General features: G+C 40.2%; 51 protein-coding genes and 2 tRNA genes (1 of these 53 running past the window's edge). 11 read left to right on the plus strand and 42 right to left on the minus strand.

The features are described from left to right. A partial coding sequence (locus tag ACG59Z_RS15750; protein WP_400200216.1) for a DUF4431 domain-containing protein occupies window positions 1-684 on the plus strand: 684 nt, incomplete at its 5' end. Window positions 685-843: 159 nt separating this feature from the next. Here ACG59Z_RS15750 and hemG read toward each other — a convergent pair. Next, on the minus strand, window positions 844-1,377 hold the full coding sequence (gene hemG / locus ACG59Z_RS15755) for a menaquinone-dependent protoporphyrinogen IX dehydrogenase (RefSeq protein ID WP_400200217.1): 534 nt from the start codon (window positions 1,375-1,377) through the stop codon (window positions 844-846). A 331-nt stretch (window positions 1,378-1,708) separates the two neighbouring features. Continuing rightward, complete coding sequence (gene guaA, locus ACG59Z_RS15760; RefSeq protein ID WP_400200218.1) at window positions 1,709-3,277, minus strand: glutamine-hydrolyzing GMP synthase; 1,569 nt, start codon at window positions 3,275-3,277, stop codon at window positions 1,709-1,711. A 385-nt stretch (window positions 3,278-3,662) separates the two neighbouring features. Between guaA and ACG59Z_RS15765 the strand changes: the two genes are divergently transcribed. Then, complete coding sequence (locus ACG59Z_RS15765; protein WP_171057494.1) at window positions 3,663-4,880, plus strand: DUF445 domain-containing protein; 1,218 nt, start codon at window positions 3,663-3,665, stop codon at window positions 4,878-4,880. Between the two features lie 59 nt (window positions 4,881-4,939). Here the strand turns inward: ACG59Z_RS15765 and ACG59Z_RS15770 are convergent, their stop codons facing one another. After that, entirely contained in the window at window positions 4,940-5,377 is a 438-nt protein-coding gene (locus ACG59Z_RS15770; protein ID WP_263612690.1) for a DoxX family protein, read from the minus strand. A gap of 194 nt (window positions 5,378-5,571) precedes the next feature. Between ACG59Z_RS15770 and ACG59Z_RS15775 the strand changes: the two genes are divergently transcribed. After that, window positions 5,572-6,213, plus strand: a complete 642-nt coding sequence (locus ACG59Z_RS15775) for a DedA family protein (RefSeq protein WP_016803506.1) — start codon at window positions 5,572-5,574, stop codon at window positions 6,211-6,213. Between the two features lie 8 nt (window positions 6,214-6,221). On the opposite strand, the gene ACG59Z_RS15780 is transcribed toward ACG59Z_RS15775, so the two are convergent. The 5 genes from ACG59Z_RS15780 to ACG59Z_RS15800 all read right to left on the minus strand — a co-directional run bounded on the left by ACG59Z_RS15780 (window position 6,222) and on the right by ACG59Z_RS15800 (window position 9,054). Continuing rightward, window positions 6,222-6,812 (minus strand): LysE family translocator, encoded by a 591-nt coding sequence (locus ACG59Z_RS15780; protein WP_004883927.1) that lies wholly within the window; start codon window positions 6,810-6,812, stop codon window positions 6,222-6,224. A gap of 214 nt (window positions 6,813-7,026) precedes the next feature. Continuing rightward, window positions 7,027-7,413 (minus strand): hypothetical protein, encoded by a 387-nt coding sequence (locus ACG59Z_RS15785; protein WP_193329928.1) that lies wholly within the window; start codon window positions 7,411-7,413, stop codon window positions 7,027-7,029. A gap of 10 nt (window positions 7,414-7,423) precedes the next feature. Next, the gene (locus ACG59Z_RS15790; RefSeq protein ID WP_308965596.1) at window positions 7,424-8,266 is read right to left on the minus strand and encodes a ParA family protein; all 843 of its coding nucleotides are present in this window, start codon (window positions 8,264-8,266) and stop codon (window positions 7,424-7,426) included. Window positions 8,267-8,342: 76 nt separating this feature from the next. Further along, complete coding sequence (locus ACG59Z_RS15795) at window positions 8,343-8,735, minus strand: SirB2 family protein (RefSeq protein WP_400200223.1); 393 nt, start codon at window positions 8,733-8,735, stop codon at window positions 8,343-8,345. A gap of 10 nt (window positions 8,736-8,745) precedes the next feature. Then, window positions 8,746-9,054 (minus strand): BolA family transcriptional regulator, encoded by a 309-nt coding sequence (locus ACG59Z_RS15800; RefSeq protein WP_000051228.1) that lies wholly within the window; start codon window positions 9,052-9,054, stop codon window positions 8,746-8,748. 230 nt (window positions 9,055-9,284) lie between these two features. Between ACG59Z_RS15800 and ACG59Z_RS15805 the strand changes: the two genes are divergently transcribed. After that, window positions 9,285-9,360: transfer RNA gene (locus tag ACG59Z_RS15805), tRNA-Gly, on the plus strand. A gap of 45 nt (window positions 9,361-9,405) precedes the next feature. Further along, window positions 9,406-9,481 (plus strand) — tRNA-Gly (locus tag ACG59Z_RS15810). Between the two features lie 176 nt (window positions 9,482-9,657). Here ACG59Z_RS15810 and ACG59Z_RS15815 read toward each other — a convergent pair. The 9 genes from ACG59Z_RS15815 to abaR all read right to left on the minus strand — a co-directional run bounded on the left by ACG59Z_RS15815 (window position 9,658) and on the right by abaR (window position 26,749). After that, window positions 9,658-10,419 (minus strand): 4'-phosphopantetheinyl transferase family protein, encoded by a 762-nt coding sequence (locus ACG59Z_RS15815; RefSeq protein ID WP_400200225.1) that lies wholly within the window; start codon window positions 10,417-10,419, stop codon window positions 9,658-9,660. Beyond that, on the minus strand, window positions 10,412-12,277 hold the full coding sequence (locus ACG59Z_RS15820; protein WP_400200226.1) for an alpha/beta fold hydrolase: 1,866 nt from the start codon (window positions 12,275-12,277) through the stop codon (window positions 10,412-10,414). Before ACG59Z_RS15820 ends, ACG59Z_RS15815 begins: the two co-directional genes overlap by 8 nt. Window positions 12,278-12,330: 53 nt before the next feature. Then, a complete protein-coding gene (locus ACG59Z_RS15825) occupies window positions 12,331-13,602 on the minus strand; it encodes a porin (RefSeq protein WP_400200229.1) in 1,272 nt (423 codons plus the stop codon). After that, window positions 13,599-17,249 carry an outer membrane lipoprotein-sorting protein gene (locus ACG59Z_RS15830; protein ID WP_400200230.1) on the minus strand — a complete coding sequence of 1,217 codons (3,651 nt, stop codon included), beginning with the start codon at window positions 17,247-17,249 and terminating at the stop codon, window positions 13,599-13,601. Before ACG59Z_RS15830 ends, ACG59Z_RS15825 begins: the two co-directional genes overlap by 4 nt. 24 nt (window positions 17,250-17,273) lie before the next feature. Continuing rightward, on the minus strand, window positions 17,274-21,233 hold the full coding sequence (locus ACG59Z_RS15835; protein ID WP_400200232.1) for an amino acid adenylation domain-containing protein: 3,960 nt from the start codon (window positions 21,231-21,233) through the stop codon (window positions 17,274-17,276). After that, window positions 21,230-21,490 carry an acyl carrier protein gene (locus tag ACG59Z_RS15840; RefSeq protein WP_001030690.1) on the minus strand — a complete coding sequence of 87 codons (261 nt, stop codon included), beginning with the start codon at window positions 21,488-21,490 and terminating at the stop codon, window positions 21,230-21,232. Before ACG59Z_RS15840 ends, ACG59Z_RS15835 begins: the two co-directional genes overlap by 4 nt. Continuing rightward, the gene (locus tag ACG59Z_RS15845) at window positions 21,487-23,262 is read right to left on the minus strand and encodes an acyl-CoA dehydrogenase (protein ID WP_400200304.1); all 1,776 of its coding nucleotides are present in this window, start codon (window positions 23,260-23,262) and stop codon (window positions 21,487-21,489) included. Before ACG59Z_RS15845 ends, ACG59Z_RS15840 begins: the two co-directional genes overlap by 4 nt. A gap of 51 nt (window positions 23,263-23,313) precedes the next feature. Then, a complete protein-coding gene (locus ACG59Z_RS15850) occupies window positions 23,314-25,203 on the minus strand; it encodes a fatty acyl-AMP ligase (RefSeq protein WP_396463852.1) in 1,890 nt (629 codons plus the stop codon). A gap of 829 nt (window positions 25,204-26,032) precedes the next feature. Then, on the minus strand, window positions 26,033-26,749 hold the full coding sequence (abaR, locus tag ACG59Z_RS15855; protein ID WP_396480878.1) for a LuxR family transcriptional regulator AbaR: 717 nt from the start codon (window positions 26,747-26,749) through the stop codon (window positions 26,033-26,035). An 815-nt stretch (window positions 26,750-27,564) separates the two neighbouring features. Between abaR and ACG59Z_RS15860 the strand changes: the two genes are divergently transcribed. Further along, the gene (locus ACG59Z_RS15860) at window positions 27,565-27,981 is read left to right on the plus strand and encodes a DUF4902 domain-containing protein (protein WP_400200234.1); all 417 of its coding nucleotides are present in this window, start codon (window positions 27,565-27,567) and stop codon (window positions 27,979-27,981) included. Window positions 27,982-28,044: 63 nt separating this feature from the next. Next, entirely contained in the window at window positions 28,045-28,611 is a 567-nt protein-coding gene (gene abaI, locus ACG59Z_RS15865) for an acyl-homoserine-lactone synthase AbaI (RefSeq protein WP_396480876.1), read from the plus strand. A gap of 95 nt (window positions 28,612-28,706) precedes the next feature. On the opposite strand, the gene ACG59Z_RS15870 is transcribed toward abaI, so the two are convergent. The 7 genes from ACG59Z_RS15870 to ACG59Z_RS15900 form a co-directional block, all read right to left on the minus strand. Beyond that, a complete protein-coding gene (locus tag ACG59Z_RS15870) occupies window positions 28,707-30,059 on the minus strand; it encodes an MFS transporter (RefSeq protein WP_400200236.1) in 1,353 nt (450 codons plus the stop codon). Between the two features lie 119 nt (window positions 30,060-30,178). Further along, a complete protein-coding gene (locus ACG59Z_RS15875) occupies window positions 30,179-31,204 on the minus strand; it encodes an enoyl-CoA hydratase/isomerase family protein (RefSeq protein WP_400200238.1) in 1,026 nt (341 codons plus the stop codon). A gap of 12 nt (window positions 31,205-31,216) precedes the next feature. Further along, a complete protein-coding gene (locus ACG59Z_RS15880) occupies window positions 31,217-31,990 on the minus strand; it encodes an enoyl-CoA hydratase (RefSeq protein ID WP_400200239.1) in 774 nt (257 codons plus the stop codon). A gap of 21 nt (window positions 31,991-32,011) precedes the next feature. Then, the gene (locus ACG59Z_RS15885) at window positions 32,012-33,139 is read right to left on the minus strand and encodes an acyl-CoA dehydrogenase family protein (protein WP_019457967.1); all 1,128 of its coding nucleotides are present in this window, start codon (window positions 33,137-33,139) and stop codon (window positions 32,012-32,014) included. An 11-nt stretch (window positions 33,140-33,150) separates the two neighbouring features. After that, the gene (locus tag ACG59Z_RS15890; RefSeq protein ID WP_400200242.1) at window positions 33,151-34,800 is read right to left on the minus strand and encodes an AMP-binding protein; all 1,650 of its coding nucleotides are present in this window, start codon (window positions 34,798-34,800) and stop codon (window positions 33,151-33,153) included. 81 nt (window positions 34,801-34,881) lie between these two features. Next, a complete protein-coding gene (mmsB, locus tag ACG59Z_RS15895) occupies window positions 34,882-35,772 on the minus strand; it encodes a 3-hydroxyisobutyrate dehydrogenase (RefSeq protein ID WP_400200244.1) in 891 nt (296 codons plus the stop codon). An 11-nt stretch (window positions 35,773-35,783) separates the two neighbouring features. After that, a complete protein-coding gene (locus tag ACG59Z_RS15900) occupies window positions 35,784-37,301 on the minus strand; it encodes a CoA-acylating methylmalonate-semialdehyde dehydrogenase (protein WP_400200245.1) in 1,518 nt (505 codons plus the stop codon). Window positions 37,302-37,466: 165 nt separating this feature from the next. On the opposite strand from ACG59Z_RS15900, the gene ACG59Z_RS15905 reads away from it, so the two are divergent. Beyond that, complete coding sequence (locus ACG59Z_RS15905) at window positions 37,467-38,348, plus strand: LysR family transcriptional regulator (RefSeq protein ID WP_272303734.1); 882 nt, start codon at window positions 37,467-37,469, stop codon at window positions 38,346-38,348. 62 nt (window positions 38,349-38,410) lie between these two features. Here the strand turns inward: ACG59Z_RS15905 and ACG59Z_RS15910 are convergent, their stop codons facing one another. The 5 genes from ACG59Z_RS15910 to ACG59Z_RS15930 all read right to left on the minus strand — a co-directional run bounded on the left by ACG59Z_RS15910 (window position 38,411) and on the right by ACG59Z_RS15930 (window position 44,572). Continuing rightward, on the minus strand, window positions 38,411-39,841 hold the full coding sequence (locus ACG59Z_RS15910) for an amino acid permease (protein WP_400200248.1): 1,431 nt from the start codon (window positions 39,839-39,841) through the stop codon (window positions 38,411-38,413). Between the two features lie 369 nt (window positions 39,842-40,210). Continuing rightward, the gene (locus ACG59Z_RS15915; RefSeq protein ID WP_000205436.1) at window positions 40,211-41,650 is read right to left on the minus strand and encodes an amino acid permease; all 1,440 of its coding nucleotides are present in this window, start codon (window positions 41,648-41,650) and stop codon (window positions 40,211-40,213) included. 162 nt (window positions 41,651-41,812) lie between these two features. Beyond that, window positions 41,813-42,172, minus strand: a complete 360-nt coding sequence (locus tag ACG59Z_RS15920; protein WP_000071347.1) for a RidA family protein — start codon at window positions 42,170-42,172, stop codon at window positions 41,813-41,815. A gap of 10 nt (window positions 42,173-42,182) precedes the next feature. Next, window positions 42,183-43,286: an alanine racemase gene (gene alr, locus ACG59Z_RS15925; protein WP_001137864.1), complete on the minus strand. Its 1,104-nt coding sequence runs from the start codon at window positions 43,284-43,286 to the stop codon at window positions 42,183-42,185. Window positions 43,287-43,306: 20 nt separating this feature from the next. Next, a complete protein-coding gene (locus tag ACG59Z_RS15930) occupies window positions 43,307-44,572 on the minus strand; it encodes a D-amino acid dehydrogenase (protein WP_001263981.1) in 1,266 nt (421 codons plus the stop codon). A gap of 136 nt (window positions 44,573-44,708) precedes the next feature. Between ACG59Z_RS15930 and ACG59Z_RS15935 the strand changes: the two genes are divergently transcribed. Further along, on the plus strand, window positions 44,709-45,176 hold the full coding sequence (locus ACG59Z_RS15935) for an Lrp/AsnC ligand binding domain-containing protein (protein ID WP_001247568.1): 468 nt from the start codon (window positions 44,709-44,711) through the stop codon (window positions 45,174-45,176). 40 nt (window positions 45,177-45,216) lie between these two features. Here the strand turns inward: ACG59Z_RS15935 and ACG59Z_RS15940 are convergent, their stop codons facing one another. Beyond that, the gene (locus tag ACG59Z_RS15940; RefSeq protein WP_272243165.1) at window positions 45,217-46,362 is read right to left on the minus strand and encodes a heparan-alpha-glucosaminide N-acetyltransferase domain-containing protein; all 1,146 of its coding nucleotides are present in this window, start codon (window positions 46,360-46,362) and stop codon (window positions 45,217-45,219) included. 75 nt (window positions 46,363-46,437) lie between these two features. Between ACG59Z_RS15940 and ACG59Z_RS15945 the strand changes: the two genes are divergently transcribed. After that, the gene (locus ACG59Z_RS15945) at window positions 46,438-48,528 is read left to right on the plus strand and encodes a TonB-dependent siderophore receptor (RefSeq protein ID WP_272243164.1); all 2,091 of its coding nucleotides are present in this window, start codon (window positions 46,438-46,440) and stop codon (window positions 48,526-48,528) included. A 44-nt stretch (window positions 48,529-48,572) separates the two neighbouring features. Here the strand turns inward: ACG59Z_RS15945 and ACG59Z_RS15950 are convergent, their stop codons facing one another. The 8 genes from ACG59Z_RS15950 to ACG59Z_RS15985 form a co-directional block, all read right to left on the minus strand. After that, window positions 48,573-48,953 carry a nuclear transport factor 2 family protein gene (locus ACG59Z_RS15950; RefSeq protein WP_000059268.1) on the minus strand — a complete coding sequence of 127 codons (381 nt, stop codon included), beginning with the start codon at window positions 48,951-48,953 and terminating at the stop codon, window positions 48,573-48,575. Window positions 48,954-48,981: 28 nt separating this feature from the next. Continuing rightward, complete coding sequence (locus ACG59Z_RS15955; RefSeq protein ID WP_001078193.1) at window positions 48,982-49,356, minus strand: ribonuclease E inhibitor RraB; 375 nt, start codon at window positions 49,354-49,356, stop codon at window positions 48,982-48,984. 110 nt (window positions 49,357-49,466) lie between these two features. After that, window positions 49,467-50,132: an RluA family pseudouridine synthase gene (locus tag ACG59Z_RS15960; protein WP_001130511.1), complete on the minus strand. Its 666-nt coding sequence runs from the start codon at window positions 50,130-50,132 to the stop codon at window positions 49,467-49,469. 111 nt (window positions 50,133-50,243) lie between these two features. Then, on the minus strand, window positions 50,244-50,945 hold the full coding sequence (locus tag ACG59Z_RS15965) for a DUF1003 domain-containing protein (RefSeq protein ID WP_400200259.1): 702 nt from the start codon (window positions 50,943-50,945) through the stop codon (window positions 50,244-50,246). A gap of 80 nt (window positions 50,946-51,025) precedes the next feature. Beyond that, on the minus strand, window positions 51,026-51,529 hold the full coding sequence (locus ACG59Z_RS15970) for a DUF2867 domain-containing protein (RefSeq protein WP_400200261.1): 504 nt from the start codon (window positions 51,527-51,529) through the stop codon (window positions 51,026-51,028). A 528-nt stretch (window positions 51,530-52,057) separates the two neighbouring features. After that, window positions 52,058-52,540, minus strand: a complete 483-nt coding sequence (locus ACG59Z_RS15975; protein ID WP_400200262.1) for a hypothetical protein — start codon at window positions 52,538-52,540, stop codon at window positions 52,058-52,060. A 219-nt stretch (window positions 52,541-52,759) separates the two neighbouring features. Beyond that, window positions 52,760-53,959: an MFS transporter gene (locus tag ACG59Z_RS15980; RefSeq protein ID WP_400200264.1), complete on the minus strand. Its 1,200-nt coding sequence runs from the start codon at window positions 53,957-53,959 to the stop codon at window positions 52,760-52,762. A gap of 197 nt (window positions 53,960-54,156) precedes the next feature. After that, window positions 54,157-54,741: a TetR/AcrR family transcriptional regulator gene (locus ACG59Z_RS15985; protein ID WP_400200266.1), complete on the minus strand. Its 585-nt coding sequence runs from the start codon at window positions 54,739-54,741 to the stop codon at window positions 54,157-54,159. Window positions 54,742-55,057: 316 nt separating this feature from the next. Between ACG59Z_RS15985 and ACG59Z_RS15990 the strand changes: the two genes are divergently transcribed. Next, window positions 55,058-55,759 carry an SDR family NAD(P)-dependent oxidoreductase gene (locus ACG59Z_RS15990; RefSeq protein ID WP_400200267.1) on the plus strand — a complete coding sequence of 234 codons (702 nt, stop codon included), beginning with the start codon at window positions 55,058-55,060 and terminating at the stop codon, window positions 55,757-55,759. 71 nt (window positions 55,760-55,830) lie between these two features. On the opposite strand, the gene ACG59Z_RS15995 is transcribed toward ACG59Z_RS15990, so the two are convergent. The 4 genes in view from ACG59Z_RS15995 to ACG59Z_RS16010 are tightly spaced (at most 25 nt apart) and all read right to left on the minus strand, a layout consistent with a single transcriptional unit that may run on beyond the window. Then, entirely contained in the window at window positions 55,831-56,301 is a 471-nt protein-coding gene (locus ACG59Z_RS15995; protein WP_400200268.1) for a hypothetical protein, read from the minus strand. Window positions 56,302-56,326: 25 nt separating this feature from the next. Further along, on the minus strand, window positions 56,327-56,749 hold the full coding sequence (locus tag ACG59Z_RS16000; RefSeq protein WP_400200270.1) for a hypothetical protein: 423 nt from the start codon (window positions 56,747-56,749) through the stop codon (window positions 56,327-56,329). After that, window positions 56,703-57,113 (minus strand): hypothetical protein, encoded by a 411-nt coding sequence (locus ACG59Z_RS16005; RefSeq protein WP_206224415.1) that lies wholly within the window; start codon window positions 57,111-57,113, stop codon window positions 56,703-56,705. Before ACG59Z_RS16005 ends, ACG59Z_RS16000 begins: the two co-directional genes overlap by 47 nt. Further along, window positions 57,110-57,671, minus strand: partial view of a hypothetical protein gene (locus ACG59Z_RS16010; RefSeq protein WP_400200273.1) — the 3' portion only. The gene runs 251 nt beyond the window's last position; the window shows 562 of its 813 coding nt (coding positions 252-813); its start codon lies beyond the right edge, outside the window — the gene reads right to left on this strand; it ends in the stop codon at window positions 57,110-57,112. Before ACG59Z_RS16010 ends, ACG59Z_RS16005 begins: the two co-directional genes overlap by 4 nt.

The following is a 57,671-nucleotide window of genomic DNA, read 5'->3' on the forward strand; positions in this document are numbered from 1 at the left end:
ATTATGAAGAATCTCTCAATTAGTTTAAGAACCATCCAATTATTATTGTTTTTTTCATTATTTAGTATTAGTGCTCTCAACAATAAAGTTAATGCAGCATCATTTAATTGTAATAAAGCATATGATTACGCTGAAAAAATGATATGTTCACATGCTGATCTGTCTGTTAAAGATGAAGCTTTAGCCAAAGTCTATACTCAAGCAAAATCTATTACAGGAAATTCCCAAGAATTTAGGAGTCTTATTAAACAGAATTGGTATCTACGTAAGAATTGCAGAACAAAACAGTGTATTTCTAATTGGTATTCTAATTCTACTGAGCTCTATAATAAAATTATTCATCAATATAAAACATGTGTAAGCGAAGGTCAGAAAATCACTTTATCTGGAACTTTATTAAGAATTACATATCCAGGGCCACCTAATTATGAAAGTGTGGCGGATGGTGATAAACCAGAAACTTATTGGGTTTTACAACCTAATAAGAAAATCAACTGCGCAATAGATGCTCCAAACTTTGACAATCATACAAAAATGCAATTAGTAATGATGGGAAATGAATATCGAGATTATGCAAGCTTAGTTGGAAAAAATGTTACTATAAATGGGGAATTAATGTACTCAATTTCAGGGCATCACCATACATCTTTATTAATTATTGTTAAAAGGATAGCAGCAAAATAATTTAAATTATAGAGGTTAAATATAGTTGCTACTTCTTAATCACTCTAAAAAATGTATAATTTTATTATCAAATCTATATAAATAAAAAGAGCGTCTAAATGCTCTTTTTATTAGCAATAACTATGGAATATTTTAAATTTAGATAATGCCAAATTATATTTAAATTTTTAATTTATTAGATATTTCAAGGCTAAATAACCTCACTTTATGCCAATTAGTAAATTCAAATCTCTTAGAAGTATCTACAGGACCATCAGTTATTAGCATAATCATTTGAATCATAAAACGATCAAACAGCTTATATTTTGGGTAATCAATTGCTCCTGCTATAATTTTAACAAGACAAGGAGTCCAACCTGATCTTTTCTTAATTTTTTGAATGTATATATCTATTAAGGGATCATCTCGACCAATTTTTCTAGCAGTTGCACTCACCGAAAGAAAACCATTAGCTGTTTGTTCTATTGTACATAAATTATCTTCGATGAATTTATAAACAGATTTATGATAATTTCCATATCGAATACTGGCAGCAATAAGAATAAATGAATAGTCTTCTTTAATTTTAGAACCCTCATTAATAGAGACAACATCAACTTGATGCCCATCATTAACCAATATATGTCTAATTTCATTACAAATTTTAAATGTCTGTCCATCTATACTTGAGAAGGCTATTAATATTCTTTTCATAAAGTTATTTCTTCAGCTTAAAGCTACTTATTAATAATAAATGAATTTTTCACTTAAAAAATTGTATGTATAAGAGCATTTTGATAGGCCCGTCTGTACCCCTATTCCTTAGTTTTTAATTATCTCTTAAATTAACAATATAGTGACGCTTATAAGAAAAAATTTGAGTCTTTAATAGAAATTAATTAAACGCTTCAACTTCATTAATCAAGATAGAAAAAGCCGACTTTTCCAAGTCGGCTTTTTCTTAATCTATTCTAAAATGTCACTGCCGCGGGCATAGCCCTTGGCGTAAAATTGGCAAAATGCGTTGCATTTTGAAACCCCAATTTTACTCCCACTCAATCGTTGCTGGTGGTTTAGATGACACGTCATATACAACACGTGATACATCTTTAATTTCATTCATAATACGCGTTGAGATTTTATCAACCAATTCGTATGGTAAATGTGCAAAACGAGCTGTCATAAAGTCAACCGTTTCAACTGCACGAAGTGCGATTACCCATGCATAACGACGGCCATCACCTACTACACCAACTGACTTAACAGGTTGGAATACGGCAAATGCTTGAGCTGTTTTGTCATACCAGCCGCTGTCGCGAAGCTCTTGCATGAAGATGTCATCAGCAAGACGAAGAATATCTGCATATTCTTTTTTCACTTCACCCAAAATACGAACACCTAAACCTGGGCCCGGGAATGGATGACGGTAGATCATGCTGTGCGGCAAACCAAGTGTAGTACCTAATTTACGTACTTCGTCTTTAAACAAGTCACGTAAAGGTTCAACCAATTCAAACTCTAAATCGTCAGGTAAACCACCCACGTTGTGGTGAGATTTAATAACGTGTGCTTTGCCTTGTTTGCTTGCAGCAGATTCAATTACGTCTGGGTAAATCGTACCTTGCGCCAAGAATTTCACGCCATCAAGTTTACGTGCTTCTTCAGCAAATACTTCAATAAACTCACGACCAATAATCTTACGTTTTTTCTCTGGATCAACTTCACCAGCCAATGCAGTTAAGAAACGTTGTTCAGCATCTGCACGAATAACACGGATACCCATGTTTTCAGCAAACATTTGCATCACTTGGTCACCTTCGTTTAAGCGAAGTAAACCGTTATCAACAAATACACATGTTAACTGGTCGCCAATTGCTTTGTGTAAAAGCGCAGCAACAACAGATGAATCAACACCACCTGAAAGGCCTAAAAGAACTTTTTCATTACCGATTTGTTCACGTAATTGTTCTACACGTAAATCGATGATGTGTTCAGGTGTCCAAAGACCACCACATCCACAAATTTTATGAACGAAGTTTGCAAGTAACTCTTCACCTTTTGCCGTGTGTGTTACTTCTGGGTGGAATTGCACGCCATAGAAACGACGCGTTTCATCACTTACAGCAGCAACTGGACAGCTTGGTGTGCTTGCAGTAATCGTAAAACCTTCTGGAATCTTGCTCACTTTGTCGCCGTGGCTCATCCAAACATGGAGTTGGTTTTCGCGGTCTTGTAAGTTGCCAATCAGTTGGTCACGTTTAACGATATCAACTTCGGCATAACCAAACTCATGTACAGTACCCGGCTCAACTTTACCGCCTAACTGTTCAGACATGGTTTGTAAACCATAGCAAATACCCAATACTGGAACGCCTAACTCAAACACCACTTGCGGTGCTCGTGGGCTGCCCTCTTCATGCACACTCTCAGGTCCACCTGATAAAATGATACCGTTTGGCTTAAAAGCACGAATGTCTTCTTCAGACATATCAAAGGCATACATTTCAGAGTAAACACCAGCTTCACGTACACGACGTGCAATGAGCTGACTATATTGAGAGCCGAAATCCAGGATCAGGATACGATCTTCAGTAATTTGAGTATTGGTAGTCATGACAAACCACTAAATGGCAAAAGAATTAAGCGCGCCATTTTAACATTTTTCACGCTTCGGCGCACCGCAAATCATCATATATCTTATTTTTTTCATATCAGAATCATTTCTATATTGGGATTGATCAATATAAATTAAAATTTATTGATATTTATCAATATACTGTATACCCCTTAAAAACTTCATACACATTGATAAATTCATCACATTCTATGCAACATCGTTGTGAATTTGATGTTAAGATGACCCGATAAAACAGGCATTACCATGGAAAGGTAAATACCATTAGCGATATTTGTCTGTCCTTAAACAGTTATCCGTTTTTATGGCTTGTTGCCCCATATCAAAATCAATAGAAATCTAAGGAACAACAATGCTTCAAAGTATGATTGCAGATTTCCAGCAACATTTTTGGTTGTATGTCTCTATTCCTTTCATGAGTGGTTTAATTGGCTATGTCACAAAAGTGATTGCCATTCAAATGATGTTCTCACCACTTGAATTTAAAGGTATTAAACCGTTTTTTGGCTGGCAAGGTATCGTACCTCGTAAAGCTGAAAAAATGGCAACCATTGCTGTTGAACTCATGACAGCCAAGCTGATTAAGCCCGAAGAAATTTTTGCTCGTCTTGACCCAAAGCGTATTGCCAAAGAAATTGAAAAACCATTAATGGCAGCAGCAGAAGATATTACGCGTGAAGTGGCGCAAGAGTATCAACCCGGTTTATGGGAAGGTATGCCTGAGTTTGCCCGTCAAAGACTGATCCGTAGAGTGCAATCAAAAGCACCGGAAATAGTCGAGCACATCATGAGTGAGGTGCAACGTGACGTAAATCGATATTTTGATATTAAGCATTTGGTGATTAGTAATTTGCTTAAAGATAAGCGTTTACTCAACAATATTTTTAAACGTGTAGGCAAACAAGAATTTAAATTTTTTAGTAACGTTGGCTTTGTATTCGGTTTTGGTATTGGTGTAATCCAAATGTTGTGCTGGATTATCACGCAAGGTAAATATCCTTGGATGTTGCCGATGTTTGGCGGATTTGTAGGATTTTTCAGTGACTGGATTGCGCTACAAATGATGTTTAGACCGCTCTATCCTAAAAAGATATTGGGCTATACATGGCAAGGTCTGTTTATTAAACGTCAGAATGAAGTAGCAGCTGACTATGCAGCTTTAATTTCCAAACAGCTTTTAACTTCACGTCATATGATGGAAGAGTTGTTTTCTGGTACTCACTCTGCACGTGTAATTGAGTTGGTTAACCGCCATGTTAAACAGGAAATTGACATGCAAGCAGGTGTGATTCGCCCACTTGTTGTTTATGCAATTGGTGGAGAAAAATACCAGAATATGAAAACGCAGGTTGCTGAACGTATTATGCAACAGCTGCCAGAGACCATGAAATATGTTGAGTCGTATGCAGAAGATGCCATGAATATTCGCAGTACTTTAATTGAACGCATGCAAAAATTAACACCATCCGAATTTGAAGGCATGTTACGTCCTGCGTTCAAAGAAGATGAGTGGGCACTCATTGCAGTAGGTGCAGTACTTGGTTTTGTTGTTGGGGAATTACAAATCCAGTTTATGCTCTAATTTTTAAATATAAAAAAACCGGATGAATTGATCATCCGGTTTTTATTTTGCTTTAGATATTATTTTTCAATTGCATGGTCTAGGCTAATACGTCCAGCACCGTGAAGCATCAAGAAGAATAATCCACCTGCCATTGCAAAGTTTTTCATAAAGTGGATGCCATTGTTATATTGTGCTGCTGCATCAGCCCCACCTTGGTGGAACAAGAACGCAGTTAAAATACTAAAGATTCCAAGACCAAAAGCTGCAAAACGCGCTTGGAAACCAAATAACAATGCTAAACCACCACCGAACTCAACCAAAATGACTAATGGTAGAATTCCACCTGGAACACCCATCGCTTCCATATAACCTACAGTTGCTGCATAACCAGTAATTTTCCCCCAGCCAGCAACAAGGAAGATATACGCAATAAGTACACGAGCAACAAGGCTAATAAAACTGTCCGCGCCTGGTTGCGTTACGATATTTTTGACCACCACATTTGGATTAAACATACAGCCACCTTTATTTAAATGCTTATTTGTTGATGAACTTATTCTAGGTTTGGGACATTGATAATTAAATATACAAAATCCATATATATCGTTGCACAAATAGAATGATCAATTTGTATATTTTTGATGTTTTATACTGACTTTCTATAGGCTCGCTGCTAGGATTTGAGCACGGTTTACCACTTAGTTATCTCATGGAACTGCTTGATTTTATTCTACACGTTGACCAGCATCTGGCCGAATTTATTACAAATTACGGGACCTGGATTTATGGCATTTTATTTTTAATTATTTTTGTCGAAACCGGTCTAGTGGTTATGCCGTTCTTGCCAGGCGATAGTTTATTATTTGCAGCAGGTGCTTTAGCCGCGTCTACAGGTAAGATGGATCCATGGTTGTTGGGTACTCTACTCTTCCTTGCAGCTGTTCTAGGCGACACAGTGAACTATCATATTGGACGTTTTATCGGTCCACGTGTGTTTGAAATGAATTCCCGCCTCATTAACAAACAGCATTTAACGAAAACTCAAGAATTCTTTGCCCGCCATGGTGGCAAAACAATTATTTTTGCTCGATTCATTCCATTTGCCCGTACCTTTGCTCCTTTTGTTGCTGGCGCTGGTAGTATGAATTATAAGTTTTTCCTGACATATAACTTAATTGGAGCATTCTGCTGGGTGGCTTCTTTTGTAACTTTAGGCTATTTATTTGGAAATATGCCAGTTGTAAAAGACAACTTTACCCATCTTATTTTCGGCATCATTATTATTAGTGTTCTACCGGGTATTATCGGGTTTATCCGCGAGAAGTTAAAAAACCGTAAGGCTAACGTTTAAGACTGTATTTAGAAGAAACGAAATACCACGGGAAGCATACATAAAATGAGTAACATGGCCGATCCTTTATATAAATGATCGGCTTTTATTTTTTGCATTGAACCTGTCAATAAAGCACGTCCAAAAATCATCCAAAAGCTCGCCGCAGGAATAAGCGTCAAAGTAAAAGCGGCAAAAACCATAAGAAAATTTTCAGGTGAATTCCATGTTTCGGCTGGAAAAATACCGGCAGCAAAAAGTAAGGACTTAGGATTTTTTAAAGTGGAGAAGAATAGCTGACGTGGGCGAATATTACGGTGGTTCTGGCTAAACTGCTGTAAATGCGTAGTTTTCCATAAACGAAATGCCATCCAGAACACATATAACACACTCGTAATATGCAAAATGAGCAGTAGCGCAGGCCAAACTGGGGCCGCTAAATGAATAAACACAGCCCAAAAGCTAATCCCATAAGCATAACCCAACCATTGCATTGGAATAAGCCAGAATGTTTTAGATAAACCTTGTGAGTGAGCAGCGGTTGCAAGTAGTGCATTTGTCGGACCCGGGATAAGCAACACAGCCAACATTGCTAATACAAAAAACCAGCTTTCAATCATAAAGTTTCCACATTGGTAAAGATGCGGCCACCTTAAACGAAATAGGCAAAATATAGCAAGTTTAGAGAGTATTTTGACTATAAAAAACACAGCTAATTTAGAGTTTTATTTTCAACAAGCTATTGATTTATATTTATTTTATTATGAAACATTTTGCTAAACTTTAATCATCACAATATGCTTTGACTAGCATATTGTGATGCAAAATTGATTATTAATTCGCCTTTTTACGAACAATAATTGGACAATTTTTAAACTGAGCAGCCTGAACAATGGCTTCTTGTTGACCCATTACACGTGAAAGTTCGGTGTTCTTGGTTGAAGAAGATTGCCCCATGTTGACAGAGATGGATGGACCAAAACCCCAACCGCCGCGTCCCCAGCCACCACCAAGTCCAACGCCAACACCCATACCTGTACTTTTTGGAGTCTGTACACCATTGTCGATATATTGTTGAATACGGTTATATTCACTTTGCAGTTGTTGACAACTCAAAGATTGATACTGTGTCGGAGACACATAAGTCGGTTTTACCGTCGTGGCACAAGCGCCCAATAGTAAAGTGGCTGCTGCCAAAGGCACAATATATAAGCCTTTCATCATTTTTCTCTTATCTTTTTGGTTCAATTTCGCTGAACAATGCCTCATAAGACTGAGTCAATTTATGTTCTGGCGCCAAGTGAGCCAAAGGTAAATTTTTCTGATGTGATTCTTTCATTAAAATCGAAGGCGGTAACATGCTATTAAGCACAGGTAAGCCTTCATCTTTTAACTGTTGAACCACTTCCCGCGGTAATTTTGCTTGGGATTGGAACTGATTCACCACAATTCCTTCAATTTCCAAGCGATCATTATGATCATCTTGCGTTTCGAGAACATTTTCAATCAATGTTTGTAACGCACGCTTTGAAAACACATCACAGTCGAAAGGAATCAGGACTTTATCTGCTGCAATTAAGGCAGACAACGTGAAAAAGTTAAAGGCTGGTGGTGTATCGATATAAATACGATCATAGCGCCCAATTAAGCTTTGAATAGAATCACGCAACTTATAAATTTTATGCTTGCTTTCAAGTGCGTGCTCAAGTGCGCCAAGCGTAGGGCTTGCTGGAAGCACATCTAATTTTGCAAAAGATGTAGAGTGCACAAAACTGTCGAGATCTTTGTTACGAGGAGCTTTTAAAATTGAACCTAGTGCATTACCAATTAAGCCTTTTTGTTGATTATTCCCCAGCACATCTTCAAAGAAGTTTTCAATATTTGGTTCTAAAACGGCTTTATCAGCAGCGTATGTTGCTTCTTCGCCTAAAAGATATTGGCTAGAGTTGGCTTGAGGATCCAGATCGATAACCAAGGTCCTGAAGCCATGTTTGGCACTAATCGCAGCCAAATTTACAGTAATACTTGATTTCCCTACACCGCCTTTTTGGTTAAACACCACACGAGTTAGCATGCTTCCCTCTACATATTTTTTTATTGTATGCAGTTTAACCTAGAGCTTAAGCAAAAAGGCAAAGAATGTAGAACAATTAAGCAAAAACTGGTTTCACGATCACCAAAATAATAATGGCAACAAATGCGATTGCACTAATGACTAAACCCGCACGGCGCTGAGCTAGTAAAATAGTGTCATCCTTTTTAAAGGCTTTCATTAAAGATGATAAGAGCACTAAAAATAAGATAATTTTAGCGTAGAACCATGGCTGTACCTGAAAGTTCTTCATTACCAGTAAAATTGCACCCGTAATAAAAACCACAGTAAATGACAAATGCTGCAAAGCAACTAATACTTTACGCCCTGCTGGGTTAGGCTGTTGACCTTGCACACCAATAAACAGTGTAGAAGCGCGTAAAACAAACACCATAAGTGCGGCAGCCACCGCAGTCATATGAATAATTTTAGTGATCAAATGTGCGTCCATAAATCAGCCCTTAGCTTTTAGGTGCATGTGCACATTCTGGGCTCGCTGGCGCTTGTCCTTGCCACTCACTTGGCAAATAGGCATGGATTGCTAAAGCATGGATTTGTCCCGGATTCATTAAATCAGAAGCCAAGGCATACACTTTTTGATGACGTTGAACCAAACGCAACCCGTTAAACTCTTCACTTACCACAATCACTTTAAAATGTGATTCTTTACCTGGGAAATAACCACCGTGGCCGGCAGACTCGTTAATAACTTCCAAATGGCTAGGTGCAAGGGTTTGTAACCGTTCAATCAACTGTTGTTCAAGGCTCATAGCTTTTCCTTTTACGATTATTCGTATATTTGGACTTAGTATACCCTGTCTACGCACAAACAAAAGTTGCTCTTGTATGCTTTGACTTCAAACAAAATGTCTATTTATTCGGCAACTTATCGATAAAAATAGCTTTAAATGCTCATTTCTGTTTTTATTTTATGCAATCAGCATAATTATTTGCATAAAGTTGTTGACCCTTGTTTTGCTTAATGTATTATAAGCGGCACGCGGGAATAGCTCAGTTGGTAGAGCATAACCTTGCCAAGGTTGGGGTCGCGAGTTCGAGTCTCGTTTCCCGCTCCAAATTGGTTTTTTTTGAGAAAGTTTTAGTAAAAACTGCTCATATATGCGGGAATAGCTCAGTTGGTAGAGCATAACCTTGCCAAGGTTGGGGTCGCGAGTTCGAGTCTCGTTTCCCGCTCCAAATTTAAAAGGCCCTAGTCGAAAGACTGGGGCTTTTTTCTTTTTATCTATCCTTATTTTTATACTCTATCGATTTACCACGCAACTTATTGAGAAAAACTCGGTTCAATTCCAACTAAAGGCTTTCTACTCTCTACCAGATTCATATTTTTGAATCGTCAGTTATAACGATTTAATCTAGTTATATTTGCAAAGTACTGGAGTAATTTGGTGCATAGATATACGTGGCAATAATTGAAAACACTCCAAGTTAAAGCATCTTATATTGTGGCTCTGTTGCAAACATATGGAAAATATAAAATTACAATCATAGATATAGCTTTGAAAATGATATTGCTCTGTTTTTTGAGCATCTTTAGTTGCATCAAGAAACCGTATATGTTCAGACAAGATATGAAAGTTAAGCTTCTTTAAATGGCTGCTCATTCCATGCCCAGTACATTTAATATAGGATTCCTTTAAGGTCCATATTTGAAAAAACCGTTGATAGACGCTAAATGGATCAATCAGTTCATTTTCCTGAATCCACTCTATTTCGCTCAGTGCTAATACACTGTCGACACGCCTCCATTCGAACTCTCGATTCACTCGTTCAACATCGACGCCTATTTCTCCTTCTTCAGTCACAGCAAGGACAATAACGTCCGCTGAGTGACTAAGATTAAAATAAATAGCCTTACTGCCTTGTACAAAAGGTTTGCCGTTCGGTTGTAATTGAATATTAACTTCAAGGGGTGAGATACCCAGTTTATCTGCTAAAACAGACTTCGTTAATACACGAGAAATTAAGAAAAGACGTGCAGCATGAGGAAGATATTGATCATATCTCAACTTTTCAACCTCGTTGAGAAAGCTGAGATAATGACTCAATATCACATGATCTTGTGGTACCCGTGAAACTGGGCAAACAAAAACCTGTACTTGGGCCATATCAGACATCACTAAGCTGTGCTGTAGTGCTGATGTACTTTGTCAGAACCGGTGTAAGGTAATCATAAACCGCTTCTACATGGGTAATGTGCGGATTATGACCTGCACCAGCGATGATATGTACAGGAATCTCAGGACTGATTGTGCTAACAATTGGGTCACTTTCCCCAACAATAATCTCGATTTTAGAGCGAAGTTCAGTGAGTAAAGCTGTCTGTACTGCACGCTGCTGCGGTAAACTAATACGATGCATGTACTCACTAATATGCTTAGACACTGACAAACGATGTAGTGAATCCATCGCATATCTCACTGACAGATTTTTTTGTCCATCTGGATGCAGATCTTTAGCAATCACATCTTTTGGCACAAAACGGAAAATGAGTTTCGATATGGCTTGTATCTGAAACATTTTAGCAGCCTGTGCCTGAACAAAATAAGGCGATATGAGAATAAGGCGTGCAACTTTTTCTGGATATTTCTTTGCAAGGTTTAATGCAAAGAGGCACCCTAACGAGTGGGCAATCACAACACTATTTGGCGCTAAAAGCTCTGCAGCAGTGTCAATAAAATGATGATTGTTATCCTCCATCACCTCATAACTACCCGAACGCCCAAGTCCGGGTAAGTCCATCATAGCGACCTGATCATATGTGATTTTATTGATGATTGGAGACCAACATGCACTATCGAATGGAATGCCGTGTAAAAATAGTGCGGAAGATTTTTCTGAACCAACTGACTGTTTAGTATAGATTTCTGTCCAATATCGGTTCTGATAGCTAAAAGAATTAGGTGTTGGTACTTGCATACGACCAAAACGTGTAAGCACCAAACGATCAATCCAGCGAGAAAAATAAGGCATGATATTGATCAGGTCCGCAATACCCATCTTCGCCGCCATCGCCTCTGCCTCAGCAACATGATAGTGCTCGGTAGAAATGAAAGAGAGTTGTTCTTTAGAACCATCAAGTAATACCTCAGGTAATTTCTCTAATAGACCTTTGGGTACTTGTAAATGTGGAGTGCTCACTCCTAGGTGCTCAGCAGCGAGATGAACTAAGCGATGAAATTTCGGCGTCGCAGGATCAAGTAGCATATACTCCTGAGCAATGGTCTCAGGATAAGACATCGTTCGGATCAAAAAGCTCACGATATACTGCATATTACATAGTGGCAGGAATGTGTCACGGCCACCTGGCAATGCCAGTAGACGTCCCTGATAGAGCTTATCAATCATGTCAGCAATACCGATATACTGCATATCGCCATAGTTATAAAAACCATCAATGACTGTTGCTGGATTTATTGCAGTCCATGGCACATTTAAACGCTTACAGGCCTCAATGAAAGCTTGATAACCCAAAATTTTTGAAGCTTCATAGCCACCATGTTTGCAATACAACTCATCAGCCGATTCTTGCGGCGGTGCAGCCACACGATACCCGCCAATCCAGATAAATCGCTCAAGCTGCTTCAATGTTGCAGCCCATTCAATTAAGGCAAGTCCTGACTTAATATTCGTACGCTCAGCTTCAGCTTTGCTAATGCCCCAATTAAATGATGCTGCGAGATGATAAATTACATGGATCTTTGTCTGAGCATCTGCTAGTAAAGAGTCCAGCTTAAAATCACGGCTTAAATCATATTCAACAAACGAAATAGACGGATCGGCTAGTCCTTCTGTTGCGATAAAACCTAACAGCTTATCTTTCTTGGTTGCGGCATTACGCAGCGCAGCAATTACCTGATGACCTTCCCGTAGAAGATCAACAATCAGCCTGCTGCCAATAAAACCTGCTGCACCTGTTACTAATATGGTCTTCCGTGAAAAATTATCTTTTTTTGCGTTATTTAAATTATCCATAAATCACCTTATTAGGGACTGGGCACTCCAGCATTGTTTTGGAGCGAATTATCTTAAAAGTTATATCGAATCTGGGCATATACCAGACTGTTATCTCTAAATTGTCCTAACACTGTATCATTTCTGCCCCAGAAGCGATCTCCGCCTGCATTCAACTGCCAGTGATCATTGAGGTTGTAGTTAATACGTACTCTCAACAATTCATTAGGCTCTGGTGCAAAATAGAATCCTGTAAACTCTAGCTTTAGGTTGTCATTCATTAGGTTAAGTGCATAACGCAGCATAGCCCCATACTGATTCTGTTGATACTGGTCACTGATTGTTTGCTGATAACGATAAACTTCTCTCAATAATGGATCTGTTAAGCTATCGGCAGACCTTACATCCTCCGTATGTTTATACACGCCCATTAAACTCAGCGTGGAATTTTTTAATGACAATTCTGGTCCCATGACCACAGTTAAATTATTTTTCTTATGGGTAATATCTTCACTGCCATCTGAGTCAGTTTTTGTATAGGCAGCTTCACCTCTCCATACGATATCGTTATGGTTATAACTGAAATCTACTCCATAGACAGACATAGGATTATTTTTCAGTTGTAATGTTGCTCCTGTTGGAGATAACGACTGTAGTGATAGATCAGGCATGTGATCTAAACCTGAAAAATATGATGCCCCGACATCTAGGCCATCTACAGAATAATCCCAACGTACTGCAAACATAGGACGGCTCTTACGGTCTATGTCATACTGAACACCAGCAATTTGACGCAATGGAATTACATCTGAACGACTACGCGGATACCACAATGCAGTCCACTTATTGGTTCCAGATTCAGGGATATACGTCAATTTGAGTGCATCATTTCCAAGACGCTGATCTGTCTCATCTGGCACTAAACGCGTATAGTCACGAGGTGATAGATTATCCGTTGGGTTAATCCCATCAGCCCTTCCCCAGATTACAATCTGACGACCAACATCGACATAGACTGTCTGATCCCAGTTATAAGAGGCATATAACTCACGTAAGTTGCGATTTACCTTACTCACCTGATCTGGGTTCACAGTATGGTCGGTTTCGTCTCCAACCACTATGTCGTAATGCAGCTTAAATGCAGGGTTAAACTTGAGCGTACCATTGGACCAGAAACTTGCCTGTCCAATGTTTTTTAACGAACTTAAATCACGATCTGAGGACCACACGTCGAGTCTGGCTGAGTTCTGGCTCACAAAACTAATTTCGCTGTCATCTGCATAAGCATGCTGCAGTAGCATAAAGCTACTGCAGCATGCAAATACCCAATAGGCACCTTGCGTCATTTTTCAAGACTCTGTGGTGAGAAAAGCTTATCGGATAAGGTTTTTTCTGCCGCAAAATCATTGACGATCACTTGTGTCATATGTTGAGTTTGCAGATTTTTCGCCATAGATTTCATGGCTTGCCATCTTGGTTTGACTTTGCCGTAAGGACGGATATCGGTGAATTCAATGTGTTTTAATGGCTTACCTGCTGTATCCCAAATGTCGATAGTTGCCGTAACAAAGTTATCTTTGAGGATGCACATACGACGTTTGCTATAACCAAAGTCACTCTTCACCGTATTATTAATTGGTGTTGCTTCAATCATGTAGCAATCTTTGCCATTAAATTTGCCATCTGCAAGTTTCGTGTACTTCCAGTCACTAAGCTTATAGCCAAGGACATCACCATAACTAAAGTCCGTACCAATAAAGGCATCGCCCTTATTCGCTGATGCAAGACGGCGTACTTTTTTCAATGCAGGCAAATAGACAAACATGCTATCGCTGCCTTTTGCATTTTCAATTAACAGCGTCGTGGTTCCTTGGACATCTGCTGGCGAGATGAACTCAGTCAAACGCATGTTGTTCTGAGTATTTCCAGCAAGCTTGGTCATGTTTTTAGTTAAACGTACACGTTGCTCGCCATTTTTAGAGGTCAAAATAAATTTGGCGCTAGCTGTTGAAGACAAGAACTTAGAGGCATCATCACTACGATTAACAATGTCTTGAACTTCATCTGCATGAGATGTTTTAGGCATCGACATTGTAAGCGCCGTACCTAACAACAGGCTTGTCACAACAGTTTGTGCAACAGGAACGCTCTTCTTATTTGAAGAAAAGATAAAACGAGGTTTCAACATCAGAATCATTGTAGGTACCATAATTAAGGTTGCAAATACACTGAACAGCATCGCAATCACAATAAACATTGCGAGCCATTGATGGACGTGGAAGCCTTGTGATAAGGACAATACGCCATACCCACCGGCAACTGCAGTCGCGACAAAAAGAGATGCCTTACCAGCAGTACTTAAAGTTTTACGAATAGCGTCTTTGATATCGCCGCCTTCTTCACGCAAGATTTCACGCAAGCGGTAGAGGAAGTAGATGGCATAATCCGCACCAATACCTACAGCCATGGCCGAGATGAGAGAGTTCGGAATATTGAGCGGAATGTCGAGCCAGCCCATCACCCCAAAGATGGCAAGAATTGAGAACAGAAGTGGAGTCAGGACAATGAGTCCCGCTGAAATCGAGCGGAAAACCAATGCTGAAATAAAGAATACGGCAAATGAAATTTGTAGAATATTCATAAGCTTGCCGTGAACCATCGTTTCAGTCAAAGCAATGGTTTGCGTCACATCACCACCAAAACTTACTACCGCTTTATCGCCCAATTGACCCGCCATATACGTTTTTAGCGACTCAAGGATTTCTTTAATGCGATGATTACTGCCAGTTTTCAGAAGAATTGTGATCTTGGCATAGCGCTGAGTGGTATCAATGTATGAATCAAAATCAGTCGGCTCACCAGACATTGAATACAACAGCAGATACTGAGCAACAACGTCTTTGGTTGCAGGAACCTGAAATGCCTGTGGTTGATCAGCATTCATTGCCTGATTCATTCGTTTGATATAGTCCACGATAGAGATGGTTTTACCGACCTCTGGAATTGAGTTCGCGAACTTTTCAGTATTATCAATCGCTTTTAAGATTTCAGGGTTTTCAATACCATCACGAACTTTGGTATCAACCATAATGTAAAGGCTGTTTGTGCCACCAAGAGACTGATTTAAGAATCTGTCGTCTTGTTGCATTGGTAAGTCGCGAGAGAAGAAATTACGGCTATCGTTGTCTACCACAATACGGCTCGTGCCGATAGCAAGTAAGACGCCCATTGCCGCAATCGCAGTCATTAACATCATTCGTGGACGAACTGACAAAATGACATCACCAATACGGTTTGGAATCCAATCCCAAATTGGCAAGCCTTTGCGTTTAACCTTCACAACCGAAGGTGGTGGCAACATTGAGCGGAGTGCCGGAATAAAAGTCATCTCAATCACCAGCGTACTGATGATCCCGATCCCTGTAAAAATACCGAATGAACGAATAGTTGGAATGTTGAAAGTCAACAGAGAGAAGAATCCAGCTGCTGCAATACCACCAGCCAGCACCATAACTGGACCAACACGAACCAAAGACTGCACTACAGCTTCGCTATTTGCAGCTTTAGGCTCCATTCCTTGAGCAATCAGACGATCAAAATCTTCATAGTAGCGCTTGAGCAACTGCACAGCGTGCCCTGCTGCAATGGCCAGAATCAGAATTGGTGTAGGCGAGTTAAAGATATCCATTGGCTGTTTGAACAAGCCCATCATGCCCATACCCCATGCCACAGCCAACAAAGCTGTAACGAGTGGCAGAATCAAACCTTGCTTGCTGCGGAATGCTTCAAAGTGCAATAAACCAATCACCAGTACGGCAATCGGGAACAAGATATTGATACGCTTAGAGTAGTCTTCAGCTTTATCCAGATACACAGGATTACCACCGACACTGACGGTCATATCTTTAGATTGTTCACTCTCTACGATTTTGTTGATTGGGCCCATCATTTTCTGGAAGCCCTCTGGACTTTCCTCAAGCTCAAGCAAAATCGCAGCAGTTCGTTGATCTTTAGATACCACTGAATTCATATAGGTTGGATTCAGTGCCAGTAGTTTTTTCAGGTGATCAATATCCTCCTGAGTGACTGAACTACTCGGCAATAGTTTCTTGGCATCGAACCCTTCTGCATTCGCCTCGATACCTTTCGCCTGACGTGCAGCCAGACTCATCATAGTGGAACGGACTACGCCCGGTGCATTATCAACTTCTTCGGTAATGCGTTTGACTTTCTCCAACACCTGCGGCTGATAAATATCACCCTGCTTCGGTGTAATACCGATCACAACCATATATTTGGAGCCGAATTTCTTTTCAATCAGCTTGGTCGAGGTGATATAAGGATGCCCTTTAGGCGCAAGTGCATCTGGGTCAATAATAATTTTTACACCAGATGCCAGATACGCTAGAGCAAGTGTTAAGAGCATCACCACAGTCAAGACAATACGACGATGGCTAAGAATCCAACGCGCGTATTTCTCCATCATTTGTTGAGTCTTACGAGGTGGTTTATTGGTCTCGATAGTTGGTTTATTTTCATTGCCAACCGACTCATAGGCTTCACCCTTCTGAGCCAATGCTTGAAGATTATCAACATCTTTCTTGAACTGAGCGAGCACCATTTTTTTTAGCAGCGCTGGCGGCAATACACCAAAAAAGCTACCTGGTTCTGCCTCAAACACCCATTCAATCCACGTACCTTCCGGATGTGGCTTGAAACGGTAAGTACCGGTGTAGTGAAAGGGTCCTTCCACTACTTTAAACGCATACAATTCGTTCGGTACTAGATGTGTAATTTCACCTTTAAAGGACATTTCACGCCCAATAAAGCTAAAACCAATTTCGTACTTACTACCCACACGCGGAGTACTGTCTAGCAGCTCAGAATGCTTACACGACAATTGCCAACCTGCATCATTGGCCGGGTTTGCAAGGTAGTTGAAAACCTTGTCAATCTCGGCCGGTATGAGGAAAGCATGTTCTATGGTCACCATAGTGGTTCTACCTTCTTGTATTTCTTATGCAGGAATTGGGTACATCTGATCAATTGTCTGGGCTACAGCCACGACATTCTCAGCGTACATAATTGATGAATGGTCACCAGGCAAATCCACTTGTGTAAACGTTTCTTTGACCAGTTGATCCCAACCTAGACTTTCTCCAAAGTCTTCCTGCTCATCTTTGGCCTTAACCAAAAGAATTGGAAAATCTTCAGGGTCTGGGAAATAGGTTTGGAGTGCGATGCCATTCGCCAAATAGGTATCAAAGTAAAGTCGGAAATCTGATGGATCAGCATCGAGAGGCAGAACATTAATGGCTTTAGCTTCTTTAAGTACATGATCAAACATTTGATCTGGACTCAATTCACGCAAATATTGCGCTGGGATCGTTAACTTTTTGCCATAAGGTGCAGCCAAATCACGGGCGAACCAAGACAAAAGCATGGCATCGTCGGCATCTTCAGGCACATTTTCTGGAATTGGAGCACGAGTATCGATCATGACAATACCTGTGACCTGTTGCCCCATTTGACGCAACTGATGACTGATCTCATATGCAATCGCACCACCAAAACACCAGCCACCGAGGAAATAAGGTCCTTGAGGCTGCATCTTTTGCATTTCAGCAATATAGAGCGTCGCCATTTCTTCAATCGCCACTTCCGCAGCATCGGCTTCAATCAGTCCAGGAGACTGAATAGCACGTAAGGTACGGTTCGGATTGAGATGACGCGAAAGCTCCATATAACAGAAGGTACTGCCACCAATTGGATGGAACAGCCACAGCGGTTGTTCATAGGTTCCACGGCGTAGTTCAATTACGATGGATGGCTTAATTTCTTTATTTTCGCGAATGATCTCACCCAGACGCTCCACAGTGGAGTACTGTGCCAACAAAGCAACTGACAGTTCGGTACCGAAAGCCTTTTTGAGATGGTTGACAAGCTTCACAGCTAATAGTGAATGCCCACCTAATTCGAAGAAATCATCATGTATACCAACTCGCTTGACCGACAAGATCTGTTCAAAGGTAGTACACAGCTCGATTTCGATCGGATCACGCGGTGCAACATAATCATTGCTCTGCTCAAACACTGGCTCAGGAAATGCCTTACGATCCAACTTATTGTTGGCCGTCATTGGAAATTCATCCAATCGGATAAACGCACTTGGCACCATATAAGCAGGAAGATGGATTTGCAGGGTCTTTTTTAAGCCAGCAATATCAAGCTCTTGTCCAGTTACATATGCCACCAGTTTCTGGTCGCTGTCAGCTGTGGTCTTAACCAGCACTACCGCATCTGTGATACCGTCGATCTGTTTGAGAACATTCTCGATTTCACCTAGTTCGATACGGAATCCACGAATCTTGACTTGGAAATCTAGACGTCCATGATGAGTCAAGCGTCCATCTGTACGCAGACAGACTTTATCCCCTGTTCGGTAGAGTCGACCGGCATTTGGTAGAGATGGCAATGTTCTAAATTGTGCATCTGTCAATTCAGGTCGATGCCAATAATCAACTGCCAGACCATCACCACCAATCCAAAGCTCACCCATAACGCCTGGCGGAACTAAACGCTGCTGCTCATCAAGGACATAAAGCTGAGTATTCGCCAGTGGTTCACCTAAATCAATATACTTTGCATCGGTGATACGAGCTGCACTAGACCACACTGTAGTTTCAGTCGGTCCATACACATTCCAGAGACAGCCGACTTTATCCAGCAGTTTTTCTGCAAGAATAATATCTAGCGCTTCGCCTCCACAGAGTGCAGTCAACCCTCCATTGCCGCTCCACTCGCTATCTAAGAGCATTTTCCAAGAAGCCGGTGTAGCCTGCAAGACATTGATAGACTTAGCATTTAGATAATCCACCAATTGATTGCCATCTTGTGATACTTCTCGTGGGCAAATATGTACCACACCGCCGTACATCAGCGGAATGAGTAATTCAAGAATTGAAATATCAAATGCATACGTGGTGATTGCTAACAACTGAGTTTCAGTCGTTACTTGCAATCTATCATTCATAGATAGCAAGAAATTGATAATTGAAGGATGCCCAATACGAACACCTTTAGGCTTACCTGTCGAACCTGATGTGTACATCACATAAGCTATGTCACCAAAGGCAAGCGTCTCGCGCACTTTCTCAAGTGCCACAACACCAGCTTGATTGATATCTAAGCGAGGCACAGAACTGTTAAGAGCATCCATTAACTCGGTTTGAGTCAAGATGACTTTAGGTTCGGCATCTTCAATGATGTTTTGTAGACGTTCAGTTGGGAAGTTAGGATCCAGTGGCACATAAGCTGCCCCTGCCGCCCAGATTCCAAGGATTGCTGCTGGCAATAACGCTGTGCGGTCTAACATTAGACCTACACGATCGCCCTGAGTAATACCGTGTGCACGCAAATATTCAGCAATACCAGCAATATGTTGACCTAACTCACGATAGCTAACCGTATGATCGTTTGAGGTCAAAGCATGATTGTCACCACGCTCATCAATCTGCTTGAGAATCATTGCGAATAGATCATGCTGAGCATAATCAGTCGCCTTTCCACGGAGGGCCTCGAACTGGATACCATCTTTATAATCAGGTGCGATATCTAACTCAACGATCTTACGTTCAGGGTGAGCCACCATCTCAGATAGTACAGCTTGCAGCAGCTGTACCATATTTTCGGCAGACTGCGCAGAAAATAACTCAGTGTTATATTTCAATACACCAACAAGTTCACCTTGATATTCACCGCCCATTTCTAGCGTAATATCCAACTGTCCTTCTTGCTGGCGAACTGGAAAACTTCCTAACGTCAGATCTTGTCCAACTAAAGTGGCTGGAGTCTGAATTGGCAGAAGTAATTCTTTAAACTCATCCATCCCCCCTAGACGTTCCCAGAACATTCCTACCTGAGCCAATGGGTTAATACTGCCATCACGCTTTGGTGAAACAGCCTCAACTACTCTAGAAAAAGCAACTTTTTGATGCTTAAGGCTCTGTCTTAATTGTTCCTGAACCTGCTGGGTAAATTGACGTAACGTCAAATCAGCATCAATGTCCATCTGGATAGCTATTGTGTTGACGAACTGCCCCAATGCATTACGCAAAGAGCGTTCAAGTCGACCAGCTACAGGTGTGGCAATAACTAGATTATTTTCATTAGAGAGTTTGTGCAGCAGGATATAGAAACCAGATAACACAAGTCCGAACAATGTGATCTCATAATCTTTCGCCAAATTTACAAGACCAGATGACACTGATTCAGGTACACGGAAAGCCAGTGAGCTACCCTTATGCTGCTGTACAGCTGGACGAGGATAATCAAGTGGAATGCTATGCACATGTGGTGCATGCTTCAGTGCATTTTTCCAGAAAATTAAACTTTCATCAGCATCATCGATTACGCTGCTCTGCTGCTTATCGGCATACTGTGCAAACTCAATTCCGTTCACTGTATCCGACTCTGCAACGAGTCCAAAACGTTTGCTGACGTCTCGTAGCAACAGACCAATTGACCAAAAATCCATGAGCGCATGATGAATCACAACGGCAATCACATAGTGATTTTGACCGCGTTCATAACAATGGATACGCCATAAAGGTGGCTGAGTCAGGTCAAACGGCTGCTTAGTATCCTGTTCAACCAATTGCGTCAAATCAGAAGCTTCAATATGACGAGCATCAGAAAAGATGATATTCGGATACACGCGATCCCAGATCAGTTGTTCAATCCCCTGATCATTGGCAGGCATGCTGACACGCAACAGCGGATAATCATGCATTACCGCTTCCAGAATCTCCATCGGCTTATTGCCTAATGGTTGGTTAACCTTCACATCAAAGGCCACCACCATATTGTAGGCACTGCAAGTTGGCTCTAGACGTTGGATGTACCAAATACCAAGCTGTTCCGCAGAAATCGCATGACGAGACAGAACTTCCGGTTCTAGTCGTGCAAGGTTGTTCATGAAGCAACTCCCTGTTGCAACTCAGAAACAAGATATTCAGCCAACGCATTGATAGTTGGGTAATCCCATAATAGTGTCGGCTCAAGCTCCAGTTTTGTCAGATCTTCTAAGTCCCCAGACACAGACAAAGCAACGATCGAATCAAGACCGTAACTGGTAAATTTTTGGTCTGGATCAATCGTCTCAGGCTCTACGCGCATTTCTTTGGCTACTAGCGTACGAATGATTGCGCTCCAGTAAGCTTTATCTTTATTCATGGGGTAATTTCCTCTTTAACCGGTTTGGCATCACGTGGTGCCAATGCAAAATCGATGACAGATAACATATGGTTGGTTGAAATTCGGTCTAGCAAATCTGCCAATGTGCTTTCACGTAATGACGTCATTGGAGGAGCGGTCTGCCCTTCAACGGCATTTAAGAAAATGATCAGCCATGCACCATCCTGTAAAGCAGGTCTTAAGCCATGACGGTTGAAAACCCAGAAACCCAGCACAGCAATGCGAGCAAATAACTCTGCATAACTACGCGCAAGACTAAAGCGCAAGGTTTCAAACTCTTTGCTCTGCTCAGAATTTGAGAAGTAATCCTGAATTTTTTGATCCAAAGAATGCTGTTCAACCAGAAGTTGGTTTGCTTGTTCACGTAGCGTGGTGAGTGTCTCAGCAGACAATCCTGCTGTGACATCGGCATCGTTGAGCATTTCGATGATTGTCCCTAGTGATTCCATCACCAAGTCACCATCTCGGTTGAAAATTTCAAGCTCGCGGAAATCAATAGCACCTGTCTCTACCTGCAAGTCATACAACTGGCGATAGCGTGCTTTAGCTTCGGCTTGGTTGAGATGGTCAGCTTTTTTGCTACGACCTTTATTGGCAGATTTGAGCTGGAAACTCAGGCTGTCTAGACAGACGGTGCTACTGCCGTCAAACACACTAACAATTAGATGGTCTCTGAATGCTTTCTGATACATACCATCCGCATATGCATTTCTTAAGAAAAAACGCGACCCAAGCACTGAAGAAGTGATCTTGGCGAGTGACTCTACATACTCAGGTACGAGTACTTTGACGATTGGTGACCATGTACTGAACTGATTGATACAAACGTGTAACCCACGCGCACCAACGAGTGATAACACCTCAGCAGCTAAAAGATAGGCATAGGCTGTCGCGAGTTGCTCACGTACCAACGGAATGCTTATTACTTTTTTATTATATAACTCGCGTTCAATAGCAAACTCGGTCGCGATACGTAGCATGGTATCGCCAGCACCAAGAGAGAAGCTACTGCAATATGCACGTGTTACCTGTAGGGTCTTAAGACCAAGCTCTAACCCTTGGCCTTCTTCACCGATCAAAGCATCTTTGTGAATTTCAGCATTGTTAAAGCCAATACCACTGATATCTAGCCCACGCATACCCACTGTTGGCAGGCGGTTCAGGCTATACGTTCCTTTAGAAGCCATATGACGCTTATCGAGCCAGAAAGCACTTAAACTACGTGGTCCACGATCATTCGATGTTTTAGCAATCAGACTTAAAGAGTCACCTAAAGTGGCACGGTTGATCGACCATTTTTCGCCATTTAAGACATATTTGCTCTCGGCAGATTGTGCAGTTACTTCACTAGATAGCAGATCGGCACCATGGGCTTTCTCGCTATAAGCCAACGCTGGAGCAGCGCCACTCAAAATTCGACTAGCAATATTTTGGCATTGGTTCGCATTACCACCAATCCATACGATCACAGACCAAGCATTCGTGCTATAGGTCGAATTGATGGTTAGATCACGTCGTGCCAACACACGATGTAGATATAACAACTCTTCACCAATTTCCATGCGACCTCCAAGCTCTGAAGGCACATAGAAACGGTTCATACCCACCGCATTTAGAAAATCAACAGCTCGCTGAGGATATTGCTCTTTCTCATCACGCTCGATAGCTGCGGACCAAGAAAAATCATTATTAGTATCATGTACGGAGCCTAAAATTTGCTCCAGACGAGCGGCAGATTGAAACTGCCGCAAATTGGACGTAAGTGACATGGATTTTCACTCAAAATGATTAAAGGGTAAGGATTAAAACAAAGCACTTTTCAGACGATTAAAAATCAACGTGCGTACTTCACGTTCCTTGATCATTGAGTTGAGTAGATTGGAGCTATAACGAATCAGCTGCCCCCGCTGCTCACGATCACGGATGACTTCTAAGCCGTTCTTGACATAGTTTCGAGCAATCACCGTTCTACGGTTTGGATGGGTTAAACAGACCAGTTGACCGCGTTCGATCTGCTCTTTAATTTTTCTTCTTCTGATTTTGCCGCTCGTGGTCTTATTTATTCGGCCTTGATGTAATAAATAGACACTGTCTACAGGCAAGCCAATGTCAGCCGCCACTTGTTCTTTGACCTGAGTTCTGATGGTTTCAAAATTAAGAGTTTTATCTAATGACTTCTTTTTGATTTCAAGTACAACTGTAACACCATCAGAGTCAGCAAAATTTACTGCTGCAACACAACCTTTACGAACAGCAGGATGTGCCGTTTCAACAGAGCACTCGATGTCTTGCGGGTAATAGTTCTTACCACGGATAATAATCACATCCTTAAGACGGCCAGTTACATACAGGTCTCCATCTTTAATAAAGCCCATATCACCCGTTCTTAAGTAATACTCTTTACTCGGCTGATCTGCCTCATCAAGGATAGTTGCTTCAAAGGTTTCCTGATTGACCTCTGGCTTCTGCCAGTAGCCTGCTGTAACACTCTCTCCTGCTAGCCAGATTTCACCGACTTCATGAGCTGCTACTTCTTTACGGGTATGCGGATTGACGATGCGGCAATCAATGTGTGCCGAGATCTTGCCACAACTCACCACTTGCACCGCGGTCTGATCCTGACTGGTCTGTACCAAGTGAGCATTTAACTTGTCACGATCAAGCGAAATTGCATTGAGTGGACCAGTTACACCACTGACCAAGAGCGTCACCTCTGCCAAGCCATAGCATGGCAAGAAAGTATCCAGTTTCAATTTCGATTGAGTATTGAACTTCTCCATGAAACGTTGCATGACATGCGCCTTGATTGGCTCTGCACCGTTAAACAGCACACGCACATGGCTTAGATCAAGCGCTGCTGCATCTTCATCCGAGATGCGATGCAAGCACAATTCATACGCAAAATTTGGTCCACCACTAATCGTGACGCCTTTTTCACTAATGAATTGTAGCCATTTAAGAGGTTTTCGAATGAAGTCTAGTGGCGACATCACATAGCAAGTCAAACCAACATATACGGTCTGCAAAACTGAGCCAATTAACCCCATGTCGTGATAAACAGGCAGCCATGTCAGGCCAATATCATCAGGTTGTGTACAAAAAGCTTCAGCAATCATGGCTTCATTTGCCATAATATTTTTGTGGGTGACAATTACACCTTTAGGCCAACCTGTTGATCCTGACGTGTATTGAAGGAAGCAAACGTCATCTGCATCAATATATGGAAAATCTTTTTCCACCAAGTCACGCTGAAATTCGGCGTCAACTGCATGTAGTATTAAACTTTCATTTTGAGCTTTTAATGTGATTAGACCTGATAGCTCAAGAATTTTTTTTGTTGTGAGTACTATCTTTGGTTCACAGTCATTCATAATATTCAAAATATTAGAAAAACCATTACGATTAAACGGCAAGCTAACTGGTACTGCGATAATTTTAGCTTTCAGACAAGCAAAGAACGATACGATAAAGTCTAGCCCAGGCTCGAACAGCAACACTGCACGCTCACCACTGTCCACAAGGTTCATTAATATCTGAGCTTGGTGTTGAACTCGCTCGTTCAGATCTGCATACGTTAGAGATTGAATACCACCAGATTGGCGTCCCAAATACTCGAAAGCAGTTTTACCTCCCTGTAAATTTGCATGGGATTCCAAAGTTGCAATGATATTATCCGTACACATTACAGCCATAACTTACTCCGATTAATTATAATTAACCCTTAAAACCTGCTCATTCAGAAATTAAATTTCTAGCTGGGTTTTTAAATAAAAAATGAATATACTTTTTGTTTAAAATATAAATTCACATTATATTTTATGTGCGAGTGTTTTTTATTACACCTGTAAGTGTTTACAGGTTGGATGTGATTTATCAAAAATTAAGAAGCCAGACCGCTTTCACAAATCATTTTTTATTCAGTTATATATTTTTAATTCCTGTATTAATTAAACTTAATACTCAATCTTTACTCTTAATTTAGATATTACAAAGCTAAAATTTTGATGTTTTTTTAATCTTAAAATCTGTGCTCAATTGTAACTCTTCTCTTACCTAACTTTTAATTTTAGATGGTTATATGTGACATAATTCATCATTTTTATGATGACAGGTTATTCAAGCATAAAGTACCTACTCTCTCGTTCCCCTTTATTTTCAAGGGTCAAGTATTAAATTGAAATCATCTAATCAGCATTTTAGTGATTGAAAAGCATCTCATGTGCAACCAAGATACAAGTTCCGCAATTAATCTATTTAATTTATATGATTATTTATAAATCATTAGAAGCTTATAGCAGGAATCCTAATATAAATAACTTCTCTCTAAAAAATAAATTTTATTATTTTTTAATAACCAAAATTTAAAATAAAACCTTACACTTTATTTAATTTAAAAACATTTTAATTGTTAATTTATCTTAAGTTTAAAAACTATTTTAAATATTTAATTAACCTAATTTAAAATAAAACATTATAACTAATTATTTTTAAATTTTAATATTAATTCTTTATTATTTATCTCTATAAAAGCCCAAGCATTACAGCCCGAATAGCCGCTGAGATTTTATTGTTCACATTTAACTTTTGCATCGAATTACAGAGATGGAAATTTACCGTCCTTTCCGTCACCCCAAGAATCTGCGCGATCTCTGCTGACGTTTTACCCTCAGCCGTCCAACGTAGCGCCTCTTTTTCTCGGTTCGTTAAATAAAGATTAAACTGAGAGAACTCTACATCATTTACAATTTTAGCAATGCTGGAATGCACTGTTTGGGTCAACCAGTACATATTTGTATATTGTGCTTTTTGCTCTTTTTCTGATAATTGGTCGGCAGATCTTGCGAGTGTTAACATTCCTCTGGTCCCAATAAAATCACGGCTTGACTGAGCCCAACCAACATTTAAACCATAAGAACGTGCTTCCTCCCAGAACTCTTTTTCTTCTTGTGTCTTTGCACATTGGCTGGACCATACAAGAGGTTGAAGTGAGACCATACAATGCTGCACGGTTGGGTCCACCTTCACATAGCGTTGCTCTACATAACGCTTCTGCCATGCTTGAGGGTAATTATTCAACATAATCGTTTTTGGTTCAGCAATAGATAAGGGTGACTGCATACCATAAGCACAATAATCAAATCCAAGCTTTAAAGCTGTAGATTTAACTACTTCAAACAGCTCATCTTCATCTTGTACGATCAGAAATGCTGATAATAAATCCTCTTGCCAACTTTCCATTTGCGCTCATTAGACTCCATTCACAAATCATTTTTGTCAGTTGCATCTTGTGAATTCAAGTGATCAAATTGAAGCGTAGGCCTAATTTTTACCTTTATTTCAATAAAGCTCTGCAAGAATCTAAAAGATTTTAGGTTCCAAAAATATGTTCAATACCTAATCTTCTTTTCTTGATTTCTCAATTGCAGATTTTGAATTCATCATCCAATTAACAACACTTTCAAGCCTGATATGGTTGCAAATTATTCAGATAAACTAAATTTCTGAAAGCTTTTAAGGTTGTTATATCCGTGTGCAGATTATGCTTGAAAATTTAAATTTTACAGGATGCATTTTATTCCAAAAAACAACAATTTTTAAATTAATGAAAGCAGCTTAATATTTATTCTTCTGAGTATATTTTTATTAATTTAATTAAATAATATCTCCCCCTACTCGTCCACGTGATATAATTTTACCAGTTCTTATATATTGAAACTAAAAACATCCATAATGATCTAGCAAATCAAATAATTAGGTTATGACTTCTCTTAGTTATAATTATTATTTTAATAATGAGAATAGATGCTATTTACAAAATTTATAACAAACTAAGCCTATGGAGCATTTTTTAAAAGTAATTTTCATATTAAAGCTACAAAATTTTCAATTTTACATAAGCAAACCTTAATACTTAAACAAGTCTCTAATAAGAAAAGCTTAACGGTGTAAGGTATCAAATTATATCTAACCTGTTAAACATAACAGTATTTAATTGGCAATAATTTATGTTATTTATCAATAGATTCCTAATTCAGGTTGCTTGAACAGGTAGCATGGCCAGCATCCCCCCTCATTTTCCAATCTCAACAGATGGTTTTATTCGCATGAATGAAAACCAGCTTATGAATTACCCTTTCCAACACGTCATATCTATTATTGAGTCTACACACATTAAAGAGTCTCAAATTATCTATTATGGTTTTACTGAATGGGCCACATTAAAGACCCCAGCTTTAAGTACCGGATGGGACTGGGAGTTCGTAGAGCAAAATGGTTTTGCTAGCTTAAAACGAATTGGCCTACCCAGAAGCAATATCATGATTGTTGATGTGTCTGGTACAGATATTGGATTTGATATCACCGAAACACTAATTGAAAGAAAAATAGATACGCTGTTTTGGGAACAGTTCATTTATGCTCAAATCAATGCAACATTAACAAAGTCTAAATTAAGTCTGACTTTCTCTTAGAAACCTGTAAATTTTTACAGTTACCGCCTTCCCAGCTGTTCAGTAAAGTCACATCAAAAATAAGTGGAAGCACTTGTAATGAACATTATTGCTGGATTTCAAAACAATTTTTCAGAAGGCTTATATACCAAATTTAAAAGTTACCGTTATAGGGTATTTGTTGAACATTTGGGATGGGAGTTAAATTGCCCACATAATGAAGAACTAGATCAATTTGATAAAATCGATACAGCTTATGTGGTTGCTCAAGATAGAGAGTCCAATATTATTGGCTGTGCCAGACTATTACCTACGACTCAACCCTATTTATTAGGTGAAATATTTCCTCAATTACTCAATGGAATGCCTATTCCCTGCTCACCAGAAATTTGGGAACTCTCAAGATTCTCTGCTGTAGATTTCTCGAATCCACCTACAACAGCGAGTCAAGCAGTGTCATCGCCAGTTTCTATTGCAATTCTGCAAGAAGCGATTAACTTTGCAAGAGCACAAGGGGCCAAACAACTTATTACGACCTCTCCTCTTGGTGTAGAGCGTTTATTACGTGCGGCTGGTTTTCGTGCCCATCGTGCAGGACCACCAATGACGATTGATGGATATTCGATGTTTGCATGTTTAATTGATGTCTAATTGTTTAAAGGTTAACTCTTGCTGCTTTAGCATGAGTTAACCTATCTCTCTATAACCAAGAAATATACATACCACCGAGACAAAAATAACGCGTATTAATCAGTCTTGGTTTTTAAATTTAAGTTTACTTTTTTATGATAATCCTCATCCGTTTTAGTCGTCCAGTCACGCGGCATAAAGGAGGTCGATATAATGGCAACGATAGCCATACTTCCAATATAAAGCATAATTAAATATGGATTACCTTGCCCAACACTAAGCAGTTTAGTGGCAATCATCGGTGCTAAACCACCGCCTAATACACCAGCCAACTGTACCGAAATAGAGATTCCGCTGTAGCGAATTTCCGCAGGAAATTGACGGGCGAAAAGCTGAGCTTGTGGTGCATACATAATCGGGAAAACCACGCCAATTGCTAACACAATTGCTGTCCAGACGAGTACCGGATCTTTTGTGTTGAGCATGGTGAAAAATGGATAGCAGTAAAGTGCCAATATGCATAAACCAAACATGAACATATTACGTTGACCCACTTTATCTGACAAATGTCCACATAATGGTGTCATAAATAGAATGACTATTGCACCGCAAATGGTAGCAAACAAAATGTCTTGGCGTGCGATACCAAGTTGCGCAGTGGTATAAGCCAATGTAAAGGTTGAGGCAATATAGAACCATGCGTTTTCGGCAGCACGCGCCAAAATAATAGTGATGAGTTGCTTTGGATGGTTTTTAAAAACTTGTACGGCAGGAACTTTGACTTCTTCGGACTGCTGTTTTACTTTTTCAAAATCTGGTGACTCTGGTACTTTCACCCGAATGTACCAACCTACTGCTAGTAAAATAATGCTGGCAAGAAATGGTAAACGCCACCCCCAGCTAAACAGTGCTTGTTCAGGTAATAACGACACCAGCCCTAATGCAATTGAGGCTAGCATTAAACCGCCACCTGTACTGGCTTGAGGCAAACTTCCCCAGAACCCTTTACCGCCTTCGGGTGCATGTTCAACGGCCATAAGCACAGCACCGCCCCATTCACCGCCCATTGCCATCCCTTGAATGAATCGTAAGACAACCAAACAAATTGCAGCCCAGTAACCAATTGATTCGTAAGTTGGTAATAAGCCAATCAGTACGGTTGGGATCCCCATGAGCATCAAGGTCAGTAGCAACATCGATTTACGGCCAATCTTGTCACCAAAATGACCAAAGACCAGACCTCCTAAAGGCCGCCCAATAAACCCAACGGCATAGGTTGCAAATGCCGCAAGTACACCTGTAAGTGGGTCCAGATTAGGGAAAAATAACTTGTTAAAAATGAGGGCTGCTGCCGCACCATAAACAAAAAAGTCATACCACTCAATGGTGGTACCGACCATGCTAGAGATGCCTGCTAATCGATGTGACGACTTTTTAGAATGTGAACCGTTTCCATGTATTGTTTGCATCGTAATATCCTTTTTAGATTTTCTTGTTTTGTCTTTTTTATGCTTATGACCAGTCCTGACCATAAGCATTTTCAGGCCTGCTTTATCTCCTTAAGCTTTTTATGTTGTTGTAATTCGGTTTAGCTCAGTTTTTCTAAAATTTGTTCCAGCTCCGGATTACGTTCTTGCCATTGTGGTTGTTTGTCTTTATCGACGATGAGTGCGCGAACGCCTTCAATAAAGTCACCATGCTCAAACCAGATGTCCTGTAAATCGCGCTCAAGCTGCATACACTGCTGTAGCGAAAGCCCACGACCTAAATGTTGCAGTTTCAGACTAGTTTGTTTAGCAATAAATGAACGCTGCTGCAAAATACTGAGCATCTTGCTTGCCCAAGTTTTTAAGCTTTCATCTTGTTCATTTTCAAGGCTTTGTTCGATCTCATCTAAATGCTGAAATCCAAAATGTTTACGGATGCCTTCGGCAAGTTGTTTAAGCTCACTTTCAGCAGGACGAGTAATAAATCGGGTAATGATGTGTTCAATTCCCTCTTTAGTTAAACTTGGTGCTTCAACCAGAGCATCTTGCAAAGCTTGTAACTGCTCGCTTGGAACATGGTAGTCAATTAAATCGAGGTAAAGCGCATCGCTGCTGCTGATCTGCTCGCCCGTAATTGCCATATAAACGCCAATATCATCAAGACGAGACAGGAAATGCGTTGCACCAACGTCTGGGAAAAAACCAATCGCTGTCTCAGGCATAGCAAATCTCGACTTTTCGCTGCTCACCACAATGTGACAAGCCTGAGCCAAGCCAAAACCACCACCTAATACATAGCCATCAAGCATAACGATGACTGGTTTTGTATATTCACGCAGTATATTTAGCATTTTATATTCGGCACTAAAGTAACCTTTGTAATCGGCCGTGCCATTTTTATAACTGTCATAGAGATAGCGAATATCACCACCTGCACAGAACGCTTTTGGACTATTAGACTTAATTAACACTGCCTGAACAGCAGCATCATTTCGCCACAGTTCCAATTGGGCACCAATACTTTTAATCATATCTAGCGACAATGCATTGAGATGAGTCACACGGTCTAAGGTAATCATGCCGAGCTTACCTTGTCGCTCAATCATTAAGTGATTTTCTGTATTCATTTTATTGATCTCTTACTGATTTTTAAAATTTGCCTTTCGTTTTTCAACAAATGCCTGCATGCCTTCTTTTTGGTCAAATGTTGCAAATATTGAATGGAACATACGTCTTTCAAAACGCAAGCCTTCAGTGAGGTTTACTTCAAAAGCTCGGTTAATGGTTTCTTTAAGCATGATGTTTGCAGTTAAAGATCGTGCCGCGATTTTTTCAGCCGCTTGCAAGGTTTGTTCAAGTAATTCTTCTTTGCTAAAAACACGTGCGACTAAACCACTTTGCTCTGCTTCTACTGCGCCCATTTGACGAGCGGTAAGGCACATTTCCATTGCTTTGGCTTTACCAATCGCATGGGTTAAGCGCTGTGTGCCACCAATACCCGGAATTACACCTAAAGTCACTTCAGGCAAGCCAAACTTGGCGTTGTCAGCACAATATATGAAGTCACACATGAGCGCCAATTCACAGCCACCACCCAACGCATAGCCACTCACCGCAGCAATTAAAGGTTTACGGCGCTGTGCAATACGGTCTGCAAGATGGAAAAAGTCATCTAAATAAATATCAGGGAATGCTAAATCAGCCATTTCTTTAATATCGGCACCTGCGGCAAAAGCCTTTTCAGAACCTGCCAATACGATGCAACCAATTTCACGGTCTTTTTCGAGCTGATCTAATGCCTGATTAATTTCACTAATTAATTCGCTGTTTAAAGCATTGAGCGCTTGAGGGCGATTTAATGTAATCAGTCCAATCCCATTACGCTTTTCTAATAAAATACTTTGCCACTGCATTACTTATTCCTTGTTCTGATTTTATAGACTACGTGCGATGACTAAACGCTGGATATCACTCGTGCCTTCGTAAATTTGGCAAATACGGGCATCACGATAGATACGTTCAATTGGGAAGTCTCTGAGATAGCCATAGCCACCAAACACTTGTAGTGCACTCGAACACACACGCTCAGTCATTTCTGAAGCAAATAACTTAGCCATTGAGGCTTCGTTGAGACACGGTTGCCCTGCTTCTTTGAGACGCGCAGCGTAGTGAACCAGTTGTCTCGCTGCTTCAATTTCGGTTGCCATACTGGCAAGGCGAAATGCGATGGTTTGATGCTCAAAAATTGGTTTTCCAAAAGTAATACGCTCTTTGGCATAACGGGTCGCCTCTTCGAGCGCCGCACGTGCTAAACCGACTGCTTGTGCAGCAATACCAATACGTCCACCTTCTAAATTGGCAAGAGCGATTTTCAAGCCCTCACCTTCTTTGCCAAGCATGAGGCTTTTATGAATGCGCACATCGGTCAGAGCAATCTGGCAGGTATCCGACGCATGCAGACCCAGCTTTTCTTCAACACGAATCACTTCGTAACCCGGTGTCTCACGCGGGACCAAAAAGGCACTAATGCCCTTTTTACCTGCGCTCGGATCGGTCACGGCAAACACAATAATGACACCAGCATTATTACCCGAGGTAATAAACTGCTTAGCACCATTTAAAATGTAATCGTCGCCATCTTTGACAGCTCGGGTTTTAATGGCTCCCGCATCTGAACCAGTATGAGGTTCAGTTAAGGCAAAAGCACCGATCATTTCACCTTGCGCAAGGGGTTTTAAAAAGCGCTCTTTTTGCTCGTCAGTCCCAAACTTTAAAATAGGCACACAGCCAACCGAGTTATGTACACTCATGATGGTCGAAGTTGCACCATCTGCCGCCGCAACTTCTTCAAGAGCCAATACATAGGCTAAGTTACCCGTGTCTGAACCGCCCCATTGCTCTGAAACAAGCATACCCATAAAACCGAGTTGCCCCATTTGAGCCAGAGTCTCTTTTGGGAAAGTCCCGTCCCGATCCCAATCGCTGGCATAAGGCTTAATTTGTTCTTGGGCGAAACTTTTCGCCATGTCACGGATAAGTAATTGTTCTTCGGTAAATTGCATTATTATTTCCTTTACCCTGCTTTAGCTTGTTGTTTAGCAATTTCTTGATTACGCAATAAAAAGCGCTGAATTTTGCCACTTGGAGTTTTAGGTAATTCACTCACAAATTCAACTAAACGTGGGTAAGCATGAGCAGAAAGTCGTCTTTTAACAAACTGGCTGAGTTCTTCAGCAAGTGCCTCTGTAGGCTGAACACCCGCAGCTAAAATCACGAATGCTTTCACAACTTCGGTACGGTCTGGGTCAGGCACACCAATCACTGCGGCCTCAACCACTGCATCATGTTCAAGTAAGGCACTTTCTACATCGAAAGGTCCAATACGGTAGCCTGATGTGGTAATCACATCATCGCTACGGCCTACAAAGCTCATACTGCCATCGGCATGAAGCTCAGCAGTATCACCTGTTAAGTAGTAATGACCGACAAATGGCGATTTACGGCTTTCTTTATAGCCACCAAACCACATCATTGGAGACTGGCTAATATCGACCGCTAAAATTCCCGGTGTATCTGGCGGAAGCTCTTCCCCTTGCTCATTAACAATCGCAACGCGATAGCCTGGACTTGGAAAGCCTGCTGAACCGGCATGAATTTCATGTTGTAAGCCATGATGGTTACATACCACCATGCCGACTTCGGTTTGCCCGTAATGGTCATAAATTGGAGCATCTAAGACTTGTTTAAACCAGCGTATAACCTCTGGGTTAAGCGGCTCGCCTGCACTGCTCACCACACGAAACTGCCCTTTTAACGGCGCCATTTGTGCCGGATCAGCCGCCATCATCATGCGGTAAGCCGTTGGTGCACCTGCCAAATTATTAACTTTATAATCTTTCACAATTTGGCATAGGCTATCGGTACTAAAACCGCCTTCATAGAACAAAGTGGCATGGCCTAAAAATAACGGTCCAGTAATCGCGTAGTAGAGCCCATACGCCCAACCCGGATCGGCAATATTCCAAAACGAGTCTTCTTCTGTTAAACCAATGGCATCTTGCATATATCGACCAAAGGCAATCAGTGCTTTTAGTGGTACTTCTAATGGTTTTGCAGGCCCTGTTGTGCCCGAAGTAAACATGAGCAAGAAAGGATCTTGAATGCTACGCATGACTAGATCACATTGATCAGACTGCTGCTTCACTTCATTCCAAAAGTTAAAATCCCCTGCTTTGAGCGGAGTACCTTGTGCGTCCGCCACCGTCACAATTGCAGGGCATTTTTCAATTTCATCAAGCTTGCTACGGTTACCCATATCGGTCACCACCAGCTTACTTTGTGCAAGCTGAATACGGTGCTCAATCGCTTTTGGGCCAAATGCTGTGAATAGCGGTTGATAGACTGCACCAATTCGCCAAGCTGCCAAAATAGTCACAATCAGTTCAGGTGTTCTTGGTAATAACCCTGAAATACGGTCCCCAGTTTTCACACCTTGTGCTTTTAAAAAGTTAGCAAACTGACTCGACCATTCTTTTAGTTCACGGAAGGTATATTGCTCTTTACGCCCATCTTTTCCTTGCCAGTACAGCGCGATTTTGTCGCCATCTGCATGTCGATCGCAGCATTCATAACATGCGTTAAGTGCATCAAGTGAACCTGACAACATCTGTTTTGCAGTACTTTCCAAATCGAAAGCCTGTGCAGCATTTTGATAATCCATCATATCTTTTCCCTCAGTCCGGATTTGTTGTTATTCACGACAGGGTTTGATTTATTGGTTTAAAGCCATCCTTTGGCTTTACCGTTATGCCTCTTGTGGCAGGTATTGCTGAATAATGCTCGAAAAATCGAGATTGGCATTACCACGCATGCACATTTGCTGATAGAGCTGCTGTACCATGCCACCTAATACCACTGGCTGTTTGACTTGGCCCGCGGCCTCTACAGCGAGTCCTAAATCTTTTAGCATCAGCTGAGTCGCAAAGCCGTCTTGGTAACCTCGAGATGCTGGGGCATTTTCATTAATATGCGGCCATGGGTTACACACATCCGAGCTCCAGCAACGACCGCTTGAGGTGTTAATGACGCCTGCCAATGCTTGTGGGTCGATGCCCAGCTTTACACCGAGTGCCATACCTTCGGCAACAGCAGCCATTGAAATACCTAAAATCAGGTTATTGCAGATTTTGGCAATTTGACCTGCGCCCACATCACCGCAGTGAACAATATTTTTGCCCATGTGGCTGAGTACAGGTTTTACGTCGTTAAAGGTTTGATCATCGGCACCCACCATAAAGGTTAAAGTTCCTGCTTGAGCACCAATGGTTCCACCAGAGACTGGTGCATCACAGATTTTAATATTTTTACTGTGCGCAACAGCAGCAATGTCTTTAATGGTTTGTGGGTCAATGGTACTGCTATCAACGCATAAGCTACCTGCTTTTAGCACTTCCAAGACACCATTTTCACCCAAGTAAACTTCTTTAACATGTTTTGCCGCAGGCAACATGGTAATAACCACATCCGCTTGTTTTGCTGCTGCCTGTGGGCTGTCGCAGACTATGCCACCTGCCTCGGCGAAGTGCTGAATAGCAACTTCACTGAGGTCATAACCATAAACTTTGATTCCAGCTTTTAGTAGGTTATGGGCCATTCTGCCGCCCATATTGCCTAGACCGATAAAGGCGATATTCATCGGTGATCCCCTTAACGTAAACTAATGGTTGTATTTACACCGCCAATTTCATGGCTATCTTCAAACCAGCGACTGGTAATCGTTTTGGTTTGGGTATAGAACTGCACAGCCTGTTTACCGTATGGCCCCAAATCACCGAGTTTTGAGCCTCTTGAACCGGTAAAACTAAAGAAAGGCACTGGTACAGGAATTGGAATGTTGATACCGACTTGACCAATATCAATTAAGTTTTGGAAAGTACGTGCAATGGCACCGCTTTGAGTAAATAGGCCTACACCGTTACCAAATGGGTTGGCATTGATTAGAGCAATCGCTTCATCAAGTGTGTCTACACAAATAATCGAAAGTACTGGACCAAAGATTTCTTCTTTATAAATACGCATGTCGGTATTTACGCCACTAAAAATCGTCGCACCTACAAAGTTGCCCGATTCATAACCTTGCACTTGCACATTGCGACCATCAAGCAGAAGTTCGGCACCTTGCTCAACACCGCTATTAATTAAGTCCAAGACTCGCGCTTTAGCACGTTTTGAAATGACTGGGCCAATGTCAGTATTTGGCTCATGACCTGCATTTACTTTTAAGGTTTTCGCCTTTTCGACTAGCTCTTGAATCCATTGTTTGCTGTCACCCACCATGACTGCAACAGACAATGCCATACAGCGTTGCCCAGCAGCACCAAACGCTGCACCCACCAAGGCATTCAGGGTTTGTTCTTTATTGGCATCTGGCATCACAACCACATGGTTTTTTGCACCCATCATTGATTGCACGCGTTTGCCATGTTGTCCTGCAAGGTTATAAACATGTGTGCCAACCGCAGTTGAGCCTACAAATGAAATCGCTTTAATATCTTTATGGGTACACAAACGATCAACTACTTCTTTACCGCCATGAACAACGTTCAGCACACCTGCTGGAATACCTGCTTGAATCGCAAGTTCAACCAACATCATGGTTGATAAAGGATCTTGTTCTGAAGGTTTTAAAACAAATGTATTGCCACACACGATTGCCATTGGGAACATCCAAAGTGGAATCATGGCAGGGAAATTAAATGGCGTAATACCCGCACAGACACCTAATGGTTGCTGCAAGGTATACGTGTCTACACCACGTGCTACACCTTCAACATATTCACCCATTTGCAAAGTGCCGATCGAACAGGCATGTTCAACCACTTCTAAACCACGTTGAATATCACCTTCGGCATCTGCCAAGGTTTTACCTTGTTCAGCCGTTAGTACTTGTGCAATTTCCTTCATGTTGGCACGGATTAAGTCTTGCAACTTAAGCATGATGCGCATACGCGCCTGAATTGGAGTATGACGCCAAGAAGCAAAAGCATCTTGTGCAGCTTGAATAGCAGCGTCAACTTCTTGAACCGTTGCAAATGGTACGCGACCAATCACTTCCTGAGTGGCAGGGTTAACAATGTCTTGCCATTCCTGTGTTTTAGATTCGATAAACTGTCCGTTAATGAGTAATTTAGCGGTTTCCAATTCGATTTTTTGGATTGTGTTCATAACCTCTCCGTAGGCCATATTTTTATTGTGTTCAGTTATTAGAAAATACTGATCTATGTATTTTCTTTATTCAGGTTTTATTTGAGACTAACAAAGAAAGCTTTGACCACCAACGCAAATTCATGCACGATTGTTGTGCAAATATGCACAAGGACAATAACAAAAATGAAAGTGGATTGGGATCATCTACAGTTTTTTCTGGTTTTAGCTCGCACTAAAACCTTAACCAATGCAGCACGTATTATTGGTGTCGAGCACAGTACGGTGGCTAGACGGATTCAGGCGCTAGAACTTGCTTTGGGTACAACCTTGTTTAAGCGTGAGGCAACGGGCTATGAGCTGACACTTGAAGGAATGGCACTTGTTCCTCGAGTTGAGCAAATGGAACAAGCTTTTTTACAAATTGAAAAACCACATCAACCTTTGCAAGGTCGTGTGCGAATTGGCACACCTGAGGGCTTTGGAACTGCATTTTTAGCACGCTTACTGGCTGAGTTCTCGATTCAGTATCCCTTACTCACCATCGATCTAATTCCAGTACCAAAAATGATTAAGCTCTCACACCGTGAAGCAGACATTGTAGTGTCGATTGAACGCCCAACGTCTGGGCCCTACATCATTACGCGCTTATCAGACTACTGCTTAAAAATTTATGGCAGCCAAAACTATCTAGCGCAAAACCCACCTATTCGACGTCTAGAAGATTTAACCCAGCATCGCTTTGTGAACTATATTGATGATCTGGTGTATAGCCCAGAGCTGTACTGTTTAGAACGGTTACCTTTAAAGCTCAATGCCAACTTTCGTAGCAGCAGTATTTTGGCCCAACAAATTGCGGTCAGTGCGGGTGCAGGGCTTGCGATTTTGCCCAAGTTTCTGGCAAACGATAAACCTGAACTCGAAGAAGTATTAGAACAACAAGTTCGTTTTACTCATACTTTCTGGATGCTGACCTTTGTTGATTTACAGCACGAACCACGCATTAAACTCGTCTGGGATTATTTGCGTAAACAGGCCGACAAGTATCAACATTTACTGGTCGATTAGACACCTCAATAAAAAAGCCAATCAATTATGATTGGCTTTTTTGGTAAATCGAGAAAGGATAATTAAAAAACTTCACGGCCTAGTTTTTTCATGCGCGGCTTATAGAACGCATAGTAGGTTAGGCTTAAAACCACTAACCATACTGGGCTGACGTAGAGTGCTTTCAATGTATCTGGCTCTAGTGCCAAAATCACTAAAGTAAACAAGAAGAATGCAATAACCACATACGCCATCAAAACGCCACCAGGCATTTTAAAGGTTGATGCAGCATGAAGCTCAGGACGAGTTTTACGATAACGTAAATAGCACGCCATGATTAAAATCCACACGCTAATAAACAGGATTACGCAGAGCGAACTTGCCAAAGTAAATGCTTCCATTGTGTTTGGAACAAAGTACTGAAGCACTGCTCCGCCCATAATGAAAATACATGAAAAGATTAAACCATTTGAAGGTACAGCGCGTTTTGATAAACGTCCTAATACACTCGGTGCCTGACCATCTTTCGATAAACCGAACAACATACGGCTTGTTGAAAACACGCCACTGTTCATTGAAGACATAACCGAAGACAGTACAACCAAGTTCATAATAATTGCAGAAATAGGAATACCTGCATTTAAGAACAACTCAACAAATGGGCTTTTATCTGCACGGATATGATCCCACGGTGTTACTGACATTACGACAAAAAGTGCCAGCACATAGAACAGGATAATACGTACCGGAATCGCATTAATTGCTTTTGGTAGGTTCTTTTCTGGATCTTTGGTTTCAGCAGCTGTTGTACCAATCAGCTCAACACCAATAAAGGCAAATACGGCGATCTGGAAACCTGCCAAAAACCCGCTTACACCTTTTGGAAATATACCACCATGTGACCATACGTTACTGACACTTACAACCTCACCATGAGGAGCTTGGAAGTGAGTCAAAATCATGTAGCCACCCACACCAATCAAGCCAATAATCGCTAGAATCTTAATGAGTGCGAACCAGAATTCCACTTCACCAAACAACTTAACTGTAAGAAGGTTAAGGCTTAAAACAAATAGTACACAGCCCGCACTAATCATGGCTTGTTGCATAGGTGAGAAACTGGCGCCTTCGGGCAACCAGAAACTTAAATAATTAATGACCGCTGAAAGATCGGCAATACCGACCAATACCCAGCCTAACCAATAGGTCCAGCCTATGTAGTAGCCAGCCCATGGGCCAATCAAGTCATATGCCATATCAACAAATGACTTGTAATGTAAATTAGCAAGCAGTAATTCACCTAATGCACGCATAAGGAAGAAAAACATACCACCAATTAACATGTAAATAACGAGAATTGAAGGACCTGCGAGGGAGATGGTTTTGCCCGAGCCCATAAATAGACCGGTACCGATTGCACCGCCAATTGCAATGAGCTGTAAGTGGCGATTACTTAATTTCCGTTGTAAATGATCAGGGGAACTTGCCTCATCTGAATGATGAACCATTGTCATATTAGAAGTCCTTTTTATATTTGCTTAATTTCAATCAGCAACATATAGGGAGAAAATGAACCGTATATCATGGGTTGCTGAGTCTATACATCGGGACAGGATGTTCAAGTATATTTTTTCCTTAATTGAACTATCTTTTATCCCTGTTTTTTAAATTGCATTATTTATGTACTGCCTTCACGGCAATTTTAATTATCCAATCTCGATTCACCAGATTAGCCGAAGTGTAGCATGTGATAATGCTTTATGTCGCTTTCCCTCCCCCCTCCAAACTGCACTAGTGATTCAAAAATAAACAACATTATTCCGATAAAAAATAGAAAGAAAATAAAAAAAGCCAATCATGTTCGATTGGCTTTTTAATAAAACTTAATGGTCGTTGACGAGTTCACGTCCTAGTCTTTTCATGCGCGGTTTATACAGCACATGATAAGTCACACCTAAAATGATCAACCATACTGGACTGACATATAGCGCTTTTAAGGTATCAGGCTCTAATGCCAAGATCACCAAAGTGAAAAGCATGAATGCCAAAACAACATAACTCATCCAAATGCCGCCCGGCATTTTGAATGTAGATTTTTCATGTAATTCAGGACGTAATTTACGATAGCGTAAATAGCACACCATAATGAGACTCCAGACACTAATGAATAGAATCACACAGAGTGAACTTGCTAATGTAAATGCCTCCATTGTGTTTGGAACAAAGTACTGAAGCACTGCCCCGCCCATAATGAAAGTACAAGAGAAAATCAAACCATTTGAAGGGACTGCGCGTTTTGATAAACGTCCAAATGCTCCCGGTGCCTGACCGTCTTTTGATAAACCGAACAGCATACGACTGGTTGAAAACACACCGCTGTTCATTGAAGACATGACCGAAGATAGCACCACCAAGTTCATGATGATCGCAGAAACCGGAATACCCGCATTTAAGAATAACTCAACAAACGGGCTTTTATCTGCACGAATGTGATCCCACGGTGTTACCGACATCACAATAAATAACGCCAATACATAGAACAAAATAATACGTACCGGAATCGCGTTAATTGCTTTCGGTAAGTTCTTCTGCGGGTCTTTGGTTTCAGCAGCTGTCGTACCAACCAACTCAACCCCGACAAACGCAAAAACGGCAATCTGGAATCCTGCCAAGAAGCCTTCTGTACCTTTCGGGAATAAACCGCCATGTGACCAGACATTACTAATGCTGGCAACAGCGCCTTGCGGAGCTTGAAAATGGCTGAAAATCATATAGCCACCCACACCGATCAGGCCAATAATTGCCAGAATCTTAATAAGGGCAAACCAGAATTCAATTTCACCAAATAGTCGTACTGTAAGGAGGTTAAGACCCATCACAAACAACACACAGCCTGCACTAATCATGGCCTGCTGTATTGGTGAGAAGCTTGCACCATCGGGTAGCCAGAAGCTCAAATAGTTAATGACTGCTGAAAGGTCCGCAATACCCACCAGCACCCAACCTAACCAATAGGTCCAACCTAAATAGTACCCGGCCCAAGGACCAATCAGGTCATGAGCCATATCAACAAAAGATTTGTAATGCAGATTTGCAAGGAGTAGTTCACCCATTGCACGCATTAAGAAAAAGAACATGCCTCCAATAATCATATAAATAAAGAGAATTGAAGGACCTGCGAGGGAGATGGTTTTACCTGAGCCCATAAATAGGCCAGTTCCAATTGCACCGCCAATAGCAATCAGTTGTAAATGACGGTTAGACAGTTTTCGTTGCAGATGATCGGGAGAATTTTCCGTATCTGAATGACGAGCCGTTGTCATATTAAAATTCCTTTTTGAATTCCTTTGTTAAGATCAGCAACCTATGGCGAAAATTGAACCGTATGCCATAGGTCACTGAATCTGTTCACCAAAAAACGACTGGTTAAACCGTATCTATCTTCCTTCTGTTAGATACATCATCGTTTTTGGAGTAAAGCCGAATTACTTTTGTGCTGCCGTCACGGCAATTTCAATTAACCAATCTGGATTGACCAAATCGGCCTGAATTGTGGCACGCGATGGAGCAACACACCCTTTTAACCAGTCAACCCAAATTGCATTTACGGTTGAAAAGTCAGAAAGATTTTTCAAATAGAGCTGCGCAGAGAGCAAGCGAGATTTATCGGTATTGGCTAATGCCAAAAGTTCATCAATTGTTGCAAGAATTTCACGGGTTTGACCTGCCACGTCCTGCTCGGTATTTTTAGGCACCTGACCTGACAAATAAACCACTTTGTTAAAAACAGTCACGGCGCTCATGACTTCGTTAGTGTTAATCTTTTGTATATCTGAATTAGACATTCGGATTTCCTTATACCTGATTAATAAATTGAACACGGGCGGTGACGGCACACATCAGTTCATAACCCACCGTACCGGATGAAACTGCAACATCGTCAATAGATAGAACGACGCCTGTACTTGACTGACCCCAGAGCACCACTTCACTACCAACTTTGGCACTCTCAATACCCGTTAAATCGACTGCCAACATATCCATACTGACGCGGCCAACTGTACGCGTGCGTACTGAGTCCACTAAAACTGGAGTACCTGTTGGCGAAATACGTTGATAACCATCGGCATAGCCGCAAGCCACAATCCCAATCGTCATGGGTTGCTCTGCGACAAAGTTTGAGCCATAACCTACGCTTTCATTCGGCTCCAAATGCTGAACGGAAATAATTTCACTACGTAAGCTCATGGTCGGCTGCAAGCCCCAATCCGCAATACTATGGGTTGGGTAATCTGGCGAGCTGCCATAAAGCATGATGCCGCTACGGACATAATCTGATTTGAGCTGGTCTTGATAACGCAGAATTGCCGCACTATTACTTACCGATCTTTCACCCGGTAAATCCTTCACAATTTCTTCAAAGGCAGTAATTTGATAATCAATACCTTGCTGACCGAAACGATCACCATCTGCATCCGAAAAATGCATCATGTGGGTAATCTTGGCGACATTTGCCAAATTATTTAAACGTTCCCAAGCCTGCACATAATGCTGTGGTTTAAAACCAAGACGGTTCATACCACTGTTCATTTTCAAAAAAATATCAAATTGAGCAGGATAAGGATGCTTTTCTACCCACTCGATTTGCGCTTCACTATGAATGGTGAAACTAAGCTGATACTGCACACAATCAAATAAGTCTTGAGGAGAAAAAATCCCTTCGAGCAACAAAATCGGGCCCGTCCAACCTAGAGCACGAATTCGTTTTGCTTCATCAAGATCCAGTAAGGCAAAGCCATCTGCTGCTTTAAATGCTTCATAAACACGTTCAATTCCGTGTCCATAAGCATTGGCTTTGACAACGGCAAAGACCTTACTATTTGGCATAGCTTTGCGTACCACCGCCAAGTTATTTTGTAAGGCTTGACGGTGGATCACTGCGGTAATAGGACGAGGCATGATTACTTTCCTAACGTCCGTTAAGCCGCATGTGCGTGTGAATAACGCTGAATTGAAAGACCATCGGTACTGATATCAGTCTTATGATTCAATACGATGTCACTGATTAATTTTCCTGAACCGCACGCCATGGTCCAACCTAAAGTGCCATGACCTGTATTCAAAAACAGATTTTTAAAGCGAGTCGCACCAATAATTGGAGTACTGTCTGGTGTCATTGGACGTAAACCTGTCCAGAAAGATGCTTGTTCCATATCACCACCCGGGAACAAGTCTTGAGTCACCATTTGCAAGGTTGCACGGCGGTCTTCGTTTAGACCTAAATTGAAACCACTTAGCTCAGCCATACCACCTACGCGAATACGTTGATCAAAACGAGTAATCGCAATTTTGTAGGTTTCATCAAGTACTGTAGATTGCGGAGCAAAAGCAGGGTCAACAATAGGAATCGTCAACGAGTAACCTTTTACAGGATATACAGGTAACTGTAGATCAAGCGGTTTCAAGAAATCACGTGAATAGCTACCAAACGCTAGAACATAACGATCTGCAGTTAAAACTTTACCATTGACCTGAACGCCTTTAATTTGATCGCCTTCGACAATCAATTTTTCTACATTCTGGTTAAACTGGAAGTTAACGCCTAGCTCTTTAGCAATTTGAGCTAAAGCATTAGTAAATAAATAGCAGTCGCCTGTTTCATCATTTGGTAAGTGTAAACCACCCACAAGTTTATCTTGTGCATTGGCCAACGCTGGTTCTACACGACCAAGTTCGTTGCCATTTAATAATTCGTAGCTTACGCCGCACTCTTCAAGCACGCTAATGTCGCGTTGAACCGCTTCCATTTGTGCTTCTTTACGGAATAACTGCAACGTACCTTTAGCGCGGTTTTCGTAGTGAATACCCGTGTCTTTTCTTAGTTCACGTAAGCAGTCACGGCTATATTCAGCCACACGCATCATACGTTCTTTGTTCACAGCATAACTTTGCGGATTACAGTTTTTCAGCATTTGCGCCATCCACTGTAATTGCCACATGCTGCCATCTAAATTAATCGCAAGCGGTGCATGGTGTTGGAACATCCATTTCACAGCTTTAAAAGGAATTCCTGGTGCTGCCCAAGGGGTCGAATACCCAGGCGAAATTTGACCTGCATTACCAAAACTTGTTTCTTCAGCAGGACCTGACTGGCGATCGAGAACAGTAACCTCAGCTCCTTGTCGAGCCAGATAATAGGCACTTGCCACTCCAATAACGCCGCTACCTAGTACAATTACGCGCATTTCCATTCCCTCACGCACACCAGTTTATTTCACTAGTATATTTCTGCTTCAATAGTTTATTTCACTGTTTTTTAGGCTATAATCTAGGTAAATTTATGTTTTTCTCGCGAGAATTTTAAAAAAAGAGGAAATATCTATGCGCCCCTTAGATCGTATAGATCGCATGATTCTGGATATTTTGCAGCGTGAAGGACGAATTGCGATTAGTGAATTGGCATCAAGAGTCAACCTCTCTACCACCCCTTGTTCAGAGCGTGTAAAGCGCCTTGAGCGCGATGGCATTATCATGGGTTATTACGCACGTCTAAACCCAGCCTACGTTGACCGTAACCTGCTTGTCTTTTTAGAAATTAAGTTATCTGCCAAATCTGGCGATGTATTTGATCAGGTGGCTAGAGACTTAGTTGAGATTCCTGAAGTACTCGAATGTCACCTCATTTCAGGCGAATTTGACTACCTTGTAAAAGCGCGTTTAAAAGAAATGAGTGCATACCGCCGCTTGTTAGGAGATCTATTAAAGAAACTCCCAGCTTCGGCATCTTCACACAGTTATGTGGTCATGGAAGAAGTGAAAGAAACTCTGTATTTAGATGTAAGCAAGTAAAGCGAGCATTATTGAACTCGCTTTACTCACGTTTTAAAAATTAGAAATATTTTAAAATCGAAATATGCTTGTTTTGATGTTTAAATTTCGAGAACCATTTCACCGCTGGATAGAGTACAAAAGACAACACAATCGTGATTAACCACAGCATCCACACATGATTGACCGACAAATAGTTTCCGTAGTTAGCTCCCCACACACTGAGTGCCAACACATACATCAGTTTCAACACATATAAGTGCAGTAAATAAAAGAACATCGGCACCGAACCAAACACGACCAATGGTTTTAGAAATGAATATTGCTGCATACGTTCAAAAGCAACGAGCACAAGCAAGCCAATTCCAACATTTAGCAAAATAAACAATAAAGACGGTGGATACTTGGTGAGGTTAAAAAAGCTCATAAGACTCAGTTGTAATGACTCAAAATATTGCCACGGCTGGTCGCCATAGACATTGATAAAACGCAGTAAAACAAATAACCCGATACTTACTAAACCAAGGCTGAGTAAAGCGCGGCTTCTTCGCTTTGCTGAATATTTTGAACTAAAGAACTGACCTAAAACGTAGCCTAATAAAATCACACCAATCCAAGGTAAAACCGGATAACTTGTACGAAGCTTGATGCCTGCAATCTCAATCCAACCACGTTCGTGTAAAACGAACCATATATTCTGTAGGATGCCTTGTGAGAAATGCACAGAATCTAATAAGTTGTGCCCAAAAATAATCATCAACGCTACACCTGCAAGAACAGGCAAAGGCAAACTTACACAACAAGCTAGCACCACCATGCTAATACCAATCGCCCAGATCACTTGTAAATAAATGACTTCGGGTGGAAAAGTTGCTGTCCATGCAAAGTTCACCAGCGTGAACTCTAGTGCAATCAAAAATAAGCCACGCTTTAATAAAAAAGTACGTGTTTGCTGTAAATCTTGTTTTTTTGACTGAAATAAAAAAGCAGAAATACCGGTTAAAAGTACAAAAACCGGAGCACAAATATGGGCCAATAATCGACTGCCAAATAAAGCCGGTTCTGTTACTGTTACGTCCATTGGATCGGTAACCTGTTTATGTAAATAGAAAGTTTCTCTTACATGGTCGAGCAACATAATGATGATCACCAAACCACGCAATGCATCAATCGACTGTAAACGTTCAATATTCTTTTCTAAAGACATAGCAGTAATCAACAAAATAATGTAACGTTATACTATTACATTTAATTCCTTTTGTCTTTTTATGGCTGATTATTTATGCGACACAAATTAGGATTGTTGTCTTCGTTAGGTCTATCATTTATATCGACACTCACTTGGGGAGAGGAAACGTCAACGGTACTTGAAACCATACGTGTTCAGGCCGAAAGTACTCGAGAAGATGTGAGCCAAAATAGCTCGGCAACTAAATTTACTCACGATGTTTTAGATGTCCCTTTTAACCGTGCTTATCTTTCTAAACAAATAATGGAACAGCAAGACGTGCAACGGATTGATGATACATTAACTTTAGTCAGTGGGGTTTTTCATCAAAATAGCTTTGGTGGTGGTTTTTGGGATAACTACTCATTTCGTGGCTTTAGTACCGACCCCAATTTAGGTGCGGCTATGATCCGTAACGGTTTGAGTGTTAACCGAGGAATTAGCGCTCCAAAAGATGTCGTAAATATTGAATCTTTAGAGTTTTTAAAAGGACCAATGGCGGCGCTATATGGTCGCGGCGAAACAGGAGGTTTGCTGAACCTCAACAGTAAAAAACCACAGTGGGAAAGCGAAAGTGAACTTAACCTACGCGCCAATACCCAAGAACAATATCGCATAAGTCTGGAACACACCGCGCCTATTAACGATGAACTGGCCTATCGTTTAGCAGTGGCTCACGAAGATAATCAAAGCTTTCGTGATCATGTTAGCAGTGAACGCTGGTTCTTTTCACCACAGCTTACATGGAAAATTTCAGACCAAACACAACTCGACTTTGACAGTGAATTTACAGAGCACAAAGGAACCTTTGACCGTGGTGTCAGCACAGTCAATCATCAGTTTGTGATGGACCCGAAAACCTTTACAGGTGAACCTGACGATGGTGACCTGAAGATAAAAGATTACTTTTACCAATTGCGTCTTAGTCACGAGTTTAACCCTGACTGGAAACTAAATAGTGTGGTCAGTTATAAAGATGCACAAATGGTCGGCTTTGCAACCGAACCTCGTCGTATGCAAGCCGATGGCCGCACTCTAGAGCGCCAACGCCGCTATCGTGATTATACAAGTGAAGATGTGCTGGCTCAGACCGAGTTACTTGGCAAGATTGATACCTCATGGGCTCGCCATGAAATTTTACTTTCAACCGAGCTTGGTCAACTCGACTATAAGCAAAACCAGCTTCGTCGCAATCACAGCACAAGCTCAACAAACACAATTGATATTTACCAACCTGAATATGGCAAATATTTACCGAATCTCACTCCGTTTACCGACACCAAAGAGCGCCAGCGTTACTTCGCGCTTAATGTACAAGATCAGATCTTTTTCAATGACCAGTGGAGCGTGTTACTCGGTAACCGTTTTGATCAGGTCGAACAAGACTTTAAAAATCATATAAAACAGACCGAAGACAACCAGACACTTCACCAGAATAGTCCACGTTTCGGAGTAAATTTTAAAGCCTCTGACCAATGGGCGTTTTATACCAACTATGGTCGCTCATTTGCTATGAATAGTGGTATGAACCGAAATGGACAAACCTTCGCTCCTGAAAAAGGCGAAAGCTATGAAGTCGGCACCAAATATAAAATAAACGACCAAAGTGTGCTGAGTCTCGCTCTGTTTAAAATGAAAAAACAGAACGTGCTAACGACAGACCCAATCGACAAAGACTTTCAAACCGCAGCAGGCGAAGTGAGCAGTAAAGGAGTTGAATTTGACTTAAATAGCCAGATCAATGACCGCTGGTTCGTTAATGCCAACTATAGTTATACCGATGCTCAAATTGAAAAAGACCAAGACTTGGCAAAAGGCGCTCGTCTGAGCAATGTTCCAAAACACCAAGGCTCCGTAAGCACCAATTATGAGTTTCTACAAGACTGTGCAAGAAAAGCAGGCGTAGGTGCCAACCTTACCTATGTCGGTGAACGCAGCGGACATAATCTTGATAATGGCTTTAACTTACCAAGTTATACGCTGGTCAATTTAAATGGCTACTATGCACCATCTGACCGTTTACGCTATCAGCTGAATGTAAATAACCTATTTGATAAGACCTACTATGTCTCAAGCTATAGCGATTTATGGGTTCAACCGGGTGAACCATTGAACGCCTCAATTTCGGCACAGTGGAAGTTTTAATTTATCTATAAAATAAAAAAGCCCGAATAGTTTCGGGCTTTTCACTAAAACATACCATTTTCATTAACGAGTGGATCGGGCTGTATTTGCCCAATATCCCAAAACTCCGCAATTTTTCCATTTTCAAAACGGCATATATGAACCACAGCTAAAATTGTTAGCTTGTCATTCATTTGCATTTCCAGTTTCGAATGTACTGCAACTAAAGCACCATCCTCAATGACATGTTGAACTTCAAGAACTTTGTTTGGAGTTTCAATTGCACTTTCACGCATCCCTTCCTTTAAAGAAGTCTTATCACCAGCATAATAAGGATTGTGATGCTTAAAGTTTGGGGCGGTGTAATTGCCGTAGGCTTCATCGACCTCGCCAGCGGCAGCAAGCTCTAAAAAACGTACCGCAATTTCTTTTTGAGATAAGCTCATTGTAGAACCTCCCGGCTATATTTAGGCTTTACTGTAAAATGTCATCTTCTTCTTCGTCGAAGACATAAGCCATGCAGCCCCACCCATCATATTCGCCGTTAAATTGCTCAGCGATTGTCGAAAACCACTGCTCCAGATCAACAATATCTGAATACTCTGGTTCCATCGTAACAAAGATGGTAATGATCCATTCATTCGGTTCAACAGAATCATCTTGGAAAAGAGAAATTTTTTGCTCTTGATAGAGTAAATGCATCGCGCATTGCTCTGCATTTTGCTGATCTTGAAATGCAATTGAAAATTCAATTTCATGAAGCTCGGTTAAATCATCCCCGTCTTCAACCATTTGCCAAAGTACATTGCCGTTATCATCATCTGGAAATTGTTCGTAATCGCGGTTCATTAGATTGTCCTTGTTGTTGCTCTATTTGTATTATTCGGCATTAAGAATAACCGACTTTTATTGCAGTTTGGATATGTATTCAGTTGCGAATTGCATCAAATTTTAATTTTTTAAAAAGGCACTTGTGACTCAATCACCACATCTGTTCCCTTCAAAGGATGTTGAAAAGCGAGATATGCAGCGTGTAAAGCCATACGATTCAAATGAAACCGTTTTGGTTCAGGATGATATAACTTGTCCCCCATAATCGGATGCCCAATATGCATCATATGTACACGTAACTGGTGCGAACGCCCTGTCACAGGTTCCAGCAACACACGACTTTGATCTGTTGTTTCATCATAAACCAATGGTTGAAACAATGTTTTAGCATGTTTGCCTAATTCAAAATGTACAATTTGTCTTGGGCGATTTTCCCAGTCAGTAATGAGTGGAACTTCAACACTGCCCTCTTGTTTTACTTGGCCTTGTACCAAAGCAATATAATGTTTTTTGACTGTTCTGGCCTGAAACATTTTACTTACCGCAACTTCTGCATCGCGATGCTTGGCAAACATAAGTAAACCTGAGGTTGCCATATCTAAACGGTGCGTAACCTTTGCTAAAGGGAACTTTTCTAGCACTCTTAAATACGCACTGTCATGATGTTCAGGTAACCGACCCATGACCGACAACAAGCCCGCAGGTTTATCAACCACAATTAAATCGTCATCTTCAAATAAAATTGAAAGCGGATCTTGTGGTGGAGCGTAAACAAAGTTGTCGTTTAAAGGCATGGTCGTAGAAGCAGCAATGGAGCATGGCGGCAAATCATAAAGAAATTTCAGACCTACCGCAAAATAATCTATAGCGCTTTACTCATGTTCCACGTGAAACTCGGAAAATCTTTATCGTTTTTTATTCATTTCAGCTAAAAGATCGAGCTGAATTTCTTGAATATGTGCAAGTCTTTCCCACTGATGCGATAAAAGATGGTCCATTTTTTCATGTAAATGACGAATCTCAAGCTCGGCTTTTAAATTAATTTGATAGTCATGTTGGGAACGCAAACGGTCTTTTGCTTCTTGGCGGTTTTGACTCATCATAATAATAGGTGCCTGAATTGCAGCTAAACATGACAACACTAAATTCAGCAAAATAAAAGGATAAGGGTCGACGGGACGGACCACCATCACAACCGTATTTAAAACAATCCACCCCGTTAAAAATAAAGCAAAACAAATGAGAAAAGCCCAACTCCCACCAAATGATGCGATTTTATCTGCCAGTTTTTCTCCAAACGTCCAGTTTTGATCAAAATCTGACTCTGTATTTCGGCTAATTAATTCATGCCGTTGCATACTGCCAATTACTTCATTTTCTAGGTTAGATAACTCACCCTTTTCCGAGCGTAATAGGGACTGCACATATTTAATTCGATAATCTGCCAGATCGGCCCGACAAATAAAGCTTGAGTAACTCCAATCGGGATGATCTTGGATAATTTCATCACTAATCACATTCCGAATAACTTCACCCGAAACCAGATCTTTTAACGGGAAATTCTTTCCGCATACGGCGCATTGGCGACACTGGTTTTTATTCTCCATCTTATTCAGCTCGCAATTATAATAATAAGCATATTATATAAATGATTTCAGGTGACCACATCGTAAATAAAAATAATGCTTTAACCCAATATTTGTAAAGTTGCTGGCACTATTCTTCGATGTGCAGGAATCACCGGAACCATGTAGAGTTTTCCAAGCCAATTTTTAATATGTACCACTGTGGTTATGGTGAGTACTTGCGTCTTTTCATTCTTATAAACAGATAAAGTCACATTTAAGTGCTTGTCATCGTCTCCAATCACTAATTCATTTTCGGTACGTTGCCGAAAGGTAAAAATTCCAATTCGGTCGCCTGCAACATACTCATTTTCTTTTTTATTCGAATCAATCTGTTTGAAACTTCCTAAGTCTTTAAGCCCAATCTTTGAAGTAATTTTATTACGCATATTCATGCTCCACTCTATCCACGCTGGAGTGTGTTGAAATAGCTTAATAAGTTGTTGAAATACGCTCAGGTCGGGCTGACCCAGCACAATACTCCACGAGTCGTGGAAATAAGCATTGTTCAATTGAGATGAGATTTGGCTGTCGCTAGGTAAAGTAGAAAGATAAGGCTTATTCATTAAATTATATTCTTGTAAAGTATCGTTTTTATTATAGAGAATTTTTTAGGGTGTCAAGGGAAAACATCTATGGTTTACTTCAACAATTATAACTTTGTAAGTTAGAACCTTTTGCCTATAAACTTTTGATCTATAGCGTCCTAAGCCGAATCGAGACCTTTTGGGTGAGTACACACTAACGTTATACGTTTTGGTGCATGCTACTCTTTTCGATCCCTATCACACCCTTGAGATATAGTTTAGCCAGCACCCTGCGGGATTGTTTTTCTAAGAAAAGCTAATTTTTAATATTTTTGGGAATTTTTACGTCATTATACAAATTTAAAAGAAATTATTCCCATTTACCAATAATTAGTTATATTTAAATTCCATTTTATTTGTATTTTTCGGTTTATTTTACCAAATCATTAACTGTTTTGAGCAATTAGGCACCAGACTATAAAAAGAATCTAACGCCAGTAAAGTATGCTTTGTCTATGTAGAATCTCTTGCGTTTAGGTCACAAGAGAACTCTACTTTTCATTCTGGCTATTTACACTTATTCGTTATATTAAACTTTGGAGATTCGTTGAAACTCACTAAGGTAAAGCTTCTATCGATGAAGTTTTCTGTATCTTCATTAGGAGTATGAAAAAACCACTCTGAAATACCATTATTTTTTAAAATAACCTCAAAGTTAAAATTAACTCCTATATTCTTATCTTGGAAATACACCTCATACTCATTAGGCTTAATTTTCAAAATTTTAGTTACTTTATAAAATGGTTGATCAGGGGTATCAAATGAGAATTTAATGGACTGATTCTTTTGATCAAAACTTACAGAATTAATATTCGTAGAGCTTTCTTTCTTATTCGCCTCCACAGCACACTCATAGATCCATTTCTCTGGTTTATCTTTATAAATATAATAATTATTCCTTGCTTGAAACTTTGAAAAAAACTCATTCACAGTATTAGCAAAAGAAAGACTAGGAACAACCAATAAAAAATATAAGAAAATAATCCTCATCTACAAACACCTACACTCACAATATTCTTAACCTTACTTTTAGCTCTAGTGAAAAAAGATAAATTTTTCATCCTTTTATTCTCTAAATAAGTATCCCATTTATAGATACCCATATTATTAATAATTTTCATTTTTTATCTTAAGAATTAAATAATCAATGCATCAAACTATAAAAAGTAAATTACCCTTCATTTTTTAGTCATGAAGGGCAAAAATCTTTTAAGAAGACATAAAGCCATGTTTACGAGCATGGTAAACAGTAAATAACCCGATCAGGGCAAAAGCCAGCATAAACCACGGAAAAGAAGCTGCCCCAAAACTTTCAAGCAGTCCTCCGCCAATCATTCCACCGAATGCAATAGCAAGGTTAAATACCGTGACCAACATAGACTGCGCTACATCTGCTTCGTGACCCGCAGTATTTGCCAAAGCTGTTTGTAATAATGTCGGAGCCCCACCAAAAGTAACTCCCCATAACACAACACCCACCAGCACGACAAAACTTGAAGAACTATAAACACCCAAGAGCACTGTTGCGATAGCAAAAATAAATAAGCTTAAAAGCGTTATTTTTCTTAATGAACGGTCGATAAACATGCCTGTAATGAGAATGCCGACAATTGAAGAAATGCCGAATATAAACAGGATAGTCTCAACTTTGTATGTCTGCCCTGTCGAGGCCAAAAAAGGTGAAATATAAGTATAGAGAATGCTATGCGCCAATATCCAAAGGAAGACGACTGCTAAAACAGCTCTAATGCCCGGCATTAAAAGAACTTTTAAAATGGGTAATCTTTTTTGCGCTGACTGCCCTGCAAAATCAGGAATACTAAAACGAATCCAGACAAATAAAATCAATGCCAGTAAAGACATGATCCAAAACACGCCACGCCACTCAAACAATGTTCCCAACCATGCACCCAAAGGCACCCCTATTGATAAAGCTATCGGTTGCCCAACCCCAGCAATTGCTAAAGCTCGTCCTTGATACGATGTAGAGACCATACGTCTTACATAACCCGCTAAAAGCCCCCAAATAACACCCGCTGCCATCCCTGCAATAAAACGAGCAATCAAAGTCAACATATAGTCATTTGATAAGGCAGTAATCGCGTTAAATACAAGTAACCCTGCAATAGCACTGAGTAATAAGGGTCTCCGATTCCAACTACGGGTAAGGCTAATCAGCGGTATTGCCGCTAAAACAGAACCTAAGGCATACACTGCTATAAGCTGCCCTGCATAAGCTTCTGAAATATGTAAGCCTTGACTGATTTGAGGCAAAAGCCCTGCTGGCATGGTTTCTGTCATAATGGTCAGAAAGCCTGCAACTGTAAAAGCCAACAGTTTCCAAATTGGTAATTGAGTAGAGAATTCATCAGTTAACTGATGAGATGTTTCATTACTCTTAGTATTCATAAAGCTTTACTCTCAAATTCTTTTAAAGCGTACTTACTCTGCTCTGCATCGCTATATGCTTGTTTTATCAGGTTAGGATGGAAAAGCATTTGTTCTCCATGTGAACTAAAATCATTATTTTGGAATGATCATTCCAATTTAAGTTAAATAAAAACCTTAACTATTCAGCTCAACCATAGTTAAGGTTTAAATGAGTTTTATAAAACGTTTAAAGCAACCTCGACCACATCCATTAAACATTGCTTTCTTTGTTCAAGTGGGCTGCCTTTCCCTAGAACACGTAAACCTTGCATGTTGTTTAGAAAGAAACTTGCTAATGCACGTGGGTTTTGGGTAGAAGAAATTTCACCAGATTGTTGAGATTTAATTAATAAACTCTCTAAAGCATGTTGAAGTTTCTGTAGGTTACTTGCAACGAATTGAGAGACATCTTCATCATGCCCAGCCAGTTCCAAACAAGCATTTGCAACAAGACAGCCTTTGTATTCTGAATCATTCAGCTCATCTTCAACCACATTTATCAATAATTGCCGAATCAGTGCTTTTGGTGAACCTGAACCAGACAACAGCTTCACATTGTTAAGTGTGGTTAAAAGTTCATAGCGCTGTAAGGCTTTTTGATAAAGCCCTTGTTTGTTTTGAAAGGTACTGTAAAGGCTACTTCTAGATAGCCCCGTACCGTCAACCAAGTCTTGAACTGAAGTTGCAGCATAACCGCGACGCCAAAAAACCTGCATTGCAGCATCAGCAATTTCATCAGTTTCAAATTCTTTGGTTCGCATAAACACACTTAATAGGAACGATCGTTCCAATTAATTTAAGATAGACTAATAAAGAAGTCAAACTAAAAAATTATTTCATAGGTAAACATTTCTGCAATTTGAAAATGACGACTCTATATTTTTTATAAAATTAAAAATATTTAATAAAAGCTACGCCATCTGGACCATTCAAACCCAGCTAACCTCTTTCTGTTTTTCATATTTTTGTCTTATTCTTTCTGCATTATTTTTAGATTTAATTTTTTCGCTTGAATACATTATAAAAACATATTATAAACTATTTCTAACCAAATAATTGGTTTTTTGGAACTTTATAATGAACAACAATATTATAATTTTTGGTTATGGAACAGGTATTTCCAAAGCCGTAGCACATAAGTTTGGTAAAGAAGGCTATAAAATCGGTTTAGTGGCACGTAATGCTAAAAAACTCGAAAAAGCCATTTTAGAACTTAAAACACAAGGTATTGAAGCTTATGCTTTTACATGTGATTTAGCGGTTCTTGAAGATATACCAAACCTTATTCAACGCATTAAAGATCAATTAGGAGAGATTAAAAATATTCATTGGAATGCTTTCCATGATATTGAAGGCAATATCTTAAAAACCCCTCCATTAGAGCTTACTAAAAGCTTTCATATTCGTGTTTCGAGCTATATTGCGACGGTACAAGCTTGCTTAGGTGATTTAGAAAAGAACCACGGTAGCATTTTATCGACAAATGGAATTTTTGCTTTCGATGCAGTGGGCATCGATTTGGTTGCCAAAGAGTACTCATCATTAGCAACTACTGCTGCCGCTCAATATAAAGCCACCAATTTGCTTGCTCATAGTCTTGCTGACTCAAATATTTACGTAAGCCAAGTGATTGTAAATGGCTTTGTCGATGGAACCCCTGAAGCGAAGGATAAAACCTACGCGGTACATCCAGAAACAGTTGCGGATCAGTTCTGGTACCTACACCAATATAAACAAGAAACTCTTTCTCTTTGTGGAGAAGCCATTCAAGCTGCTTAAACTATTTCTAATGAGAGAAGAAGCGTAATCAATTAGGCTTCTTCTCGTTTTTAAATTTATGTTTGTATATTTCAAAATTCTTTAATTTTTTCATACTCCGAAGGATCAATTTTATATTTTTTAAATAAAATAGAACGTACAGAATCATTTATTTCTTCATCATGCTTAATAATTAAATAAATATCTTTTTTAGTCAGAGGAATTTCTTTTAGTAAATCTGGTAAGTGTGCTGACCTTATAGCACCGACTTCACTTGGTTGTTTCAAAATATTCGGATCTTGTTTTTCAAACTTAAAATCTACACCTTGTAAGTTGAAATAAACCATAACTCTTCTATTTAGAGAGTCACTATCATCATATAGAATTGTGCCTGCTGGAAGGATTGTATATGATGAATAGTTATCGAAATTTGATGCTATTCGTAAGGGTTTCTCTAAAACATGAATTTCGGGTGCTTTTGTACGACCCCAGAAGTAATAATTCAATAAAGACTGTATGATAAAAAGTAAAATTAGTAAGGTAATTAATACATTCTTTTTCATATCCACTTCTTATTAAAAATATCTTTTATTCTTTAACTATAAATTCATAAGTCTTATCCAGCTCCCCATCACCACCAGCATAAAAACTAACGTATATATTAATAGTAAAAGTTCCCTTATACTTTGGAACTCCAGAAATTTTTAAATTATTAAAAGCATCTGCTTCATTTTGATCTATTGGCTCAATAGAGATATTCATATCACTAGGGAAATTAGTTTCAACTTCAAAAGAATATGGTATCACTCTACCACCTGATATGTTTAATTGCTGATTATATGCCTTACCTACATAGGCTACTGGAAGCCTTTCAGGCTCAATTGTATATTCGTGACCACACCCTGCCATAAGTAACAAGGGAATACCTAAAGTTATCAATTCAAGTTTCTGATTTTTAAACAAATTATTTTTCTTCCCATATAATTGGAAATTTTTCTGATTTAGATACATTACCAATCATTGCAGAGAAAATTGCTTGGCATTCTAAATTGATTTTTTTAACTGAACTGATATCTATAGGTTCACAGCTTCTATTATCACTATTTGAGCAGAATTCTACAGATACATCAATTTTGTTATTTTCAATTTTATCTATATAAGCATCCAACATTTGATTGTTATTAGCAGTATTTTTGCAAACAATTTTTTTTGATGAAGATTCTTTTACTTTATCTAGAACCTCATTGTTCTTAAAATTAATAGAAAAATTTAACTTTTCATTACTTTTAGCTATATTATCTACCGTAAAGTTTGAAAAACTCTCACTACAACCTATTAAAGCCAATGAACTCAATAAGAATACTTTTTTTATCATTTTATGACCTTTTTTAACTCAGAAATTAAAAGATCTGAAGCTGATATTTTATTTTCTAAAAATTTTTTTTCAAAAAACATTTCAGAAGCTTGTCCATGATGATAAGTAGAAACACTATTAAAATTAGCTTTTGCCGTATCATCGTCATTCCATCTTCCACCTAAAATTGCGATATAATCATCTCTATAATTCTTTAAAGGCTGAGAGAAGATATTAATCCATTTTTTCGCGACTGGATCTGGCTCTAAATAATAAATACGAGCACGATCATTTCCAACGCCACTTTTGCTAAGTAGAATCCCTACAGGATCTATTGTTATCAGAGTATGAACTGTGCAGATTTTCGCTTTAGATAATTCTTCTGATAATCCTGCAACATTCCATCCTCCTAAACTATGGCCCACTAAATTGATCTGTGTATTTGGTTCTTCTTTTAAAATATTTTTGATATCTGTAAGTAAATTTAATAAAAGTTTTCCTCTATATCGCTTAACCACACTATCAGTACTATAAGCCTCTTCATAACCATAATATTCAAATTTAGCTTTAGTTATTTGT

Origin of the sequence: Acinetobacter sp. ABJ_C1_1, assembly GCF_044684115.1 — a bacterium.
Taxonomy (GTDB): domain Bacteria; phylum Pseudomonadota; class Gammaproteobacteria; order Pseudomonadales; family Moraxellaceae; genus Acinetobacter; species Acinetobacter nosocomialis_A.

Excerpts from the sequence above, each read along its gene's own strand:
- hemG (WP_400200217.1), bottom strand. The coding sequence starts at position 1,377 with ATGAAAAGAATATTAATAGCCTTCTCAAGTATAGATGGACAGACATTT.
- guaA (WP_400200218.1), bottom strand. The coding sequence starts at position 3,277 with ATGACTACCAATACTCAAATTACTGAAGATCGTATCCTGATCCTGGAT.
- ACG59Z_RS15765 (WP_171057494.1), top strand. The coding sequence starts at position 3,663 with ATGATTGCAGATTTCCAGCAACATTTTTGGTTGTATGTCTCTATTCCT.
- ACG59Z_RS15770 (WP_263612690.1), bottom strand. The coding sequence starts at position 5,377 with ATGTTTAATCCAAATGTGGTGGTCAAAAATATCGTAACGCAACCAGGC.
- ACG59Z_RS15775 (WP_016803506.1), top strand. The coding sequence starts at position 5,572 with ATGGAACTGCTTGATTTTATTCTACACGTTGACCAGCATCTGGCCGAA.
- ACG59Z_RS15780 (WP_004883927.1), bottom strand. The coding sequence starts at position 6,812 with ATGATTGAAAGCTGGTTTTTTGTATTAGCAATGTTGGCTGTGTTGCTT.
- ACG59Z_RS15785 (WP_193329928.1), bottom strand. The coding sequence starts at position 7,413 with ATGAAAGGCTTATATATTGTGCCTTTGGCAGCAGCCACTTTACTATTG.
- ACG59Z_RS15790 (WP_308965596.1), bottom strand. The coding sequence starts at position 8,266 with ATGCTAACTCGTGTGGTGTTTAACCAAAAAGGCGGTGTAGGGAAATCA.
- ACG59Z_RS15795 (WP_400200223.1), bottom strand. The coding sequence starts at position 8,735 with ATGGACGCACATTTGATCACTAAAATTATTCATATGACTGCGGTGGCT.
- ACG59Z_RS15800 (WP_000051228.1), bottom strand. The coding sequence starts at position 9,054 with ATGAGCCTTGAACAACAGTTGATTGAACGGTTACAAACCCTTGCACCT.
- ACG59Z_RS15815 (WP_400200225.1), bottom strand. The coding sequence starts at position 10,419 with ATGTCTGATATGGCCCAAGTACAGGTTTTTGTTTGCCCAGTTTCACGG.
- ACG59Z_RS15820 (WP_400200226.1), bottom strand. The coding sequence starts at position 12,277 with ATGGATAATTTAAATAACGCAAAAAAAGATAATTTTTCACGGAAGACC.
- ACG59Z_RS15825 (WP_400200229.1), bottom strand. The coding sequence starts at position 13,602 with ATGACGCAAGGTGCCTATTGGGTATTTGCATGCTGCAGTAGCTTTATG.
- ACG59Z_RS15830 (WP_400200230.1), bottom strand. The coding sequence starts at position 17,249 with ATGGTGACCATAGAACATGCTTTCCTCATACCGGCCGAGATTGACAAG.
- ACG59Z_RS15835 (WP_400200232.1), bottom strand. The coding sequence starts at position 21,233 with ATGAACAACCTTGCACGACTAGAACCGGAAGTTCTGTCTCGTCATGCG.
- ACG59Z_RS15840 (WP_001030690.1), bottom strand. The coding sequence starts at position 21,490 with ATGAATAAAGATAAAGCTTACTGGAGCGCAATCATTCGTACGCTAGTA.
- ACG59Z_RS15850 (WP_396463852.1), bottom strand. The coding sequence starts at position 25,203 with ATGGCTGTAATGTGTACGGATAATATCATTGCAACTTTGGAATCCCAT.
- abaR (WP_396480878.1), bottom strand. The coding sequence starts at position 26,749 with ATGGAAAGTTGGCAAGAGGATTTATTATCAGCATTTCTGATCGTACAA.
- ACG59Z_RS15860 (WP_400200234.1), top strand. The coding sequence starts at position 27,565 with ATGGCCAGCATCCCCCCTCATTTTCCAATCTCAACAGATGGTTTTATT.
- ACG59Z_RS15870 (WP_400200236.1), bottom strand. The coding sequence starts at position 30,059 with ATGCAAACAATACATGGAAACGGTTCACATTCTAAAAAGTCGTCACAT.
- ACG59Z_RS15875 (WP_400200238.1), bottom strand. The coding sequence starts at position 31,204 with ATGAATACAGAAAATCACTTAATGATTGAGCGACAAGGTAAGCTCGGC.
- ACG59Z_RS15880 (WP_400200239.1), bottom strand. The coding sequence starts at position 31,990 with ATGCAGTGGCAAAGTATTTTATTAGAAAAGCGTAATGGGATTGGACTG.
- ACG59Z_RS15885 (WP_019457967.1), bottom strand. The coding sequence starts at position 33,139 with ATGCAATTTACCGAAGAACAATTACTTATCCGTGACATGGCGAAAAGT.
- ACG59Z_RS15890 (WP_400200242.1), bottom strand. The coding sequence starts at position 34,800 with ATGATGGATTATCAAAATGCTGCACAGGCTTTCGATTTGGAAAGTACT.
- mmsB (WP_400200244.1), bottom strand. The coding sequence starts at position 35,772 with ATGAATATCGCCTTTATCGGTCTAGGCAATATGGGCGGCAGAATGGCC.
- ACG59Z_RS15900 (WP_400200245.1), bottom strand. The coding sequence starts at position 37,301 with ATGAACACAATCCAAAAAATCGAATTGGAAACCGCTAAATTACTCATT.
- ACG59Z_RS15905 (WP_272303734.1), top strand. The coding sequence starts at position 37,467 with ATGAAAGTGGATTGGGATCATCTACAGTTTTTTCTGGTTTTAGCTCGC.
- ACG59Z_RS15910 (WP_400200248.1), bottom strand. The coding sequence starts at position 39,841 with ATGACAATGGTTCATCATTCAGATGAGGCAAGTTCCCCTGATCATTTA.
- ACG59Z_RS15915 (WP_000205436.1), bottom strand. The coding sequence starts at position 41,650 with ATGACAACGGCTCGTCATTCAGATACGGAAAATTCTCCCGATCATCTG.
- ACG59Z_RS15920 (WP_000071347.1), bottom strand. The coding sequence starts at position 42,172 with ATGTCTAATTCAGATATACAAAAGATTAACACTAACGAAGTCATGAGC.
- alr (WP_001137864.1), bottom strand. The coding sequence starts at position 43,286 with ATGCCTCGTCCTATTACCGCAGTGATCCACCGTCAAGCCTTACAAAAT.
- ACG59Z_RS15930 (WP_001263981.1), bottom strand. The coding sequence starts at position 44,572 with ATGCGCGTAATTGTACTAGGTAGCGGCGTTATTGGAGTGGCAAGTGCC.
- ACG59Z_RS15935 (WP_001247568.1), top strand. The coding sequence starts at position 44,709 with ATGCGCCCCTTAGATCGTATAGATCGCATGATTCTGGATATTTTGCAG.
- ACG59Z_RS15940 (WP_272243165.1), bottom strand. The coding sequence starts at position 46,362 with ATGTCTTTAGAAAAGAATATTGAACGTTTACAGTCGATTGATGCATTG.
- ACG59Z_RS15945 (WP_272243164.1), top strand. The coding sequence starts at position 46,438 with ATGCGACACAAATTAGGATTGTTGTCTTCGTTAGGTCTATCATTTATA.
- ACG59Z_RS15950 (WP_000059268.1), bottom strand. The coding sequence starts at position 48,953 with ATGAGCTTATCTCAAAAAGAAATTGCGGTACGTTTTTTAGAGCTTGCT.
- ACG59Z_RS15955 (WP_001078193.1), bottom strand. The coding sequence starts at position 49,356 with ATGAACCGCGATTACGAACAATTTCCAGATGATGATAACGGCAATGTA.
- ACG59Z_RS15960 (WP_001130511.1), bottom strand. The coding sequence starts at position 50,132 with ATGCCTTTAAACGACAACTTTGTTTACGCTCCACCACAAGATCCGCTT.
- ACG59Z_RS15965 (WP_400200259.1), bottom strand. The coding sequence starts at position 50,945 with ATGGAGAATAAAAACCAGTGTCGCCAATGCGCCGTATGCGGAAAGAAT.
- ACG59Z_RS15970 (WP_400200261.1), bottom strand. The coding sequence starts at position 51,529 with ATGAATAAGCCTTATCTTTCTACTTTACCTAGCGACAGCCAAATCTCA.
- ACG59Z_RS15975 (WP_400200262.1), bottom strand. The coding sequence starts at position 52,540 with ATGAGGATTATTTTCTTATATTTTTTATTGGTTGTTCCTAGTCTTTCT.
- ACG59Z_RS15980 (WP_400200264.1), bottom strand. The coding sequence starts at position 53,959 with ATGAATACTAAGAGTAATGAAACATCTCATCAGTTAACTGATGAATTC.
- ACG59Z_RS15985 (WP_400200266.1), bottom strand. The coding sequence starts at position 54,741 with ATGCGAACCAAAGAATTTGAAACTGATGAAATTGCTGATGCTGCAATG.
- ACG59Z_RS15990 (WP_400200267.1), top strand. The coding sequence starts at position 55,058 with ATGAACAACAATATTATAATTTTTGGTTATGGAACAGGTATTTCCAAA.
- ACG59Z_RS15995 (WP_400200268.1), bottom strand. The coding sequence starts at position 56,301 with ATGAAAAAGAATGTATTAATTACCTTACTAATTTTACTTTTTATCATA.
- ACG59Z_RS16000 (WP_400200270.1), bottom strand. The coding sequence starts at position 56,749 with ATGTATCTAAATCAGAAAAATTTCCAATTATATGGGAAGAAAAATAAT.
- ACG59Z_RS16005 (WP_206224415.1), bottom strand. The coding sequence starts at position 57,113 with ATGATAAAAAAAGTATTCTTATTGAGTTCATTGGCTTTAATAGGTTGT.